This window comes from Phocaeicola plebeius DSM 17135 (assembly GCF_000187895.1).
In the GTDB taxonomy this organism is placed as follows: Bacteria; Bacteroidota; Bacteroidia; order Bacteroidales; family Bacteroidaceae; genus Phocaeicola; species Phocaeicola plebeius.
Genome location: NZ_DS990119.1, coordinates 461,150 through 518,820 on the forward strand (window position 1 = coordinate 461,150; position 57,671 = coordinate 518,820).

Genomic DNA, 57,671 nt, shown 5'->3' on the forward strand with positions numbered 1-57,671 from the left:
AGCACGTTTCACTGATTTGCGAGAGCGAAATCAGCAGGTTGGCATGCTGCACGCCAAACGTGTCGGCATATTCCGGAATGGCGCTGAAGCTGGTGATAAACGGATTGGCAAACCCGTTCGTAATCTGCAGCGACACACCCAGCAGCATCGAGAAGATGAAGAACACCGCCATCTTGCGGTTCTTGAACAGCAGAAACGCCTTCAGTCCCAGTGCCTCCACCAGCGACTTGCGTCCTCCCTGTGCACGGCTCACCGGACATTCCGGCAGTGTCTGGGCATATACAGCCAGCACCACGCCCCAGGCCGCACACGTAAAGAACTGCATATAGTTCGACTGGAATCCCAGCAAATCTACCAGCCACATGGAACAGATGAAACCGATGGTGTCGAACGTACGTATCGGCGGAAAAGCCTTGATGGTGTCCAGTCCCGCCTTATCCAGCGCCGTATAGGCCACCGAATTCGACAAAGCCAGCGTAGGCATGTAGAACGCCACACTCACGGAGTAGAACGAGAACAACGGTGCAAATTCCACCTGCGGTCCCGTAGTCATGGCATAGTAACCCGCTCCTCCCATAAACAAGGCTGCCAGCAAATGGCTCAGCCCCAACAACCGTTGCGCCGGAACCCAGCGGTCGGCAATGATACCCAGCACAGCCGGCATAAACAGGGACACAATCCCCTGCATGGCGTAAAAAATTCCGATATGTCCACCCAGTCCCACGCCTGCCAGGTACGTACCCATCGAAGTAAGATAGGCCCCCCACACAGCAAACTGCAGGAAGTTCATGACAATCAGTCTCAGTTTCATGTTCATATACTCATAGATTTATTAAAGGTTATTTCATCATCGTAGCCAGTGAAGCCAGCATCGTAGCCAGCGAAGCAAACGAAGTCGCATTCGATACCACAGTGGCAAAATTGAACTTCTTCGTCTTGTTCGGCACCACGATTTCGCAGCCCGGCTCAATCTGTTTCTTTCCGCTGCCCTTCACCTCGGCCACCTGTCCGTTCATATAAATAATGAACTTCTGGCTCTTCTTGGCATTGGCAGAGTAGCCTCCCGCCTGGCTCAGGTAGTACTTCACGCTCTTGCCCTTGGCATACGACACCGTGTTCGGCATCATCACCGCTCCGTTCACCTTCACCGTATTGTTGTATTCCGGCACCGTCAGCACATCGCCCTCGCGCAGCACCAGGTCGGCATCACCGCCCGGGTTGGCCAGCGCCGCTTCCAGGTCAATACCCACCGTGAACGTGCTGTCCACCTTCAGTCCCAGCGAAGTAGCCAGGGTCTCACCGATTTCCCGGCGCACCATCTTCACCACATCTTCCATGCGGCGCAGTTCCTCCTCGTTGGCCACACGGCGCAACTTGGCTCCCCGCACATACGCATAGCGGCTCACCCCTCCGGCCCGCTGAATCAGGCTGCTCAGGCGTTCGCTCTTCGTACTCAGCGTATACTCACCCCGGTACAGCACCTCGCCGTCCACCGTCACGTTCACCTGCTCGTTGTAGCTCGGGCTGCGGCGCACGAACACCTGGTCGTAAGGTTGCAGTTCAAATCCCGCCTCACCGTCCACCACGAAGCCGTCCTTCAGGCCGAACGAGAAATTCTGTCCGATCATGTCCGGTTCCGTCGTCCCTTTCGGGTCACGGATGCGCCGCGACACGTCCACACGCACCAGCGAAGCCGATTCCTTCAGTCCGCCCGCCGTAATCACCAGGTCCTCCAGGCTCATGTGGTCGGCATACGTATAGCTTCCCGGTTTGTTCACCTCCCCGCTGATGGTCACCTTGCCCATGTCCTGCAAGTCGTGGATACTCGGAATATACAAAATGTCATTCTTCTGCAAGGCGATGTCGGGCGAAGTTCCCTTCAGAATCCCTTCGATGTCCACCGGCAGCACCTCCTTCGTCAGGTTTTCCCGTTCACGATACAGCACCGCGCGTCCCGTAAACGCATCCCCCAGCAGTCCGTCGGCCTTTTCCACCAGCTGGCGCACCGTGTTAAGCGAACCGCTCAGTTCGAACACACCCGGATGATACACCGCGCCCTTCACCTCCAGACGGTTGTTGAAGCGGTTCAGGATAGAATCCACCGTCACCACATCCCCGTCTATTAATTTAAACGCAGAATAGTCTATATCGTTCACCGTTTTTACGGAAAATTCTTTTCCATCTTTTCGTAACACCCTGATACTCTTCTTGTAAGCATCCGAAGAAAATCCGCCGGCATACTTCAGCAACGTCGCGGCCGACTCCCCGTTCTTCATTTCATAGAACATCGGGCGTTTCACCTTACCCGTAATCTTCACCAGTTCGTCGTAGGTAGGCACAATCACCACATCACCGTCCTGCAGGCGGATGTCGTCCTGAATCTGCCCCTTCATGATGTACTCGTACACATCCAGCCGGGCAATCGTCTTTCCGCCACGGGCCACCTGCACGTTACGCAAGCTACCGATGTCGCTCACCCCGCCCGACGCATACAAGGCATGAAACACCGTCGAGAGCGACGACAGGGCATACGTACCCGGCGCTCTCACCTCTCCCATCACGTTCACCTGGATGGTGCGGATGTTCCCCAGCGTCACCTGTATGTTATTGGCCGAATCCGCATAAATCTTGCCCAGTTCCTGCTTCAGCAGCTGGCGGGCATCCTTAATGGTCATGTTGTTCAGGTATACCGGACCCAGATTGGTGATGTTCACGTAGCCGTCGGGCGAAATCTCCAGCCGCATGGTATTCTGGCTGGCCCCCCACACGTCGACAATCACCTCGTCGCCCGGTCCCAGCCGGTAGTTCTCCGGAGTAGCCATATTCAGGTTCGGCTGGAAAGTAAGCTGTTCAATGTTGAAAATATTGCGACCGAACACGTCATTCTCGCTGGCCGTCGACACCTTCAGCTCCTGACGTTTCTTCATGGTCTCCTTCATCTCGTCCGTATTCGCACCTTCAAGGGCCGCCTCTCCGTCAGTCGCATTGGCCACCGTCGTCTTCCGCGCCCTCGTACCGGTGTCCAGTCCCGAAGCGTCCCCCGTCAGCGAAGAAGAGCCCGAAGTGGAAGTGCCCGAATACTGAGACTTCAAGCGCAACAACTGTTCCTGAGTAGCCCCCTTTGAAAGCAGTTCCATGGCAATGGTCTGCTGGTCTTTCCCCTGCTGAAGTGCTTGCTGTACATATTCTATCACCTGGCTGTCGGTCATTCCGCTTTGGGCATACACAGCCGGCCCTCCCAGCAGAAACAACCACAGCACAACTCTAGCGAACTGTTTTCTCATTTTATTGTCTACGTTTTTGGTTTTAATGACAAAGATACATGAAAAAAAATAACCACCAAGCCCCCAGGGAAAGGAATTACGGCATGGAAACCGAAAAATAGTAAAATCAGACTGTTCCCGCGGTCAATTTACAGGAAACATTCGGGCTTCAAAATATAAATAAAGTTAACAAGGTGCATTTTTCTGTACATTTTATATGTTACATAACATAAAACCCTTACCTTTGCACTGTGTTTTTCATGGTATTAGATTTAAGGTTAATGAAGATTGGGAGTCTGGGAAGATTCCCTTTTTTTATGTCCTTTTCCAGGAAGTTAAAAGCGAACAGTTAAAAAGTAAAAGCGGTACAGTCACCGCATTTCACTTTTCCCTATTCATTCTTCATTTTTCATTATCAATTATTTCATTCTTCTTTTCTTGATCACCTGGTTAAACCACAGGTGAAGCAGCGTCCACGCCACCACGTCAATCACGAACACCAGCGTGTTGTTCATATACTGTATGGCCGTGATGGTAAACGCACAGAAGCAGGCCGACATCAGCTGGATAGTCACCATCGCCTTGCGGGGCGAGAAACCCATCTCCAGGAACTTGTGATGAATATGCGTCTTGTCGGGCATGAACAGCGGCCGTCTGTTGCGCGCACGGCGCAGCACCACACGTACCACGTCCAGACACGGTACCATCAGCACGCTGAACGATACCAGCACCGGACTGCTCTTCACCCTCAGCAGCATATCCGGCTCGTACATGCAGTATTTGATGACAAAAAAGCTCAGAATAAATCCCAGCGTCAAGCTGCCCGTATCCCCCATGAAAATCTTGCGCCCCATGTCGGCATTTCCGAACACGTTGTACGAGAAGAACGGGATGATTACCCCCACCGTCACGAACGCCAGCATGGCATAGCTCCACATCTGGAAATGCACGAACAGCACCCCGAACACCAGCAGTGCCACCATGCTCAGCCCCGACGCCAGTCCGTCGATACCGTCAATCAGGTTGATGGCATTGGTGATGAACACCACCAGCAGCATGGTCAGCGGAATGCCCACCGCCTCCGGAATGAGGTAAATGCCAAAAAGCCCGTAGAAATTGTTGATGTACAAGCCCGCCAGCGGAAACATGGCCGCCGAGATAATCTGCACCAGGAACTTCCGGCGATAGCGCACCCCCACCAGGTCGTCACCGATACCTATAATATATAATAAGGTCATTCCGCCCATCAGGAAAAGAAACTCAGACACCTGCGTCTCCGCCTCCCTCTCCTGCGGTCCGATGCCCAGCACCAGCCGCAAGGCCGTAAACACACAGACTGAAAAAAGAATCACCGGAAAAAACGTCACTCCGCCCAGACGGGGCACCGGACGCTTGTGCACCTTCCGTTCATCGGGCACGTCGAACAGACGCTTCCGCATGGAAATAATCAATACGTTCGGAATGATGATACGGCCCAGAATCACCGCCGAGATAAAGGCCAGGATAACGATATACAGATTTTCCATAACAATCTTGGTTGAATATTGAATATTATTGCAAAGTTACATTTTTATTTCATATCTGCAACAGAATCGCTTCCCGGCGTACATAAAAAAAACGGGAGTCAAAGCTCCCGTTTCACTTCAAAGCAAGGACACGCCTTGGTCCACTCATCCGGTTCCACCACCCCGTCGCCGTCCAGGTCCGGACTCAGGTCGCGGTGGCCCACCACCTGCGTGATGCCCGGGAAATCCGCCTTCAGCACCCTCACCAGAATCCGCAGCGAACGCTTCTGCAGCTCCGTGCGCGTATCTGCCGGGCGGCCCTGCTCATCCAGTCCCCCTTCGTACGCGATGCCGATACTCCGCTCGTTGTAGCCCCGTGCATGCGCCCCGGCCCGTTCCACCGGACGCATGGTGCAGATTTCTCCGTCCGTGCGCACATAGTAATGATAGCCGCAGCACTTGAAGCCCCGTTTCCGGTGCATCCTGGTCAGTTCAGCAGGCGAGAGCGGACTATCCGCCCTCGTTGCTGTACAATGAATCACAATCATGTCAATTTTTCTCATCACAATCCGGTTTTCTCCCGGTCAGGAGGCAGAGAATACACTTCAGTACCCTGACCACAATCCATTTTACCCTAGTCATTCTCACTGCACCTCATTAAGATTAAGCCCCCAGACCTTCGTCGGTTTCTTCTTCCTTCTTATACTTCACCGGCACCTTTTCGAAAGCTAGGTTGCCGATGGCCTCCTGCATCACCGTGCCCGGGCGGAACAACACACGCACCTTGTCAATCAGCGCGTCCGTGTAAGTCTCCTCCGTGTCCGAACCGCTTCCGCTCAAGCTCAGCTGCAACGAGCCCAGTTCGCCCAGTCGCACGATTTCACCACCCTGCAAACCTTCCGACACGATGTCTTCCAGCGCCGTCAGCACCGCCATCACGTCGGCACGGGTCACGGTACACATCTGGTGGATACGTTCCGCTATTTCACGGATGCCCATCTCGCCGCGAGCCTGCGACTGTGCATAATACTTCACTTCACCGCTTTCACGGTCTGCCGGGTTCACACGTCCTACTACTGAATAAGTCACTGTCTTTTTCATAAGTCAATCAATTAATAGTTAATAATTAAAAGTTAAAAACGAAGAACCAATGAATGAAAAATTAAAAACGAAGACTAATGATTTCAGGAAACGCGCGCCAATCTCTCATTATTCATTATTCATTTTTCATTCTTCATTATTCATTGTTTTTCGTTTACAAAGGCAAAGATACGCCGCGCCGTTCCCGCCGTGTAGACTTATGAAGACATGCGAAGAAATAAGAAGAAATAAAAATTTCAAGACCGTCAGAACAGCTCCACTTCCATGCAGGAATTCGGCTTGCTCACCTCGCCGTGCCGGTTTTTCGCCACAATCAGTCCGCAGCGCTTTGCATCCCCGTTGCGGTCGGTACGGTGCAGCATGAGCACCAGGTCAGCATCCTGTTCAATCGAACCACTCTCACGCAAGTGCTTCAGCTCCGGCCGGTGATCGAAAGTCTGCTCCACCTGACGGTTCAGCTGGCAGGCCACGATAACCGGACACTCCAGCGCACGGGCCAGCGCCTTCAGCCGTCGCGAGCACTCCGCCACTTCCTGTTCCCGGTTCCGTCCGGCCCTCACGTTCGTTCCCACCAGTTGCAGGTAGTCCACAATCACCATATCCAGTCCCCAGCGCGACTTCACCGTCCGGGCTCCGGCACACAGCTGGTCGATGCTCACATACGGCGTGTCGTCCACCATCAGGCGGCAATCCTCCATCCCCTTGGCCACATCCACCAGGTTCTCCACCTCCTGACTCGTCACGTAACCGCTCTTCACCTTCTTATACAAGTCGGGCACACGCATCATCAGCACACGCTCGCCCACTTCCTCGGTCATCATCTCCAGTGTGTACAGCAGCACCCGGTAGCCCTTCTCCGCGGCATGCATCGCAAACTTCAGCCCCAGCTGCGTCTTGCCCAGTCTCGGCCGTCCCGCCGTAAAGATCAGGTTGCCCGGCTGCCATCCGCCCGTCATGCGGTCCAGTTCCGGAATCCCCGTCGGGATGCCCGTCACCCCGTTCACGCTACGGCTCACCCGGTCCACGATGCGGGCACACGTCTTCTCCATCATCCCCTTCATGTTCGTCAGGTGATCTTCCAGCGGCGAGCCCTCGCGCAGCGCCATCAGGTCGTGCATCATCCCGTCCAGCACCTCATAGATATCCTGCGTCCGGTCGGCAGCAGCCCCCAGTCGCTTTGCCAGGCTCTCCACCACCGAGCGGCGCAGGTAAAACTCATACACCACGTGCACATGCTCCCAGAGGTGCGCCGAGCTGGCCAGGTTACTCGTCTTCCTGGTCACCCCGTACGGGCCTCCCGCCTCCTCCAGCCGTCCCATCTCGGCCAGCTTATGCGCCACCATCAGCAGGTCAGGCTGCAAGCCCGCCTTCACCAGCGCCTCAATGGCCTCCCAGATATAGCGGTTGTCCTTCTTGTAGAACATCTCCGGCCGTACAAATCCGATAATCTCGTTCAGTGAATTCGTTTCCAGCATGGCAGCTCCCACCACTGCATCCTCCAGTTCTTCCGCATGCAGCAAATTCAACCCAAAACAGTTTCTCTCATCATTCATCAAAGTCTCTTTCATGGTTTTTTATTTTAAGATTGTATTTTGTTCAATATCTTCCGGCATCAGATATGCCTTATAACGCAAATAATTCATGGCTGTTTTCACAAAGCGCATATCACTCAGCGAGCGGAAATAACGCTCTATATGCTTCATGGCCAGCCTTCGCTCCCTTCCCGTCATGCGGTTCCACTCCGACAGCGCCGGATAGAAATCCGTGCCGTCGCGCTCCAACAACGCATAGTAGCGTTTCCAGAAATCGAAGAAAGCCACCTTCTCCTTCGGTTCCACCGGCCTGCCCTGTCCGCCCGTCAACGCCTCATAGAAACACATCGTCAGCTTCGACTTCACGCCCGGCACCACCTCCATCTCGAGCACGCCCAGGTCGCGCAGCGTACGCAGGAAGTCCCTCACCGCATGCTTCGACCACATGAAGCGGTCGGCCAGTTCGCCCGAGGTGCAAGTCATCTGCCCCCGCTTCAGCGCCTCCTTTCCCTTCCGGTTACAAAACTCACAACGGACATACAGGTACATATACGCCTGTGCCGGGGTAAAGGGCGTGCCCGTATCGAGCACGCGCCCCAGTAAATTCCGCGGCACCACCAGGTAACCGCCAGTTCCCATACCCTTGAAATCATCACTCAAATTTTTAATACTTTTCATGTTATTTTATTTAAATATAAGCATACCTCTCCCATCCCGTGAAAAAACCATACTTTCACAGGTCACAGAAATAAACACAATGACGAACGGCAGAAAAGATTTTTAGACTTTCAATTAGAAATTATAAAACTGTTTTTTCAAACATTTTTCTTTCATTCGAAACCATTTTGTTTCATTTTTCGCAACAAAGGTTGGCAAAAATTTTCTAATACAAAAATATTTCGGAAGTTTTTTGCAGAAAAATTTTTTCCGGCCCTCCGCAGGCTTCCGCCCTGTATGCCAGGGTGTTTCCACCCACCCGGCAAAACTCCGCAGGGTATTCTTCACACCCCTTTCCGCGCAAAACACACACTTCCAACAGGTTAAAAACCAATTAACAGATTTTAAGTCAGACTTCTGAACCAGGCCCGCGCGCCCACCTTTATTTTATTAATTAAATCCCCCTCTTAAAGGGCGAAGATTTTTCAAAAAATCCGGCTGAAGCCGGCAGAGTTTCCGCTCACGGTTCCCCTAAAAATTTTACGATCAGCTCCACTTCCGGCTTCAGGTAAAACCGCCGGTTTTTGTCATAGCCCGCCGCTTCGAGCGCTTTCTCCAGTTCGGCGCACCGCTTGATCCAGCGGGCCAGCCCCTGCAAGGCCGTTTTCTTGCCCGCCTGCGGAAAATACAGCTGGGCCAGCTCCGTTTTTCGGTACACCCTGGGGCGGAACGGCGCGTCTTCCACCTCCGCTGCCGTTCCGAATCTCGTTTTCTGTTGCATGTAGTTCATATTCTATTCCTTTAATTTATTGTTATAAATTTACTCATTTTCAGTGAGATATGCAAGTTTTCCACCCGGTTTTCAATCGATTTTCCCATCTTTTTTCACACTTTTCCGCGCCGTCCTTTCCGGAAACGCCAGCACGTTTCCCTTCAGGCGCAAGTGCATTTCACCCGAAACGCAAGTACGTTTTCCCTCAAACGCCGAAGCATTTTTACACAAACACGGGCGCGTTTTTTGTACAAACATACATATCCATGCCCCAGAGGGCAGAAAACCACGCAAAAACGTTGCTTTCCAACAAAATAAATATTACTTTTGCAACGCTATTACAAAAAACAAGAGCTTACCTTCCCGGCCTTGTGCATGGGAGCGGTAACGGCGAAACACGCCCTGAACACATGGATTGTGCCCGCCGACAAACGAAACTAGAAATTCAAAGACGTAAAGAGATATGAGATTACACAAAATTGCCTGCCTGGCGGTCGCACTGACGCTGACAGCCGGATGTACATCCTACAAGAATGTACCCTATCTGCAAGACCCTGAAGTGGTAAACAATTATGGAAAAGAGATTCCACTCTACGATGCCAAAATCATGCCGAAAGACTTGCTGAGCATCACCATCAACACCACCGACCCGCAGGCATCCGCACCGTTCAACCTCACGGTACAGACTCCGCTGAATGCGGCACTCACCAACATCAACACCACCACCCAGCCTACCCTCCAGCAATATCTGGTGAACAACAAGGGCGAAATCGACTTCCCTGTACTGGGTCGTTTGCAGGTGGGCGGACTTACCAAGAACCAGGCAGAAGACCTGATTCGCGAAAAGCTGACTCCTTACCTGAAAGAAGCGCCCATCGTGACCGTGCGCATGGCCAACTATAAGATTTCCGTGCTGGGCGAAGTAACCCGTCCGGGTACCTTCACCGTGAGCAACGAAAAAGTAAACGTGCTGGAAGCCCTGGCCATGGCGGGCGATATGACCGTGTATGGCGTGCGTACCAACGTAAAGCTGATTCGTGAAGACGCCGACGGCAAGCGCGAAATCAAGGAACTCGACCTGACCAAGAGCGACCTGGTGCTGTCGCCCTATTTCTATCTGCGTCAGAACGACATCCTCTATGTCACTCCGAACAAGACCAAGGCCAAGAACTCTGACATCGGTAACACCACTACCACCGTTATTTCGGCCACTTCCATCCTGGTATCCATTGCCAGCTTGATTGTCAATATCCTTCGCTAATCCATTCACTAACTTTTCGCATATAGCTGTTATGACTGAACAAAACATCAACAATATGACGTCGGAAAATCCGGAAGAAAACTCGTTCAACCCCTATGCTCTTATTTTCAAGTATTTAGTTTACTGGCCCTGGTTCGTAGCCAGCGTACTAGTATGTTTGATATTGGCCTTTGTGTACCTACGCTATCAGGCACCGGTATATAACGTGACTGCCAGCGTGTTGATCAAGGAAGACGATTCGCGCAACCGCTCCATGGGTGCTGCCGGTGGTGCCTTGGAAGCCCTGCAAAGCATGGGTGGCTTCTCCATGAGTAACAACTTCGACAATGAAGTAGAAATCCTTCAGTCGCGTACCCTTATTAAAAAAGTCATTACCAATTTAGGGCTATACATTTCAACTGGTGAAAAACGTTTCTTTGGCTACAGCACCCCACTTTACAAGACTTCACCGCTAGAAGTGTACATGTCACCTGAAGAAGCAGAAAAATTAGAAGATGCGATTAAACTTCATCTTATCTACACAACTGATAATCATCTCAAAGTAAAAGTTAAATTTGTATTAAATGAAGAAAAGCAAGAAATAGAAAAGAGCTTTGACAAACTACCTGTTGTACTCCCAACACCTACAGGTGTACTTAGCATAACAATTCAAGATTCATTATTAACAGAATGGCGCAAAAAGAACGATGGAGATTTAAGACTAATAACGACTATAAATCCTCCTACAGCTGTAGCTAAAGCATACGGAGAAGATTTAAGCGTAGAAGCAACGTCTAAAACCACAACTATTGCTCAATTGGCATTACAAAATTCTAGTCGCCAACGAGCAATAGACTTTATCAACTGTTTAGTAACCTTCTATAATCAAGATGCCAATGACGAGAAAAATGAAGTAGCCATGAAATCGGCTGAATTTATCGAAGACCGCATCCAAATTATTAATCAAGAATTAGGTACTACCGAAACGCAATTAGCGGATTTCAAACAGAAATCTGGTCTGACAGACTTAACGAGCGATGCCCAGCTAGCTTTAGAAGAAAACTCCAAATATGAACAGATGCGCATCGAGAATCAAACACAAATTCGTCTAGTAGAATTTTTACGTGATTATATCAACAATCCAGCGAATACACATGAAGTTATTCCTGCCAATGTCGGTTTACAGGATAAAGACCTGAGTCAGTTGATTGACAAATACAATTCCATGCTGATTGAGCGCAAGCGCTTGTTACTGACTTCTTCCGAAACCAATCCCGCAGTAGTCAATATGAATACAGGTATTGAAGCTACTCGACACAACGTACAAACTACGGTTGCGAGCGTATTGAAAGGACTCCAAATTACCAAGGCTGATTTGGAGCGCCAGGCACGCAAATTTGAAGGACGCATCAGCAATGCTCCGCAACAGGAAAAGGAATTCCTGAGCATAGCTCGCCAGCAGGAAATCAAAGCACAGCTTTACATCATGCTGTTACAGAAACGCGAAGAAAATGCCATTACCCTGGCAGCCACCGCTACCAACGGACGTATCATCGAGGAAGCCTTACCTGACAAATACCCGGTATCTCCCAAAAAGAAAATGGTTGCATTAGCGGCCCTTGTACTAGGCCTCGCCATTCCGGTAGGTTTTGTGTACCTGCGCGATTTGCTGAAATACAAGATTGAAAACCGTGAAGATGTAGAACGTATCACAACAGTAGGCATTCTAGCCGAACTGCCCAAATGCGAGAAACCGGAAAAGGGTGCTATCGTCATCCGCGAAAACAAAAACGACATTATGGAAGAAACCTTCCGCGGCCTGCGTACCAACCTCCTCTTTATGTTGGGCAAGGATGACAAGGTGGTTCTCTTCTCCTCCACCCAGCCGGGCGAAGGTAAGTCCTTCGTAGCAGGAAACACTGCGGTCAGCCTGGCATTTCTGGGTAAGAAAGTGATTGTAGTCGGTATGGATATCCGCAAGCCCGGTTTGAACAAGGTATTTAACCTAAGCCGCCGCGCCGAAGGTATTACCAACTACCTGAGCGACCCTGAGAATGTGAACCTGTTTGATATGGTACAGCGTTCCGACATCAGCCCGAACTTGGACATTCTGCCCGGTGGCCCCGTACCTCCCAACCCGACAGAACTGGTAGCCCGCGATGTCTTGGTACAAGCTATCGACCAGCTGAAATCCCGTTACGATTACGTCATTCTGGATACTGCCCCTATCGGAATGGTAACCGATACCGCCATCATTGGCCGCGTAGCCGATATGTGTGTGTACGTTTGCCGCGCCGATGTCACTCCAAAAGCTGGCTATGAATACATCAATGTATTAAAGAACGAGCATAAGTTCCCGAAACTAGCTACCGTTATCAATGGTATTGATATGAGTAAACGTAAAAATAGCTACGGCTACGGCTATGGTAAAAAGTATGGTTATGGTAAAGGTTACGGATACGGATATGGATATGGATACGGTTACGAAGCAGAACAAAATAAGAAAGGAAGAGGAAAATAAAATATCTTTGCAGAACACACAGAATTTTCAACAAATTCTGTGTGTTCTGCACCCTAAAATATATAATCTACTTAACTTATACCTAAAATGAGCAAACTCCTCAAAAATATAATTAGCAAGCATAATTATATATATCTAATGATATTATTATAGATTAAAAAAAATAAGACAAATAATAGGAGGTTTTCTTTATTTAGAAAGAAGTAACAATATTTCTAATAACAATAAACGGACATCCCATAGTATGGATTTCCAACATAATAAACAGGCTAACAAAATGAAAATATCAAAGATATTTAATAAAATCAGACAAAGACTTGGTATGATTTATGATACCAATCAAAATATTAAACAGCTCCTATTTAATCAGAAGAAATATACATTAGAACAATATATCTTGCATGACACAACTTTAGGAATATCTAAAGAAAAATATTGCAATCATGATATAATTGTTTCATTAACAACTTATAGCAAACGTATCCATGATGTACACCTTACAATAGCATCTATCATGGAACAAACAATGAAAGCTAACAGAATCGTATTGTGGCTAGACTATAGTTTCAAAAATCAAACACTCCCCCAAGCATTACACTTTTTACAAAAAAAGGGGCTTGAAATCAAGTTCTGCAAAGATGTACGTTCATATACCAAACTTATTCCTTCACTAAAGAATTTTCCAGATGATGCTATTATCACAATAGATGATGATATTATCTATGACTTTGATTTATTAGAAAAACTAATAACAGCTTACATAAAAGACCCCTCTTTTATATATTGCAATAGGCAACATATGATGAAAAAAGATAAAGAAGGGAAACTCCTACCATACAGGAATTGGACTTGGGCATCTTCTGATGACAAAGCTAATATCTTGAATTTTCCTACTGGTGTAGGAGGCATATTATATCCCCCCCATTCCTTAGATCAGGAAGTATTTAATGAATCCGTTTTCTTAGATATATGTAAATATGCAGATGATGTTTGGTTTAAAGCCATGGCGATGAAAAAAGGTACATTATCACGAAAAGTTTATACACATAGTAACACAAGTACAGATTACATAGAAATTGACAACGTACAAGACATAGGACTCCGTAACGTAAATACACTAGGAGAAGAATTGAATGATAAACAAATTAAAGCTGTTTTTAATAAATATAATCTATATCCCTTATTAAACCAATGTCTATAAAACAAGAAATGATTAACGGAGTATTTTGGACAGCTTTACAGAAATACTCTGGTTTAATTATACAAATTATTGTTACAGCAATACTAGCTCGACTATTAAGCCCTGAAGATTTTGGTGTCGTAGCAGTTTCAACAGTACTAATAGCCTTTTTCACATTATTTACAGATATGGGAATAGGCCCTGCTATTATACAAAAACAAGATCTTACAAAAGAAGATTTTAATTCAATATTTTCGTTCACAATTTGGGGTGGATTAATTTTAGCTATTTTATTTTTTATTACATCATACCCCATAGGGATTTTTTATAAAAAAGACTCTCTAGTTCTAATTTGCCAAATATTATCAATAAATTTACTATTCGCAGCATGGAATATTGTCCCCAATGCCTTAATAAATAAAAACAAGAGATTTAAGTTTATTGCTAAAAGAACATTAACATTACAAGTAATTAGTGGAATCATTTCTGTATTTTCAGCATTCAATGGATTAGGAATTTACTCATTATTAATATCACCTATTCTGACCGCAGTCGGTGTTTTTATTTTAAATTATAAAGAATATCCTTTGGAATTTAAGTTACATATCCACACAAATTCATTAAAAAAAATATTTTCGTACTCAAGTTATCAGTTTCTATTTAACTTTATCAATTATTTTTCTAGAAATCTAGACAAATTAATCATTGGAAGATATTTTAGTATGCATGACCTTGGATACTATGAAAAATCCTATCGATTAATGATGTTACCATTACAATATGTGACTAATATAATTACCCCTGTAATGCATCCTATTTTGACATCATTACAAAATGATTATAAGAATTTGACAGACAAATACAACTCAATCATTAAATTATTGGCGACCATCAGTTTCCCATTAGGGATTTTTCTTTATTTTGCAGCTAATGATATTATATATATCGTATATGGCAATCGATGGGAAAATGCAATACCAGTATTCCAGATTTTAGCCCTATCATTACCTCTACAAATGATTCTTTCCACAACTGGAGCTATCTACCAAGCAGCAGGAAAAACAAATTGGTTATTTTATGGCGGCGTAAGTAATACCTGTTTTACTGTATTGGGATTTATTATCGCTTCAGTATATTTTAAAACTATAGAAGCTATGGCCTGGGCTTGGGATATTACTTTATTTTTTAATACAATAATTTCATACTTTGTTTTATATAAAATTGTATTAAAACAGAGATTAAGAGAAGTAATAAAAATTTGCATATCACCAACAATTTCAGCTATTCTCATAATATTGGTATTAGCTATAATACCATCAAATATTCCCAATAACCACCTAATACAACTGATAATAAAATTCTCCGTCTCGTTTATTGTTTGTATTATCTTTATTCAACTTACAAAACAATATAACCTAATACAGGGTTATAAAAAAATTAAACAGTAAAATCATACATAAGCATGATTAAACTTTTTTGTGTCCTCATACTGCTCATTTCGATTTTTCGTTTCTTTACAGGAAGAGACAAATCTATTACAAGAGCGAATACACTACTATTGTCTGCAATAATACAGTCATTAATGTTTTACCCACTAATGAAAGCATTCATTGTTTTTAAAGAAACAAAAATGCAAATGGATTTTACAGCTCCAATAGAAAATATTGGAGGTCTTTACTTTCCGACAATACTAGTTTGTTTATTTCCTTTGATAAATAAAAGAAAATATAGATGGAAGTGGGGTAATACAAAATATGTCATATGGATAATAATTTTCTTTTTTATCTATTCCTATCTCAGCCCCTATAACATACAACATTCAGCTACAAACGTAGCACTAATCGTATTTATTCAAATAGTTTTTACCATATATATGTGTAAAAGCTATATTGGAACTAACACATTCATAATAGCATGCTATGATGCTTTTAAAATTATCTTATTTATTGAGTTAATCATTTCTTTATCATTTGTTCTCTTACACATAAATACCCTACAACAATTATTTATTCCAGAACTAGAAGGAGCTGTTGTAGAAAGAGAAGGAAGTTCTTTTTTACGTGCATCAGGTACTACAGGCTGGCCTAATCGACTAGGAGCTTTATGCACATTAATTGCTATTTTTTATTGGATTTGTTACCTCAGAAAGTATAAAACAAAACAAAGTTTTTGGCTATTAGTAACAAGCATCTTCATTATTCTACTATCTCAATCACGCTCTGCTTTACTAGCTTGTCTTCTTAGCATGGCAATAAGCACATTAGTTTTCTTACATAAAAAGCATAAACTTAGTTTAAAAAAAATCATTTCATTGGCTATATTAACATCAATTACCATTATAATTCTTTTAAACCTGCCTATTGTTCAAGAAATGTTTTTCAAGTCAGATGCAGAAGAAATGACAGAAGCAAGATTTATACATTATTTGCTCGGTTACAATATTGCATTAGAGACTAATTTTATTGGAACAGGAATTAATTCGCATACACATTTCATGTGTTATAATATGAATAATCGAATATTAGGAGATATTTGGTTATATCAACATAGCATCCACAACATACATCTTGTAATCCTTGCAGAATTAGGTATATTAGGTTTAATAATATGGATATTATATCTTGTCTCTCGAATTATAAAGATTTTAAAACTACCATTATCAAAAATGAATAATCCTATTATATGGTTGTCCTTTTTCTCCATGATATTAACTATCATCATACATGGATTTACTGATATAATGTATATACATTATCAATATCTTTTAATAATATCACTTTTTGGAATGTATTCCTCAACTTATACAAAGCAATAATATGAAAGTTATATATTTAATACATACAACAGAATTACATGGTTCTACCTTATCTTTCCTTAATTTAATTCTACACTTAAAAAATAAAACAGAGATAATAGTTGTCTTTGAAAAGAAGAAACGAAATGAATTCAAAGAGATACTATTAAAAAATAATATAAAATTCCATGAAGTAACCCGAGTTCCCTTATCATACATTCCTAATAAAAATATAATACATGATTTGATCTTTATTATAAAAAACTTAATATATAAATGTATCTTCTACATAGAACTGCTAAATCTTGTTCTGAAAGAAAAGCCCGATATAATCCATACTAACACAGGAGTCATATATGAAGGTTACAACGTAGCTAAATTTCTAGGAATACCCCATGTATGGCACATTAGAGAATATCAGGATAAAGATTTTAAATGGAAATTCTTATATGGAAAAAAACACTTTGAAAAAAGACTTCATAATTCTTATGTTATTACCATAACCAATGATTTAAAAAATCATTTTCATTTATCAACCAATGCTACTACAATTTATAATGGAATATTAAGTACAAAAGATATAAGAATAAGGACCAAAAGTAAATATTTTCTATGTGCAAGCCGAATTGTTAGCTACAAAAAGCAAGAAGATGCAATTAAAGCGTTCTCTCTTTTCTATAAGAAAAATCCTGATTGGAAGTTAATCATTGCTGGAGAAAGAGAAAAAGATGGGTATTATGATTATCTAGTCAAGCTATGTACATCGCTTGGATGTCAAAACGGAGTCGATTTTATAGGAAAGCAATCACAAACTTCCATTTATGATTTTATGTCTGAAGCAAGCGCATTAATAGTACCTTCCCTTAATGAAGGATTTGGACGAATGACAGCGGAGGCCTGCTTTTGTGGCACACTTATTCTCGGACGAGATTCAGGCGGGACCAAAGAAATTTTAGAGCAAATAGATGGATTCAAATTTTCTGACATTTCACAACTTTACGAATCAATGTTACATATAAAAAAGATAATAAACACAAACATCTATAATGAGAAAATTATAAGATCTCAGGAATATGCGATAAAAAACTTTTCAATAGAGCAGAATTGTGAAAAAACTTATGATTTATATAAACATATAACAAATAAATATGGATATAATAATATTGCCGTTCCACGATTATAAGAAATGGACAAATGAAGGATTTAGAACGAGAGATGCACATTTATACGAACATCTGAAAAGAAATTCTGACATAGACAAGATTCTAATTATTAACAGACCTGTTTCTTTATTAGAAATGATTATTAAGAAACAGAATTGGTGTATAAAATCAAATAATATTTTTTACAAAGAACAGTCACTTCAGATAACTCAAATTGATGAAAAAACATTTTGTCTAGATATTTTTATCCCAGATTTTCTTAGAGTTATTAAAGAAAAAAAACAATGGTGGTTCTCATGTTTTAACTACCCAAAAGTTGTCAATGGAATAAATAAGAGCCTTAAATTATTAAAATTTAAAGACTCAATATTACTTTTACAAAACCCAATGGCTATAAGTATTGTAAGAAAAATCGAAAATAGAATCTTTGTTTTTGATGCAATAGATAATTGGGCAGTTCATCCACAAATGAAACAAAATCGAGATTTAATATTAAAAAACTATAGTTATGTAGACCACAATGCTGATCTAATATTAACCGTTTCACAGAACTTATTAAATATTTTCCCTAATAATAAAAACAAACATTGGGTTGCTAATGGCGTAGATATAGACTATTTTGCCCATGCAGTAAAGCCAAATTTTAGTCAAAAGATAACAATTGGATATGTTGGAAAAATCCAGGAACGCGTAGATTTTGATTTGATTGAAAAATGCCTACAGAAGCTGCCAAACTTTCAATTTCTGTTCTTAGGTCCTCTTTATGCACAAAAAAGAAAAGCTAGAGAGTTAACTAAACACTATAAGAATATAAAGTTTCTAGGTGACATACATTATTTAGACTTACCGAATGCTATGCAAGACATAGATATTGCCATTATACCACATAAAATCGATAGTTTCACGTCAAGTATGAATCCTTTAAAATTATATGAATATTTAGCAGCAGGAAAACCCGTAGTTTCAACAAAAGTTGCCGGTGTTAATAGCATATCTCAATATGTATTTGAAGCTAATACACCAGCTGAATTTATAACCTTAATTGAGAAAGTTTCTAAAGAATTATATACAACAATAACAGCAGAAAAAATAATCAGTTCAATCAATCCAGATGTTACATGGAGTAATAGAACTAATGCTATAATAAGCTTATTCCACGATACGTATAGAAACAAACTATCTCAAGAAAATAAATAGAAATCACCTTATCCCTTTTAAATACATGGAAAAAAGAGTACTACATATAACAGAGAAGTTACAAGCAGCTGGAATTGAATCATTTATAATGAATATGTATAGAAACATTAACCGAAAAAATGTACAGTTCGACTTTTATGTAACTAGAAATGAAAATGAATTTTATGATAAAGAAATAAATCAACTCGGAGGGAAAAAATTTACTTCAAGCATAAAGAATAAATCTATTATATTAAAAATAATTATTGAAAGCTTCTATTTATATCATTTCTTAAGAAAACATAAATACTCAATTGTACATCTTCATACATGTACACCATTAAGAATTTTATATCTACTTGCTGCAAAATTTGCAGGCGTAAACACACGTATTATACACTCACACAGTGCAGCTATCTCTGAAAAATCAAAACTAAAATATTTCATCTATTCTTTATTTAGATTACTAATAAAACACTCAGCAAATTACTATTTTGCATGCTCTGAAGCAGCTGCACAATGGATGTATAATCGTTCTATCTTACAGGATAAACACTATCAAGTCATTTACAATGGAATAAATACACAAGATTTTGCTTTTGACAATATAACAAGATCAACATATCGAAAGGCATTAAATATTGAAGATAAATTTGTTATATGCCATACCGGACGCTTTTTAGAACAAAAAAACCAAAGTTTTTTAGTCGAGCTAATGGAAGAATTAATTAAAATAGATAATAATGTGATTCTATTATTGATAGGAACCGGATATATGGAAGAGCAAATAAAAAATATGATAAAAAATAAACATCTAGAGAAATATATTCATTGCTTAGGAGTAAGATCCGATGTCTCACAACTTTTACAAGCTGCAGATTGTTACGTTATGCCATCTCTATATGAAGGATTACCTGTAGCAGCCGTAGAAGCCATTTGTGCCGGATTACCATGTATATTATCTGAGAATATTACAAAAGAAGTTGATATCTGTAATAATATACCCTTTATTTCTTTGAATGCATCAAAAGAAACATGGATAGCTGCAATAATTAAAGCCAAGGAATGGAAAAGGCAAGATATCTCGGTAAAAGTTAAAGAAGCCGGATATGACGTACATGATGTTGCTAATAAGTTAGAACAATTTTATTGCTTACATTGATTTATAAATATGACTAAAGTATCTATTATTGTCCCTTTTTATGAAGGAGAAAGATTTATTAATAATCTCAAACAATTATATCAATCGATTGCAATTGAAGCAAATAAAAAAGGAATTAAATTAGAGGTTATAATTGTTAATGACAGCCCTTGGATTCAATTATCAACTACTAGTTTCAAGAATAACAATTTATATGAATTAAAGATTATTACAAATGACCAAAATTATGGAATACATCTATCACGTATTAATGGTATAAAACACTCCACTGGAGAATATATTATAATGCTTGACCAAGATGATATTATAGAAGCAAATACCTTATATAGTCAAGTTCAGTTAGCACAAAAAAACAATGCCGATTGCATTATATCCAATGGCATTATGAAAGGCAAAAACGAAAATAAGATTATAATAAATACCAACGGAAAAAAATATTGGTGCTGTAGAAACTTACCTTACCTTATATCAAACAATTTATTAAGTTCTCCAGGACAATGCTTAATTAAGAAAAAATCAATTCCAGAGTTTTGGATGGAAAATATCCTAAAAACTAATTGTTCTGATGATGTTTATCTTTGGATTTTGCTTTTCAGAAAACAAAATAAAATTATTTATAATGATAAAATTCTTTATACACATGTATATACAGGTACAAATTGCTCATTAGATAAACTAAATGGAATAGAATCAGATTTAAAAGTTAATTCTCTTTTAAGAGAAAGCAATCAGATTTCTCCTTTTTTATTATATTTACATAAACGGAAATGTTTTTACAATAAAAAAAGGTTACAATCAAAACTTATAGCAGGTTTGATATATATTGATTACTATCTCATAATGATTCTATTTAAAACAATTATGTACCTAACTAATTTGACTTATGATACAAATTATAAAGGATGATTTCATCAGATATTGTACTTATTTTAAAATAAAACCAACTATTATTTCATTCATAAAAATGTATTTATTAAATAGTTGTTTTCACTCAGTTGTATTACATCGAATTAAATCATCCAATAAAACTTTATACTACATTTTAAGATTATGTACTGGAAGAGGTCAATCTTGTTTGTATATCTTAACAAAAAAAGTTGGTAAAGGTTTTATGGTTCACCATGGATTTGCAACAATTATAAATGCTGAGGAAATCGGTAATAATTGTTTAATATACCAACAAGTTACCATTGGGATGAAAGGAATATATAAACCCGTAATTGGAGATAATGTAACTATTACATGCGGAGAAAAATATTAGGGAATGTCAAAATAGGGAATAACGTTATAGTTGGTTCTAATGCTGTTGTAGTTAAAGATATTCCCGATAATAGTATGGTTGCTGGAATACCAGCTAAAATCATCAAACGATATAATCCCTCAACTCAAGAATGGTACTAATATAATCAAAAAAAATGAAAATAGCATTCATAAGCACACGAGGCATACCTAATAACTATGGAGGCTTCGAACAATTTGCCGAATATATTTCGGTAGGGTTGGCGAAACGCGGTCATGAAATTGTAGTTTATTCACCTCATTTCCACCCATATAAAGAAAAGAGCTACAAAGGAGTACGCATAAAACATATATATAGTCCTGAGACCTGGATGGGAAGCTCAGTAGGAAGTTTCTTCTATGATTTTTCCTCACTGAAAGATGCATTAAAGAAAGAAAAATTCGATATCATTTATGAAGCAGGCTATACTAGTATTGTACCAGCATACATCTGGTTTAATGTAAAGAATATCAAATATCCTATCTTTACAACCAATATGGACGGACTAGAATACAAACGTACAAAATTCAACAAATGGGTACAGAAATTTGTATTTTGGGAAGAACGAATGACTGTAAAGCATAGTCATTATTTGATAGCTGACAATATGGGTATTCATGACTATTATAAGGAGAAGTATGGTAAAGAAAGTAAATTTCTAGCATACGGAGCTGATATTCATGATAACTACAATGAAGATTTTTTAAAGGAGTTTGGTTTAGAAGCAAATAATTATTACTTGCTTGTTGCCCGTTTGGAACCAGAAAACAATATCGTAATGGCAATAGAAGGGTATCTTGCATCGAAAGAAAATAGTAAGCGTCCACTTATTATTGTTGGAAAAACAAATACACCACATGGAAAAGAATTAGTGACAAAATATGGAAATGAAAAATCCATACGTTTTGTAGGAGGAATATATGATTTTGACAAATTAAATTCTATCCGCCATTTTTCATTTGCCTATTTCCATGGTCATAGCGTAGGAGGAACAAATCCCTCTTTACTGGAAGCTATGGCTTCAGATTGTTTTATCTTAGCCAATAATAATATTTTCAATAAAGCTGTTTTAGGCGAGAATGCTTTATATTATTCAGATAATACCACTGTAACGGAATTGTTGAATAACATTGACGACTTAGCCCAAACACATAAAAAAAATTTTATTGAAAATAATCTTGAAATTATTCGAAAAGACTATTCTTGGGAAAAGCTAGTAGATGAACATGAAAAATATTTCCTTTGGTTATTAGAAGAATATAAAAAGAAATAAAACTAAATTGTTGGATATTATGAAAGGTATCGTATTAGCCGGCGGCAGCGGCACACGCCTCTACCCCATCACTAAGGGAGTGAGCAAACAGATGCTCCCCGTATTTGACAAACCGATGATTTATTACCCAATTTCGGTACTGATGCTAGCGGGTATTCGTGAGATTCTGATTATCTCTACACCTTACGACTTGCCGGGATTCCAACGTTTGCTGGGTGACGGCAGTAACTTCGGAGTGCATTTCGAATATGCAGAACAGCCTTCACCCGATGGGCTGGCTCAAGCTTTCATTATCGGAGAAAAGTTTATCGGCAATGATTCTGCTTGTCTGGTATTGGGCGACAACATCTTCCACGGTAACGGCTTGAGTGCTATGCTACGCGAAGCAGTACGTACCGCAGAAGAAGACAAAAAGGCCACGGTATTCGGCTACTGGGTAAGCGACCCTGAACGTTACGGAGTGGCAGATTTCGATAAGGACGGGAACTGTCTTTCTATTGAGGAAAAACCTCAGCATCCAAAGTCAAACTATGCAGTGGTCGGTTTATATTTCTACCCGAACAAGGTGGTAGAAGTAGCTAAGAACATCAAACCATCTGCTCGTGGGGAACTGGAAATTACCACAGTAAACCAGCGATTCTTGGAAGATGGAGAACTGAAAGTACAGACTTTGGGCCGTGGATTTGCATGGCTGGATACAGGTACACACGACTCACTGGCAGAAGCTTCTACCTACATCGAGGTGATAGAAAAACGCCAGGGACTGAAAGTGGCTTGTCTGGAAGGAATTGCCTACCGTATGGGATGGATTACTGCGGACAAACTGCGTGAAGAAGCACAGCCTATGCTGAAAAACCAGTACGGACAGTACTTGCTGAAAGTGATTGAGGAAGTAGAACGTACGGGGAAAGCAAACCTCGATTAATGAGTTAAAAGTTAATAGTTAAAAAGTAAAAGACTTATCTATTCAGATAAAATGGAAGTAATTAAAACTGCGATAGAGGGTGTGGTGATTATTGAGCCACGTATCTTTAAAGATGCCAGAGGGTATTTCTTCGAATCATTCTCACAGCGGGAATTCGAAGAGAAAGTGGGAAAAATCAATTTTGTACAGGACAATGAAAGCATGTCGTCCTATGGGGTGATGCGTGGACTGCATTTCCAGCGTCCACCTTACACGCAAAGCAAACTGGTACGTTGTGTGAAGGGTGCCGTGCTGGATGTAGCTGTAGACATTCGCAAAGGAAGTCCTACTTACGGACAGCATGTGGCCGTGGAACTGACGGAAGACAATCACCGCCAGTTCTTCATTCCGCAGGGCTTCGCCCACGGATTTGCCGTACTGAGTGAAACAGCCATCTTCCAGTACAAATGTGACAACTTCTATCATCCGGAAGCAGACGGGGGAATCAGCATTTTGGACGACTCACTGGGCATTGACTGGCGCATTCCGACCGAACACGCCATTCTGAGCGAAAAAGATACCAAGCATCCGCTATTGAAAGACTTTGATTCACCATTCGAATTCGGAGCTTTCTAAAAAAGAGATTCTACACATTTTTCATTCTTTAATTCTTCATTAAAAATGAATATACTTGTGACAGGCGCCAACGGACAACTGGGTAACGAGATGCGCCTTATCAGCAAAGAGATGACCGACCACTTCATTTTTACAGATGTAACGGAAGTGGAAGGACTGGAAACTACCCTACTCGACATTACCAATCTGGAAGCGGTAAAGGAAGTGGTAAAAACGCACAAGGTGGATTGCATCGTAAACTGTGCAGCCTACACCAATGTGGACAAAGCGGAAACAGACGTAGATTTCTGCCGCACACTCAATGCCAAGGCACCGCAAAATCTGGCCATCGCGATGAAAGAAGCTGGTGGTCTGCTGGTACATGTATCTACGGACTATGTGTTTGGCGGTGACCCTTACAACATTCCTTGTCGGGAAGACCAGAAAGGCACTCCTACTGGAGTGTATGGTTTGACCAAGCTGGAAGGGGAAGAAAATATCAAGGCAGCCGGATGCGACTACGTGATTATCCGTACAGCCTGGCTGTATTCTGAATTCGGCAAAAACTTCGTGAAAACCATGCTGAACCTGACGGCTACCAAACCGCAACTGAAAGTGGTGTTCGACCAGGCAGGTACTCCGACCTATGCATACGACCTGGCAAAAGCCATTGAAGTCGTGCTGAAGGATTATACCAAAGAACAGCCGGCATCGGCCTACAGCAAAACGGGAATCTATCATTTCAGCAACGAAGGGGTTTGTTCCTGGTATGACTTTACCAAGACGATTGCCGCTATGGCTGGTCACATGGAATGTGACATTCAGCCTTGCCACAGCAACGAGTTCCCAAGCCCGGTGAAACGCCCGGCTTACTCGGTACTGGACAAGACTAAAATCAAGGAAACCTTCGGTATCCGCATTCCTTACTGGACAGATTCACTAAAAGTGTGCATCGAAAACTTGACAAAGAATAATTAACCCTCAAATTATCTTATTATGGCTACATTCAAACGTAACATATTGATTACCGGTGGTGCCGGATTTATCGGCAGCCACGTGGTGCGTCTTTTTGTAAACAAGTATCCGGAATACCGTATCATCAACCTGGACAAGCTGACGTATGCAGGTAACCTGGCTAACCTGAAAGACATTGAAAACCAGCCAAACTATGTATTTGTAAAAGCGGACATCTGCGATTATGAAAAGATGCAGGAACTGATGCAGCAGTATCAGATAGACGGTATCATCCATTTGGCAGCTGAAAGCCATGTGGACCGCTCCATCAAAGATCCGTTCACTTTTGCCCGTACGAACGTAATGGGTACGTTGTCTCTGCTACAGGCTGCCAAAGTGTACTGGGAAAGTCTGCCGGAAAAATACGAGGGTAAACGTTTCTACCACATCTCTACAGATGAAGTGTACGGAGCATTGGAACTGACTCATCCGGAAGGTGTGAAACCACCGTTCACTACCACGGCATCCTCTTCTGAACACCATCTGGCTTACGGAAAAGATTTCTTCTATGAAGATACGAAATACAATCCGCACAGCCCCTACTCTGCCAGCAAGGCAAGCAGTGACCACTTTGTACGGGCCTTCCACGACACCTACGGCATGCCAACCATCGTAACCAACTGTTCAAACAACTACGGACCATATCAGTTCCCGGAAAAACTGATTCCGCTGTTCATCAACAACATCCGTCACCGCAAACCGCTGCCAGTATATGGCAAGGGCGAGAACGTGCGCGACTGGCTGTATGTGGTAGATCATGCACGTGCCATCGACGTTATTTTCCACAACGGTAAGATTGCAGAAACATATAACATTGGTGGTTTCAATGAATGGAAGAACATTGACATCATTAAAGTAGTGATTAACACAGTAGACCGTCTGCTGGGACGCAAGGAAGGCGAAGATATGGACTTGATTACGTATGTAACCGACCGCCTGGGCCACGACATGCGTTATGCCATCGACTCTACCAAGCTGCAAAAAGAACTGGGCTGGGAACCAAGCTTGCAGTTTGAAGAAGGTATTGAAAAGACGGTACGCTGGTATCTGGACAACCAGGAATGGATGGACAACGTAACAAGCGGTGACTATCAGAAATATTACGAAAGCATGTATAAAAACAGATAACTATGAATACAAAAATAAACATTGCTGTAGCAGGTACAGGCTATGTAGGCCTGTCCATTGCTACCCTACTCGCACAGCATCATCAAGTGGTTGCGGTAGACGTGATTCCTGAAAAGGTAGAGAAAATCAACAACCGTATCAGCCCGATTCAGGATGAATACATCGAAAAGTATCTGGCAGAAAAGGAACTGAACCTTACTGCTACACTGGACGGGGCTTCGGCTTACAAAAACGCAGATTTCGTAGTCATCGCAGCTCCTACAAACTATGATCCGGTAAAGAACTATTTCGATACTAGCCATGTGGAAGAAGTAATAGATTTAGTTCTTGAAGTAAATCCGGATGCGGTAATGGTAATCAAGAGTACCATCCCGGTGGGTTACTGCCGCAGCTTATACGTGAAATATGCAGAAAAGTTCCGTAACACTCCAGCCCTGGCAAGAAAGAAATTCAACCTGCTGTTCTCACCGGAGTTCTTGCGTGAAAGCAAAGCATTGTATGACAACCTCTACCCTAGCCGTATCATCGTAGGCTTCCCGAAATTCATTGACGGACGAGACGAAGAAAACGAAGCTATCAAAGCTATCGCTGGAGAACACCTGGAGGAAAAAGCGAAAGAATTTGCCGCTTTACTACAGGAAGGTGCCATCAAGGAAAACATCGATACATTGTTTATGGGATTGAAGGAGGCAGAAGCAGTGAAATTGTTTGCCAATACTTACCTGGCACTGCGCGTAAGCTATTTCAACGAATTGGATACGTATGCCGAAGTGAAGGGACTGGACACACAGGCCATCATTCAGGGTATTTGTCTGGACCCGCGTATCGGTACGCACTATAATAACCCGAGTTTCGGATACGGTGGTTACTGTCTGCCGAAAGATACTAAACAGTTACTGGCCAACTATCAGGATGTACCGGAAAACTTGATTCAGGCCATCGTAGAAAGTAACCGTACACGTAAGGACTTTATCGCTGACCAGGTGCTGAAGAAAGCCGGATATTATGATTATTACAATCGTGGAGACTTCAATCCGGAAGCTGAAAAGCAATGTGTAATCGGCGTATACCGCCTGACCATGAAATCGAACAGTGACAATTTCCGTCAGAGCTCAATTCAGGGGGTTATGAAGCGTATCAAGGCCAAAGGAGCTACGGTCATCATCTATGAACCGACACTGGAAAACGGAAGTACCTTCTTCGGTTCGAAAGTGGTAAACAACCTGGATGAATTCAAAGCTACCAGCAATGCCATCATTGCCAACCGTTACGATGCGTGTCTGGATGATGTGAAAGATAAAGTGTACACTCGCGATATCTTTAGAAGAGACTAAATTAACAAGAAGTTTAAGAGAATCTCCTATTTCTGTAGTTACAATAAACTGTAGAAATAGGAGTTTTCTATTATTTCAAAAGGTATTGTTATGAAAGGAAAAGATTTAAGAAACAAGAATAAAGAATCGTTCCTCAAAGCGAACAGTACGGATTAATGAAAAACGATCCAAAGTGCTTTCAATATTTTGTTCCAATGATATAAGCTGGTTTCAACAAATGGAGGAACAGACATCATCAAAGAAAGCTATAAACTTACAAAGGACAATAACAAAATGAAACAACTAAACCAAGAGATGGTCATTATTCTTCCGAAAGGTATGGAGAACATACCGGTAAGAGTGATACACGACGACAATACGACTGAGTTGACAGTGAAGCTCGTGAACCAGCCTGCAAAGGGGAGAACGTGTATGGAGTCGGAGAATCTGCATACTGCCATTTATCATCAGAACCGCTATGAGCATGTGCCGATGAATGAAATAGAATGGATTGAGGCTAACGGAAGCTACTGCCATGTACATACGGTGAAGAACAGGAAAATTACGCTGTCATACCCGCTGAGACTGATACAGGACGTGCTTCCGGAACAGGCATTTATCCGCATTCACCGCTCGTATCTTATCAACATAGATCATATTAAATTTATTGACGGAAACTGTGTCATGGTGGGCGGCAGATTCTTAAAGATTGGGAAAGAATACCAGAAAAGGCTGCTCGACAGATTCGTTTTCCTGGGTGTGCGGAATAAGCCCAAATGTGAAACGGAATGAGATGAAACAGGTATTGAAGCTCTGGCAGAAAGCTTCAATACCTGAATGATTATTGTTTGAACTCGGTGAAACGGGTGTAATGCTTGCGCCCGTAAAGGTCGACCACGCAGTATCCGTAGCGGTAGGTGCCGGAAGGTACGGAGGTGAGGTTAACGCGCAGGTCTTTCGTTTTCTTGGCCACAATGGAATCGACAGGCTGATAACGGACTGAAGCGTCGTCATCGGGCTGGAATTCCTGGCACAGGTAGACTATATGGTCGTTCTTCTTGATGGTAGTAATGCCTTTGTCGGGAGTCTGATCATTGAGATGACGACGGACTCCTACCACTACCCCACCGGGATTTTTCTCGTCATAACGGAGAATCAGGTCGGAGCGTTCGCCATTGAACAACACAGGGACGGTGTAGTGCAGCGAACGGCTGTCGGCAAAGGTCATGTAGGCAGCCACGTTTTTTCCTCCGATTCTGATCCATTTCCCGTTCCATTGCCCGAGAGGTGCCGACTGGCTTTCTATCTGTCCGAGGGAGTTGAGGGTTACTCCGTCGCCGTCCATGCCATAGGAGAGCCATCGCCCGTCGGGGGCCTGCGATAACAGAACGGCATATATCTTACGGGTGTGCAGAATCATGTCGGTGGAAAGAAGATCGGGCAGTTCCTTATCGGGGAAGGCGGAAGATGTGGTGCTGGTATAGCCGGCCTGCCACTGACGGACGTATTCCTGCACAAACTTGAGATAGTCGGGCGAGAAGCCGCTTTGATAGTATTCTTCCAGCGAGCGGGTCTGACTGAAATTGTAGCAGGGGAAATAGAGGGAAAGGCCGCACACGGAATTAGGATTGAGCAAATCGGATGTGCCGGAGCAGACAACGGCATTGTTCAGACGGGTACGTATGTCATCAAGAAGGCTGCGGTCGGACGGCTCTGCAAGGCGGTTGCAGAGGTCCAGCAAATCGGTCATATCAGGACCGCTGAAGGTGAATGCGGGCATGCCGAACGACCGGCTCTGCGAACGGGCTTTGGAGAAGCGCGGGAATGCGGACGAAGAAAGGCTGGCAAGCTGATGGGAAAAGAACTGTCCGACACTGGCTGTCAGCGCAGGAACGGCATCGAGCCGGGTGACGGAGAGAGTGATATCTTCGAGGAACTGTTTATTTTTATCATCTTTATCATTTCCCTTATAAGTTGCAACGTAGGAACGGACCATGTTTTCATAAAAGGTGTCGGCAGAGGTGGAATAGGATGCCAAAAGGGGAATGACACGACGGTAATCCCATCCACCGCCGGGTTCCAGCTCTTGCGAGGCTATCATGTAATCGGCATAGGGCGAAAGGACTGATGCGGTTTCAAGAGTAGCCATGAGACAGGCATCGAAGCCGATAAAGGCATACTTCTTGTTATCGGGAAGACGGGAGGATTCGAGCGCTTCACCAATTTCACGCAAAGACAGGAAACGGTCGTCGGGGTAACACTCATCGTAACCGAATCCGCCAACGGAACCGGACCCGTGATTCCAGAATATCAGGCCGTAATTGTCTGCCGGAAAGGCACTTTGCCCGATACGGAGGAACTGGCTCAGGGTGGCGGGATTGCCCATGCTGCTTCTTTCAAAGGTTTGCCACGTCTTAATACTATTATGGGTAATGACAGCACAGGTAAGGCTGTCGGGCGACACTGTCAGGCTGAAAGTGTCACCGGTATGCCACTGACGGGTTCCTCCTAACAGCAGGACTACGTTCAGGCTGTCGTGACAAGTGTTTTTTTCGGCTTCCATCGCGGAAAGGATTTCACTGATGTCGGCAGTGGCTTGTTTATGAGTGGTTTCCAGATTGGAGCCGTTCATATAGACCAGCAGCGTAAAACTGGAGGGAGCGCCATTCATCTCCTGACTAATCAGAAGGGCGAAAAGGCACAACAGGAGGTTATAAATCTTCGTCATCATCGGTGGTATCATTGTTTTCTTGTTTATGGTATGTGGCTGGGTTACGGAATTCATAAAGTCCAATGGCCAGGGTGCGGCGGATTTCTTCTGCGGTCTCGCCTTTCTGGTCGCCCAGACGTTCTTCTATAAGCTTGGTCATCGTGTCTGCATAGTGTGTATTGGCATCGGCTGCGGAAATGTGACTCTCGGCCGCACGGCTGCGACGGGCACGATGGCAGGTTTCGATGTTCTGCTCCAGACGCTCGAACAAAGAAGCGCGGGGGGTACGCAAGGCACGGGCCTCATTTTCCACACGCAAGGAATGGACTACATCGAGCAGGGTATCCATCTGCTGCTCCATATCGTCGGATATATCGGCACGGCTGGCTTGCTTTTCCAAGCGAAGGGTCTGAACCAGATTGGAGAGTGAGGACTCAAAATCGGAATCGAAAGCATCGACGTGTTGCTGACGGAATACTTCTTCTTCCCACCGGAGTGAGGTCAGACGGCAGGCGTTCTCGCGGGCATAGGGGTCTTCTTCATTATAGGCATCGAAATAGGCATTGTTGGCATCGAGGAAGAATTCGTCCATACGGTCGCGAAGCTGCTGGAGGGTGGCGTAATCTTCACGGGTCTGGCGCATATCGGCACAGGCTGCCAGCAAGGAAGGATCGAACACTGCTTCATCGGTTCCGATGGCTCGCTTGCCTTGCTGAAGGTCAGCCAGTCCCTTGTCGGACTCGCTGGTAGCCGACTGGCTGACGAAGGACTTGATGTCTTCAAGAAGGTTATCGAGATTAAGCTTCTTCTCTACCCTGACTTCTTTTCCTAACACGGTAAGCACAAGCTTGCCCCAGAGGGCGCGGGTGGATGCCGTGAGTTCTGCGCCTAACTCAAATGACTTGATCCAGAGCAACTGGGTGACTGCCCCGATGACACGGGCCAGCGAATTGAGTACACCGCCAACGACATCACTTCCTAACTTAAGGGCTTTCTTGGCCAGCTCGAGGGCACTGTATGCCACTCCGATGGCTACCTTCACACCGGCCTTGGCTATCTCGAGTCCGGCAATCTCGGCGGCACGGGCAGCCTTAATCCAGAATTTATACCACTTGGTATGACGGATTATCTGGCGGCATTCTTCTATCCGGCGGTTGAAGCTGTCAATCTGTCCTTGCAGACTGGCTACTTCACGCTGGGCTTCGTCCAGCTTACGGGTGGCTTCTTCGATGCTGGACTTCACGCTCTCGGCCGCGGTTTTCAGGTGTTCCTGGGCTTTTTGAATGATTTCCAGAAAACCGGTAGTATCGAACACGATGCTGAGCTTGAATCCGGCAGAGGCAAAATCTGTCATTCCTCCCTGAAGGTTCAGCACGGTCTTGAACCCGTAATAGGTGTATTCGATGTTCACAAATACCATACGGTCTTTGATGAGAACCAAGGTGTCGAGCTTAAAGATGGAAAGGATGGAGATGTAGGCATTCAAATAGAAGGTCAGCTCGCCTTTCTCACGCTGGATGTTGAGGTACATCACAGGGCCGTCATTGGAAGCCTGGACCAGCTGACCGGCCAGACCTCCGTTTATCGGCTCAATGGGAAGGGTTTTCTGAGACTTTTCAAGGATAAAGAAATCGCCCAAAACAATCTTGTCCATCTGGACAAGGGCTACGAGTGACTTGCCTTTATCGGCCAGGAAGAGGAAACGGATTTTCTTATTAAACAGCTCGAGGGTACCGCTGATGAAGAATCCTGCCGGAAGCTGGCTATTGCCCACCATCAGAGGTTCGGCACAAATGTACAACTGGCAGTTGAGAGAGATTTTTCCGTTGCAGTCGATGCGGTAATGGCGCATGGTACCTTTGTCGGTCAGTATGTACTGGCCGGTATCGTTTCCTAACGGGGTGAGCTGGGCTTCGCCTGTGATGTGCAGGGTGGAATCTGTCTGACGATTGAAATCGGCTACGACGTCGCGTACCTGATTCTGGCGAGCCGTGTCATACTCTGCCAGAGAGACATCCGAGGGTATGGGTTTTACTCCTCCCCCGGCCAGGCGGGTTTCTGTGAGGTCAAAATCGCCTACTGCTATCACATCCAGGCATTCCAACGCATCCCACTGGATATCGACAACCTCGACTACCAGGTCACGCAGGGATATACGCCCCTTATTGGAGGTAAGAGCTGCCGTAAGCAAGGTTATTTTAGGAGGATAAGGCCCGAACGCAAAGCCTCCAAACAACGACATGTGAGGGGTATTGATACGCCCAATCATGCCTAATGTCAATCCGGAAGGGGTGACGCCGATACTGAGACCCAAATCGGAAAAAGAAAGACGGGAGTTAAGAGGTATACGGGCATCGGACGAAGCTGAAAGCGCAAAAGAGGCGTTGGAAGCTGAACCGCTCATTGTAAAAGAAAGCGGCTGCCCGTCGAGCTTGAACTTAAAGGTTCCGGAAACAGCACAAAAGAAACTGGCAGCGGATTTATGAATCTGAAAGGTCAAACCGTCGAAAATAAATCCTTCTGTCTCAATGGGGCCGCTCGACAACTGAGCCCCGAAACTCTGGTCGGACAGACTGCCTCCGACCATGAACCGCACGGTCTGGAGTCCGGTGAGCTGCCGGATGCATCGCCCAAAGTCGTTCAGACTGAGGTCGAACTCTCCCAATGCCAGAAGCTGATAGGCTGCACAGGCCGGAGACAACTCTATTCCCTTGAAGTCGGGGAAAAACTGCTGCAACAGATGAAGGTCCTGACCGGCTCCATTCTGACGGGCTATCAGTGCCAGCCGGCTGATTCCTAGCCATCCGGCTACTTCGGCCACTGCCTGCTCGAACGCTTTACCGTTTTTCAGACGGTCTGTAGCCAGCAAAAGAAGAAGCTGGCGGGATTCACCGGAAAGTGTGATGCCGCACTTCAGACCGGAAAAGGTGAGCGACAACGCAGTGCGACTGGACAAGTGGACAAAGTTTGCTGAGAAATCGGTTGAATTGGACGGAATGACTGACAGATGACTGGACAAGGCTGATGCATCGACTTCCTTGGAGTTCATCAGGTCGGACAGTCGTTTCCCACGGGTCTTGAGAGAGCCCACCACAGTAAGCTCACCCTGCATACGACCGATACCGAAAGTAGCCGGAAAGCCGAATAATTCACCTTCTGCCAAAAGAATAGAGTTTATGTGCTGTTTCATAATTTTCCATTAGTTTAAATACTTGAAAGTATAAGCCCGGATGTGGAAGATAAATTTCAGGCAGAGAATCACGTACTTTCTGCCTGAAATTTCAGTAACCGTTAACCCAACTGCTGCAACATAGTCGAAATTTCACCAATGCCCATCTGTGCCAGTACACCGGTTCTTTCTGTATTCCAAACGCCTACAAACAGATTATTTATCTTTATTATACCTAAATCGGGCAAAGCATCGGCCAGGTTTACAGAAATAGCAAATGCATATTCGGTCACGTCTGTATCGGTTGTGCCTGTCTTAGCAACGTCTGTACCAGCAGCACTTCCGTTTTCACCGGCAGCCTCCGAAGCTTTCTTGGCACCGCTCGTTACTTTCTTGTACAAAAAAGCGGATTTCAACTGAAGCTGAATTTTCCCCCAGTCAAAAGGTTTATCTGCACTCTGTACACTATTCACAGTATTCTCGATACTCTTATCCGCACCCTCTATTTTAAAAACATCTTCAAGTTCTTTAGCTATTTTCTCCAACGATATTGCATTAGAAGAATTGACTATGGTAGGCATAAGCAATAATTCGCTTGAGTTCTCTGTCTTCTGATAAATGCCTGCAAGATTGGTTCCCAGCAAGTCAAAATTGACTCCCAGCGCTAAATTCATTTTCTGTGTCATAATGCTACTTTTTTAAAATTAATAATAGAATGAAGATTCAAATTGCAAAATCCATATTTACCAATGTAAAATAAATGTAGATTATAAAGCAAAACGAATTTTTGTCCATTTTTCTAATTTGCATTTATTTTTTCCGAAAAGTATTCCGTGTGTATAGATAAACTCTTGCTTTTTCTACAAGAAAACAGTAAATTGCAGCCATTATGATACACAAGATTCTAACTGCATACGTATATTATACCGCACTCGGATTCAATATGACTATTAAATAAATAAAGATATGAGCAAATACAAAAACCCGGCGTTTACATCAAAGAGGAAGACGCCTTCGTAAAGTCTCTAGTAGAGGCTGAAACTGGCATCCCGGTATTCATCGGGCTGACCGAGAAAAATGCATGATAGAGAACTTCCTGCACAACGTATGGAAACCTGCGCGTCAGCGTACTGGTGGGCATCAACCGGCCGGCAGAGTTCATCGAAATCACGTTCCAGCAGCAGATGCAGAAAAGCAGATAAAACAGATAATCAAATGATAACTATTAAAAAACTAAAATAGTATGACAGAGAATGAATCTACACAGAGTACAAGCACACAGGCATGGCCTTTGCCGAGTTTTTATTTCATAGTATCTATCTCAAACGTAGGCGAGGTAACACGACTTCCATCGAGACGCTGGTCATTGCCCACGAAGGTATGAATGTAAAATAAAAGAAAGAACTATGATGACAGCACATATTGACTGGTTCAACAGAATATTGACCGTCGCCACACAACTCTACTTCCATCAAGGATGTGAATTTACTTCTATCGAGGAAGTCATACCGCCTTACGACGGATGGCTGGAAGAAATGACCGACCAACAAGAAATCACGTTCGGTGAACGGGTAGCTATCATGCTGGCCCTGATGCCACATATCTGTCCACAAGCATTGGACATCTTTTTTGTACAGAACAAGGATTTCAACCGCCAATATACTGAATTCGGTGGCTGGAAAGGTCTGTCGCACGGAGGTTTCTTGCCTACCGGTGAGACTGCCTCGTTCATCATCGCCGGAAAAGATATAGAGAAAAAAAAGACCGTTATCCGCATGTTCCAGCAGGACCACTGGCTTTACACTCAGAATATCCTGTGCCTGAAAGAAGGCGGTGAAGGCGAACCTTTCCTAAGTGGCCAGCTACGTCCTTCCGAAGAGTTCCTGAGCCATGTCCTGTTGGACAAAGAATACAAACCCGACTATACAATCGGATTTCCAGCCAAACGCATCACCACACCGCTGGAATGGGAAGACATGATAGTAGATTGCACCACACAAGAGGCGCTGGAAAATATCAATACTTGGATTGAGCACCAGCATACAATCATGGAAGACTGGGGCTTGAAACGTATCCTAAAACCAGGATACCGTGCCCTATTCTACGGTCTGCCGGGAACCGGAAAGACCCTTGCCGCCACCTTGCTCGGCAAAAAGAACCACATGGATGTATACCGTGTAGACCTTTCCTTGATAGTATCGAAATACATCGGTGAGACAGAAAAGAATCTCTCCAAAGTTTTCGATCTGGCAGAGAAGCACAACTGGATTCTGTTCTTTGATGAGGCTGACGCTCTTTTCGGGAAGCGTTCTTCTACCAATGCCTCAAACGACTGTGATGCCAACCAGGAAGTAGCATATCTGATTCAGCGTATCGAAGATTTTCCGGGTATCGTGATTCTTTCCGCTAACCTGAGATCCAACATTGACGAAGCTTTCTCCTGTCGTTTCCAGTCCATTATCTACTTTCCGATGCCCAATAAGGAACTCCGGGCTGCCCTTTGGCGCAACATGTTACCCTCGCAATGGCTTGGGAAGGATGCTGAAGAACTTATCGCAATGGCTGCTGAGACAGAATTATCCGGAGGGGCTATCACCAATGTGGTGAGGAGATGTGCCATCATGATGATTCACCAAACCGAGATAAACAAACAAACGTTACAAAATTGCATCAGCATAGAAAAAAATGTAAGCAACCGATAAAGTACATATTGCAAAACAATAAGTGGAATTCTCCTGCTTCTATGGTATAAGACACCGCAGAAACAGGAGATTCTCGTTTATAGAAGACGGATTTATCACAGGTATCACGGGACAGGTCGACTCTTTTTTGCGAAACCGAACGGTATGCTGTGCAAGCTGACCAACGTGAGCAAGGTGCACTGCCTGGGCCGGCACTACAAAGTGGAGATAGACGAAGGTATTCACCATATACAGTTTTGTAACTTTTGCACTGGAAAATCTGAATTCCAATAATATATAATTATATTTGTCAGATCAAACCGGATGATGATGATGTAATGGAGGTTACTGCAAACTTCAAGGTTCAGGATACGCCTGAAAGTATTTCAAGAATCATAGACAACTTTGTAAAAAGCATTTAATAACCGACTAAAAACCAAAAGTTATGGCTGACGAAAAATTGAATCAGGGACTACAATCCGATGCAGGTGTTCCGGCTGATAATGTAGCAGGAGAGGCCCAGAACATTATTGATACCGCAAAGGCGGAGGTCGAGAGTCCCATTCAGAAAAACGAATCTATCGTGACGGAAGAGCAGAAAATTCAGGCTCCATTCATAGGCTTGGTTCCTATACCTTCTCTGCTTGTTGATCGTGTTGACATCGATTTTCAGATGGAAGTAACATCTACTGAGACCAACAAAGATAACATGTCATCTGATGTTTCAACAAATATCTCAAGCGGATGGTTCGTGAAAGCCGAAATCAGCGATAAGGTGAGCACTTCTCGCGAGAACACCCGCTCGACCAATCAGACGGACAAATATCAGGTTCATGTGTCCGCAAGCCAGCAACCCCAGACCGAGGGACTGTCTAAACTGATGGACATCATGGCAAGCTGCATTGAGCCGATGCCAACCAAGGACACAATAGACGGTACAGGCGGCGGATCTTCCAGTGGTGGAAATCCCGACGAATAAGAAGTATATTATACCGCATCCGAATTCAACACGACTACTTCAACGGACGTTTCTGACAACAATCGTACACGTTAAATATTTAAATAGAGAACAATATGGGAGAATATAAGACACCCGGCATTTACATCAAGGAGAAAAACGCTTTCGGAAACTCCGTAGTGGTAGCCGAAACCGCTATCCCGGTATTCATCGGGCTGACCGAAAAAGCACAGAATGGAACGGAATCCTTAAAGAACAAACCTGTCCGGATTTCGTCGATGACGGAATATGAACAATATTTCGGAGGAGCGCAGATACACAGTTTTGACATATCTGTAGCGGATGTAAACGAGAATTCTACCATACTTTCAGTAAGCTATGGCGAAAAAAAACTTCAAGCGACACTGACCAACAAACATTGTACGCTGTATTATCACCTGCAACTGTTTTTCGCAAATGGCGGCGGCACCTGCTACATTGTGTCCGTAGGCGATTACGCAACGGGAACCCTCGACAAAGATACCGTGAACCACACGGTATTGCCTGCGCTGAATAAGGAAGCGGAAATTACCCTGCTCGTCATTCCCGAAGCGGTGGAGACTGAAGAATATGCCGACTTCTACACGGCCATGCTTTCACACTGCGCCGCAAACAACCGTTTCACCATTTTAGACCTGCCCTATGAAGGAAAGGCAGAAGACTTCCGTGCCAATGTGGGAAACAATTTCCTGGCCTATGGGGCAGCCTATTATCCGTGGCTAAACACAACGGTTTTGTCGGAAAACGACATTGACGGGGAAATGATGAAGCTGAACATTTCCCAAGATTTTAAAACCGGCATAGACCAGCTTGATGCCTATATAAGAAGAGAAATCGAAGAAATAAAGAAGAATGGAAGCGACGGACCATTGCACCGCAACAACCTGCACAAAGCACTGATGCTGTATCTTCCTGAATATAGGCTGCTTGCAAAGAAAGTCAAAGACTACCTGAACCAGCTTCCGCCTTCGGCAGCCATGGCGGGACTATACACGATGGTAGACCACACACGGGGCGTATGGAAAGCGCCTGCCAATGTATCTGTCAATTATGTCAGCATGCCGTCGGTAAATATAACCGACAGGGAACAGGAAGACTATAACATGCCGATGGACGGAAAAGCTATCAACATTATCCGTGCATTCCCCGGTGAAGGGAGCAAGGTATGGGGAGCCCGCACACTGGACGGAAACTCGCAGGACTGGCGGTACATCAATGTACGACGCACGATGAATTTCCTGGAGATTTCGGTGAAGAACGCCGTACGTTCCTACGTGTTTGAGCCGAACGATGCGAATACCTGGATGAACATGAAATGCATGATAGAGGACTTCCTGCGCAGCATATGGAAACGCGGCGGACTGGCAGGTTACACTCCTGAAGAAGCCTTCGAGGTACATGTGGGGTTTGGGGATACGATGACGGGCAATGATATACTGGAAGGTATCCTGCGCGTCAGCGTACTGGTAGCCATCAGCCGGCCAGCAGAGTTCATCGAAATCACGTTCCAGCAACAGATGCAGAAAAGCTGATAAAACCAGATTATCTTTTCTCTTTCCTTGCGGCATGTGGGGTCGCACACCAAGCAGGCTTCTTCTTATCTGATCATGTCGATTGTAGGGGGAGCCATTGCTCCCATGCTGATGGGATTCATTGCCGACCACGTATCGATGGCGACTGGTTTCATCATCCCGCTAATCTACTTTGCTGAAATTCTGGGATTTGCCGTGAGGTACAGCAAGCTATAATTTTACAAAAAACTCCCGTTTCTACGGCCCTAGGAATCCGCAGAAACGGGAGATTTTTTTATTAACAGAACTATTCTTTACAGATATTACAGCATCTGTCTACCGCAGGAATCTGCTTCGGATGCGGCATCTTCATGCTCTTTATAGCTCTTCTCTGCTGCTTCGCTATGACGCCTAGCTCTTTCTGCGGCCTCGCTGGCTTCGTCCGGATCGTCTGCGTCTTCGGCCTTTCCTTTATAGAACTTAGCCTTTTCAGCTTCTTCAAGGTGTTTATCGTGCTCTTCTTGGGCTTTTCTCTTGTTTTCCTGCAATTGATGGTTTAAGAAATTTCGGTCTTCCTCTTCTCTTCTTTCTCGTTCTTTTTGTTCGTGCTCCGACTCTTCGTTGCTGCTTTTCGGTTCGTCTTTTATAGGAGCAAACGGATTTTCTGTGGGGGCACTTGCCGGTCTTGTTTTTACTATGACTGCCGTAAAGTCACATTTCGGGCACTTCTCAAAATGCACACCGTCTTCTTCGGTGATCTTCAAAGTGGTATGACAGAGCGGACATTCGGTAGTTCCAGTCACGGTTTTCTCTCGCTTATACGTGTTAGTATCGACGTATCCGCATTCGTTACATCTTCCCTCCATGATGTAGGTCACATCGAGTGTGCATATTTTCTCTGGTATTCTGATGCCTCTTTCTGTTTTTCCTCTACTCCAGTCGTATACTGTTTTGGTATGAACGCGCCGGATAACCTTTTCGGTTGGGGCATAGACGCCGTTTTTCTGACACGACGGACATTTGTAGATGCTCTTGGCTGCATTTTCAGTACCCATTTCGAACGTCATGGATATAATGGTGAAGATATAGACCAGTACGATAATCCACCAGCTGTGGTAAAAATCGAGTAGTGCGACCGAATAAATATATATAAACGGTGCGCAGACTACCCATATCAGGACTTTCACTGATGTTCTTACGCTGAAGCTCTTTTCTCCCATCCAGTGGGATATTACACTGGCTGTTCTTGCTATCATCAGTATTACGAATCCCAGCAGAAAGAAGTTGATTCCTACAACAGTCAGTCTTTCCCAGATGCTATTGTCTCCCGTGATTGAGATAGACACATACATGTTCTTGCAGGCTATGGTTTCATAAAAAGGAAGCTTGCTGAATATGTTCGACGATCTTTCTTTCTCATTATACTGGATGTCTTGAATCACTCCCATCTGGTTAGTCACAACCTTTACTCCCTGCACTCTTTCACCGTTTTCGATGGCAACCAGATAAGGGAAGTCGTATACCAGTCCCAGCCCGGTAACATAGTCGCCCACTTCTTCTGCCATCTGCCATATTTCCTTACCCATGTATCCATCGAGTTTCTTCTTGCTCACGTTATAGGTAAAATCTTCGTTCAGATGATCCAGTCTTTTCACTTTAGTGGCCAGACCGTTTACAGGCACCACAAACTGATTGGTGCAATCATCTCTTACCAGGAAGTCATAATCGTCATAATGACACAGCACCTCTACTTCCCTCTCTGTCGACGGCCTGAATCCATCGATATTCATCTCAACTGTAATTCTGTTTTTGGCCTCTGGAGTCAGTCTTGGCGGATCTGACGGTTCGGTCAGCGTTTTTATCATCACTCCGATTATGGCTATCGTAACTACGACATATATGCCTGTTTTCAACCGGGCCAGCTGCTTGACATGGTGTTTACGCATGTACTTGTATCCCATATTCAGGGCTATGCATAAAATAATGAAATAGAAGAGGTATTGCAGCACTCCCCATATATCATAGGTTCTTTTCACTACTTCCAGGTCGCTTTTCTTCACATACACTGTTTGCCCGTCGACAAGCATTTCTGCCGCACTAAGTCCCTCAAATCCTTCAATTTTCACTACTGTATCAAATGGCAGCACATCTATGCTGTCTGCCGAAACGAACACTGAGCGATACACATTTGCTCCTTTTTCTACTGCTACCCTGTAGTATCCGCTGTGGTCAAAGTAAATTAGCGTATAGGCCATAAACCCTAATGTCAGCATCAGAAAAATAATCCACACTTTGTCTTTCATAATAAATGCTTTTAAATTTTAACTATTAACTATTTTGTTTATCCCCGTATAGCCTGAACCTTGGAATTCCTGTATATATCCCCTGAATTCCTTGTCCTGATAATCAAGGCTCGGCTATAAATACAAAATTACGAATAAAAACAATAAACGGGGAAAGCAAACCGGAAGTTATAGGTGCCTTCCCCTGAACAATTGGAAAATTTTATTCTTCTCTCAGCACGTTTTTCTGCAAATTATTCATTTTCTTTGTAGAAAGAATGACTGAAAACTGATTGCCGTATGGAAAATTATATTCGTTTTGACTGGGCCATGAAGCGTCTGCTGCGTAACAAAGCTAACTACGCGGTGCTAGAAGGACTGCTCACTACCCTGCTCGAAGAAAAGGTGACCATTCACAAACTGCTGGAAAGTGAAAGCAACCAGGAGGATGAGTTTGACAAGTACAACCGCGTGGACATGCTGGCTGAAAATTCGAAGGGTGAACTGGTGCTCATCGAGGTGCAGAACAACAATGAGTATGCGTATTTCCAGCGCATGCTGTTCGGTGCATCCAAGCTGGTGACGGAATACATCAACCGGGGTGAGGGATATGAGAAGGTGCGCAAGGTGTACAGCGTGAACATCGTGTATTTCTCGCTAGGCCACGGGAAGGATTTTGTGTATCACGGAAAGACGGAGTTCGTGGGAATCCATAATGGGGATGTACTGGAACTGAGCCCGTTTCAAAAACAGACTTTCAAGGTGGACAAGGTGAGCCAACTCTATCCGGAGTATTATATCCTGAAGGTGAACGACTTTAACCGGGTGGCCAAAACGCCGCTGGAGGAGTGGATTTACTACCTGAACACGGGAAATGTGCCCGAGAATGCAACTGCTCCGGGACTGGACACGGTGAAGGAGCAACTGAAACTGGACCGAATGAGCCGGGAGGAGCTGAGGGCGTATTACAAGCATCTGGACAATATCGTAATTCTGCGTGACAACATCATGACGGAACGTGCGGAAGGTCGTGCGGAAGGTCGTGCGGAAGGTCGTGCGGAAGGTCGTGCGGAAGGTCGTGCGGAAGGTCGTGCGGAAGGTCGTGCGGAAGGTCGTGCGGAAGGTCGTGCGGAAGAAAAAACCGCTATTGCCCGTAACCTGAAAGCACTAGGACTGACTACCGCGCAAATTGCACAGGCTACCGGCCTGACGGAGGATGAAATCAGAAGAATAGAACAAACTATATGAAAAAACTGTTGTCGCTGCCACCGAATCTGGTGGAGTGTTTTCACGATATCATGCACGCGGACCGCAAGGAGTGGTTCTGCACATCGGACCCGGTAGGACGGAAACTGGGCTCAGGGGGCGGTACGGCCTGGCTGCTGAATGCCTGCCGGGAGGAAGAGGATAAGAATGCCGCACTGGGCGACTGGCTGGCACGGGAGAAGCGTATCCTGCTGCATGCCGGAGGGCAGAGCCGCCGTTTGCCGGGCTATGCGCCATCGGGCAAGGTACTGACGCCGATTCCGGTGTTCCGCTGGGCACGGGGACAGAAGCTTACACAGGACTTGCTGTCGCTGCAGCTGCCGCTGTATGAGGAAATCATGGAGCGGGCGCCGGAGGGACTGCACACCCTGATTGCGAGCGGCGACGTGTACATCCGGGCTACCCAGCCGCTGCAGGAGATTCCGGATGTGGACGTGGTGTGCTACGGCTTGTGGGTGGACCCGGAACTGGCGAAGAACCACGGGGTGTTCGTGTCGTCGCGGAAGGAACCGGAGAAGCTGGACTTCATGCTGCAGAAGCCGAGCGTGGAGGAAATGGCGGGGCTGATGCAGGATTACCTGTTCCTGATGGACATCGGTATCTGGCTGCTGAGCGACCGCGCCATCGAGTTGATGGTGAAACACTCGACCGACAAGGACGGGGGCGTGAAGTTCTACGACATGTATTCGGAGTTCGGACTGGCACTGGGGGCGCATCCGCGCATCGTGGATGAGGAGCTGAACAGCCTGAAGGTGGCTATCCTGCCCCTGCCGGGCGGTGAGTTCCACCATTACGGTACGAGCCGGGAGATGATTTCGTCGACGCTGGCGGTACAGAACTGTGTGACGGACCAGCGGGCGATTATGCACCACAAGGTGAAGCCGCATCCGGCGGTATTCGTGCAGAATGCGGAGATGGAGTTCCCGCTGACGGCCGACAACGCGGAGGTGTGGGTGGAAAACAGCCACGTGGGCAGGAACTGGAAGCTGCACAGCCGGAACATCATCACGGGGGTGCCGCGCAACGACTGGGCGCTGAACGTGCCCGAAGGGGTGTGCATCGACGTGGTGCCGATGGGCGAACAGGAGTTTGCCGCACGTCCGTACGGTTTTAACGATAAATTCAAGGGAAGCCTGAAGGAGGCTTCTACAGCATATTTAGGCCGTCCGGTAACGGAATGGCTGGCGGAAAGAGGTCTGACGGCGGACGAAATCCGGGGCTGTGAGGACTTGCAGGGGGCAGCGATTTTTCCGGTGACGGACTCGATAGAAGATTTGGGAACGGTGCTGCAATGGATGACGGACGGCGGACAGGGTGAAGCCGGACGGGCTATCTGGATGAAGGCACGCAAGGTGTCGGCCGACGAGATTTCGGCGTATGCCAACCTGCGACGGCTGTTCGCCCAGCGGGAGGTGTTCCGCAAGGAGAACTGGAGCCTGCTGGCCAGGAACCAGGAACGGAGCGTGTTCTATCAGATAGACTTGCAGGAGGCGGCCGGGGCGTATGCCAAAGGAGGCATCGCCTTGCCGGAGGAACTGCCGGAGGGGTCTCCCCTGCTGAAGCGGATTAACGACGCGATGTTCCGCGCGAAGGTGTGCGAACTGGAGGGCAAACCGGAGGCGAAGGAACTGGAGGCACGGGCGTTCGGCCTGATGCGAGAGGGACTGACCGGCACGATGGATTACCGTCAGCAGCCGAAGCTGTCGGTGTATGCCGACCAGATTGTGTGGGGGCGCAGCCCGGTGCGCATTGATATTGCAGGGGGATGGACGGATACCCCACCCTACAGCCTGATGGAGGGCGGAAATGTGGTGAATCTGGCCATTGAACTGAACGGGCAACCGCCGCTGCAGGTGTATGTGAAACCGTCGAAGGAGTACCGCATTACGCTGCGCTCGATTGACCTGGGAGCCATGGAGGTGGTTTCCACGTACGAGGAGTTGCAGGATTACCGCAAGGTAGGCTCGCCGTTCTCCATTCCGAAAGCGGCACTGGTGCTGGCGGGATTCCATCCGGATTTCTCCACAGAACGGTTTGCTTCGCTGGAGGCACAGCTGAAGGCTTTCGGCACGGGTATCGAGGTGACCTTGCTGTCGGCCATTCCGGCGGGTTCGGGACTGGGTACCAGCTCCATCTTAGCGGCTACGGTGTTAGGGGCGCTGAATGATTTCTGCGGCCTGAACTGGGACAAGCAGGGAATCGGAAGCCGTACGCTGGTGCTGGAACAGTTGCTCACCACAGGGGGAGGCTGGCAGGATCAGTACGGAGGTGTGCTGCACGGGGTGAAGCTGTTGCAGACGCAGCCGGGATGGCACCAGGAGCCGAAGGTGCGCTGGCTGCCGGACTACCTGTTCACGAGCGACGAGTACCGCAAGTGTCACCTGCTGTATTACACGGGCATCACGCGCACGGCCAAGGGCATTCTGGCGGAGATTGTGAAGGGGATGTTCCTGAACTCGAACCGTCACCTGCACTTGCTGGAGCAGATGAAGGGCCATGCCATGGACATGTACGACGCCATCCTGCGGAATGACTTTGAGGAGACGGGACGACTCATACGGAAGACATGGATGCAGAACCAGCGGCTGGATGAGGGTACGAACCCGCCGGCCGTGCAGGCGCTGACGGAACGGATTGACGACTTGTGTCTGGGATACAAGTTACCGGGTGCCGGTGGGGGCGGCTACCTATACATGGTGGCCAAAGATCCGGATGCGGCCGTGCGTATCCGCCGGATTCTGACGGAATACCGGGCGAACGACCGGGCACGCTTCGTGGAGATGCACTTGTCGAACAAGGGACTGGAAATCAGCAGGAGCTAAGGAGCTAATATGCCTGAACAACAAGAGAGAATTAAAAATAAATATATAAAGCCATTTAATAACTGACATTATGAAACAATTAAATATCGCCGTAGCCGGAACGGGTTACGTGGGTTTATCAATAGCAACTTTGCTGGCACAGCATCATCGGGTAACGGCTGTGGATGTAATTCCTGAAAAGGTGGAGAAAATCAACAAACGTATCAGCCCAATCCAGGATGAATACATCGAGAAGTATCTGACAGAGAAGGAACTCAACCTGATAGCTACGCTGGACGGGGCCTCGGCTTATAAAAACGCGGATTTTGTGGTCATCGCGGCTCCTACGAACTATGATCCGGTGAAGAATTACTTTGATACTTCGCACGTGGAGGAAGTTATCGACCTGGTGCTGGAAGTGAATCCGGATGCAGTGATGGTAATCAAGAGTACCATCCCGGTGGGATATTGCCGCAGCCTGTACGTGAAGTATGCCGAAAAGTTCCGCAGCGTTCCTGCTCTGGCAGGTAAAAAGTTCAACCTGCTGTTCTCGCCGGAGTTTCTGCGCGAGAGCAAGGCACTGTATGACAACCTCTACCCTAGCCGCATCATCGTGGGCTATCCGAAACTGATTAAAGGATTAGATGAAGAGAACAAGGCTATCAAAACCATTGCAGGTGTAAACTTGAAGGAGAAGGCGCAGGAGTTTGCAGCGCTACTGCAGGAAGGGGCACTGAAGCCGGATGTGGACACGCTGTTTATGGGACTGAAGGAAGCGGAAGCGGTGAAGCTATTTGCCAATACTTATCTGGCACTGCGCGTAAGCTACTTCAATGAGCTGGATACGTATGCGGAAGTGAAGGGACTGGATACGCAGGCGATTATTCAGGGTATCTGTCTGGACCCGCGCATCGGTACGCACTATAACAATCCGTCATTCGGATACGGAGGGTACTGTCTGCCGAAGGATACGAAGCAGTTGCTGGCCAACTATGAGGATGTGCCGGAAAATCTGATTCAGGCGATTGTGGAAAGTAACCGTACACGTAAAGATTTTATTGCAGAACAGGTGCTGAACAAGGCGGGGTATTACTCTGCGAACTCACAATGGAATGTCACAAAAGAACATGAAGTAATTGTGGGAGTATATCGCCTGACCATGAAATCGAACAGCGACAATTTCCGCCAAAGTTCGATTCAGGGGGTAATGAAGCGTATCAAAGCAAAAGGGGCTACAGTTATCATCTACGAACCGACACTGGAAGACGGCACGACGTTCTTCGGTTCAAGAGTGGTAAATAATCTGGAAGTATTCAAACAGCAAGCTAATGCCATTATTGCCAACCGTTACGACACGTGTTTGGACGACGTGAAGGATAAGGTGTACACACGGGATATTTTCAGAAGGGATTAGTTACAGTTAATAATTAAAAAGTAAAAACGAGAGGGTGTCTACCGTTATTAATTTTTCATTTTTCATTATTCATTATGAAAAGATATTGCCAGACACTGGAGCTCTATGACGATAAGGAGCTGATTGAGGCATACGTGGCAGAACATGCGCACGTGTGGGAGGAAGTGAAAGCGGGTATCCGCGAAGTAGGTATCACGGACATGCAGATTTATATCGACGGAAACCGCCTGTTCATGATTATGGATACGACGGATGAATTCGACATGGAACGGGACTACGCACGCCTGGCTACCCTGCCCCGACAGGCGGAATGGGAGGCACACATGGCGAAGTTCCAGAAGGCTGCACCGGGAGCAACCTCGCAAGAGAAATGGAAACTGATGAAACGGATTTTTAAGTTATAAGAATGTTTCACAGGTATTTTCCAAAACAAAAAGATGCCAATTTTACAAACCTATCCCTAAATTTTATGTCAGATAATATAAAGTAATGGTATAAAAGTAATATTTACAAAAAGGAAGTATGAGTTTACAATTTTTCTTTTCTATATTTGATGTAGTCTGAAGGTATTTAATTGACTACAAATAGATTAAAAGAAACTCGCATGAGAATGGGCAACGGATAAGAAATTGGTAAAGTGCTTTGATACACTATATTTCTCATGCTGTCAAACAACTCTTATTTGTTTGCAAATATAATATTATTGCAGGTAATAATCAAAAATAACGAGGTTTATTTTCATTTTTACCTGCTGATATTTGTTCCGGATTATCAGATGCGATATATTTGTAATTAGGATTCGTACCGTGTTCCAAGCGGTTCATAAGTAACGACTTGCGGAGTTTTGGCAACAAGGGGATGCGGCTCCGTTTTATAGAAATGACTTATGCAAACCGACTTATCCATTTACAACAGTCTTCGCCCTTCCTTTATAGAAGGCGTTCACGCCGTGAAGTTCAATGCTTTGTCGGCGGTCATATCGCGTTACCGGGATTATGCCCGCAGTTCCGAACAAATAAAAGCGTACTCGGGAGATTCTCTGCTGATGCGGGACATCGCCTCCTTGCTTGACGAAGCACCCCGTCCCATAACGAGGGAATACCAGGATTTCACCCCGTTCCTGCTTCTTCTGATGCTTTCGGAGGAATTTCATGCCGTCCATTACGTCGAGCGTCTTGTAACGTGGTATTTCGGCTACTGTTGTGTCGATGAACTGCGGACGGTTTGCACCATTCTGTCCGAGTGTTCCTACCCGCATCACGACACGCTGCGGCTGCGGTTCAAGAATTACCTGCGTGAAGCCCGTAAGACATTGGGTATGCCCGTTGAATGTAACGCTGCTGTCATGCTGAAAATGCTCGACGCCTCTTATGAACATCTCACTCCCGCCGATGTCGGGGAGTTCGAGGAGCTGTTGCACCTGGGGGACGATTACGAGTTCATCTCCCGTGTCAAATCGAATTATCTTGCCTCGGATAACGTCACGGAACTCGCCGGGGTTTGCGGGTATTCCAGCACGATTACCTTCCGCCGGCGTTTCCAGCGGGTTTTCGGCTGCTCGGCCTCCTCGTGGTTACGTCAGCGCCGTATCGAACGTATCGGGGAGTTGTTGCGGACGACACACTACACGTTGCAGGAAATAGCCTACATGTGCGGTTTCTCCGCCCAATCCCACTTTACGGACTTTTGCAAGCGGAATATGGGGAGCAATCCCACTTCCATCCGCCAGGAAGGTCGGATCTGACATTAAAATCGGCTCCGTGATAAAAAAACGAAGAGAAAGATAAAAATCGTAATCCGCCGGTTTTTCGATTCGCTAACTTTATACGCGAAAGTAACAAGACGGATTATGATTGCATTTATAGAAAAATTAAACAGCGAAGTCCTGCGGAGTATCGAACGTATCGAATCGCGGGATACCGACGTGTTGAAAAAGTCGCTTGAAGCGTCACGTGTCCTGGGAGAAGCGTTCGACCGTTTGAAACAATATATCATCGGCTACCGTTTTCAAAACGATGACGAGGAAATAAAGTTCTTCAAAGAAATCAAACCTCGTCTTTTTTGCCGTCTGATCTATTACCGCAAGCTCTACAATATCGAGATGAACCGTCCGGTAGGAAGTATCGAGGCACAACGGGAGTACCTGGACGCCCATGTTCGGGCCATCAACGCGTACACGCAGAAACGCCTCGACTTTATCCGCTATTTCCGCAGCGGCGCTACACACCTGGACAGCCTCTATTTCCTGCGCGGGCAGACCGACACGGAGCAATACCTGGAAACCTTCTACTATGAACTCGACCCGCAGTTTTCGACAAACGCGGATTTCAAGGTGGCGAAAATCCTGGCCAACGATATGTTGTCGGTTTATCTTATGGGCGAATTGGAATCACTGGAGAGCACGAACCTCCGGAACATGGTTCTGCCATTGCCTGACGTGCGTCCGACATGGCAGGACTCGAAGACGGATCTGACGGAACTTATTTACCTGCTCGACAGTAAAGGCTGTTTCGGCAATGTGCCACTCACGCAACTTGCCAGCTACATTTCCAACGCTTTCAACGTACACCTCGACATGAACCTTTCGAGGACATTCTGCGATATGAAAATCCGAAACAACCCGACACCGTGGCTTGACAAGGCGAAAGAGGCCCTGCTTAAACGTATGCAGACGTGGAAGCGAAACAAGAAAAACGGCAATTCCGAGTAGAACATGAACCGGTAAAGCACTCTATTTCTTATAGAAGCACTGATAATCAGCGTTGTATATAACAAAAGAACCGAGGTCGGTTTTCCCCCGTAACTCTCGAAAGGAACTTTCCCGAACGCCCGTATTTGCACCCGTATAAGGAGCCGATACGGGTGTTCCGTTGTAGCCCCGTCCGGATTAGAACACCGTTAAGCGTTGAATCACAGTATGCTATCGCATTTCTGCCAATAAAAATACCGAGTACGGGCAGCGGATTTCGGCAAAAAACACTGCCTTCTTCACCGCATGAACCGTTGAGAATCAGTTCACTGCAAATTATCAAAAAAAGTCGTACCGACCTCGTTTTAAGCTGTCCATATAAGCCCGACCTTTGTAACAGACTAAAAAACAAAGGAGTATGAAAATCATAGTGATCGGTTCGCGAGCCTATAACGAGCTTGTCGGGCGTATAGAGAAAATAGAGGCTGCAATCGCCTCTCTCCCTGAAAAGGGGCGTGCATGGAATAAGGAGTATATAAACGACGAATGGATGGACGGCGAGCAGGTCTGCCGTTACCTGGGCATCAGCGGGCGTACCCTTCAACGCCTCCGCTCGGATCACGTGATCACCTATTCGGCCATCAACCGGAAGCTGTATTATTCCCTCACGGAAATCCGCCGTGTGCTGAAGGAGCGTTCCGTGCGGCGCAAAAACCGACCAAAGGAGTAGGCCATGTTTCTGGATAAGGAATATTTCGACGGATGGATGCAGCGGCTCTCGGAACGGCTGGAACGTATTGAGAAGCTGTGCGCGGGGGACGTGGAGCAACCGCTTTCCATCCTGCCTGACGGGGAGCGTCTTCTGGACAATTACGACCTGTGCCGTATGCTCAATATCAGCAAGCGCACACTCCAGCGTTACCGCACCTCGGGAGAGCTGCCTTACGAGATGATCTATCACAAGACCTTCTACCGGGAATCGGACGTCCTGCGGTTCATCGAGCGTAACTTCAGTAATTTCCGCAAGCTGAAAAAGGATCGTCCTGCCGGTTCCGGTTAGGCCCTGTCCCGAGAGTCCGGCGTCATGGAAAAACGCGGAGATACATGGAATAAGGCACGACAAGGCGGTACAACCGTTCGATATTTGCCGTAAAATCAGTATGTTTGCACTTGGAAGCCTATATAATAATGAACAATGAAAGAAACAGATAAAATATATCCTGCCGACAAAGGGGAGGAAGAGCTGCTGCATAACGTGCGCCATATCTTGCAGGAAGCGCGCGCGAAGGTGATACATCATGTCAATTCGACCCTCGTGAGGGCTTACTGGCAGGTAGGGAAATATATAGTGGAGTACGAGCAGCAGGGAACCGGCCGTGCCGGATATGGCAAGGCTGTCATCAACACCCTTTCCAGGCGGCTCGTGGCGGAGTTCGGAAACGGGTTCACGGCCACCAACCTGCGGTACATGAGGCAGTTTTACCAGTGCTACCCGAAATATCACACGCTGTGTGATAAATTGAGTTGGTCGCATTGCCGCACGCTTCTCAAGGTGTCGGGCGATGCCGCCCGTGATTTTTACCTGCACGAGTGCGTCAAGGAAAACTGGAGTGTCCGGCAGCTCGACCGCCAAATCAACACGCTTTTCTATGACCGCTTGCTGGCCAGCCGAGACAAGAAAGCCGTGAAAGAGGAGATTTCCCGTACCGAACCCGGGCGTGTCGAACCCAAAGAGATCATCCGCGACCCGTATATCCTGGAGTTTCTCGGTATCCCCCAGGGAGAGCATTTTCTGGAAACCGATCTGGAGCAACTGCTCATCAGCCGCTTGCAGCGCTTGATGCTCGAACTCGGGAAAGGCTTCGCCTTCGTCGCGCGACAGAAGCGTATCTCCTTCGACGACAAGCATTTCTACATCGACCTGGTCTTTTACAATTACCTGGCCCGCTGTTTCGTTTTAATAGACCTTAAATCCGGGGAGCTGACCCATCAGGATTTGGGGCAGATGCAGATGTATGTCAATTACTACACCCGTGAGTTGATGAATCCCGGGGATAACCCTCCGGTGGGTATCGTCCTCTGCGCGGAGAAAAACGACGCGGTCGTCCGTTATACGCTGCCCGAAGATGAAAAGCAGGTCTTCGCCGCCCAGTACATGACCTATCTTCCCACGCAGGAGGAGCTGCAAACACTCTTGCAGGAAGTGTGACGACAACGCTCACGGGCATATGAAAAAAGCCGATGGAAATATGTACTTCCGTCGGCTTTTCGCTTACATCTTGATCCCTTTCTTCGCGGGGCCGTTCTCCGGCGGGCTGCCCACGCCCGCGATCACGATGCGCCCCCCGGAGGCGTCGGCAATCTGCCGCAGCCGGGAAGGAATACGGGCCGCCGTGTTGTTTTCCTTCGGGAGCTCTTCCGCCGTGTCATGCCGTTCCCGGCACACGTCGTTATCCTCCTCCGCCTCCTTTCCCTCGCTCTCTTCTATCGATTTGAGGCTTTGCTGTATCCTGCGGTCTATTTCCGTCAGGTCAGCTTTCAGGGCCGTCAGTTCGGGCTCCTTGCGCCAGGAACTTTCCACCACTTCCCGCAGGACGGGAATATCTTTCTCCAGTTCCTCGTTCTTTTTCCGGAATTTTTCCAGTGTCGGCTCGATGGTCGCGAGCGCGTGGATGAAGTTCATCGCCGCCAGTCGCGGGTCGGAGGCGATATTCCCGTAGTTATACTGGTATAGATAATCCCCTTCACCCCGGACATAAAAACGGTTCTGCACCAGGTCGAGCCCGTCTTTCCCGGTCGTTTCGCTCTGGACGAGCAGTTCGAACCCGTAGAGGCTCCCGATGGGTTCGAGCCTGTCGAGCGTGCGTGCCGTTTCGGCGATACGGTTGAGCTGTTTCCCGATGAGCTTGGGGTCGGAGGTTTCCAGCCCGTTCAGTTTCACGGGATTGCGGTACGAGCCGTCCTCGTTGAACTCGACGCGGGCCTTGAAGTGTTCCAGATCCTTGCCGATACGCCGTATCAGGTCGTTGTTCTTCTCTATCTTCTCCGTGATCTGCTCCAGCTTGTAGCGGCTCGATGATTTGCCGCGCACGAATGCCTGGCGTTCGCTTTCGAGCGTGGCGATCTTCTTCTCCAGGCGGGCCTTGTCCAGCAGGTCTGTATTTCCCGAGAGGACGGCGACATACTCGGAAAAATTCATGCCGCTCTTCTCGTCGATGGCCCCCTCGTCGATGGTACGGCTTCCCATGTTGTTGGTCTTGAGCTGGCGGATGAACAGTTGCTTGTTGTGCAACAGCCCGAACTTGTAGGCGTCGAGCGACTTCTCGACGGCGTATAATATCACGTCCACCTTGTTGTCGGCATGGAGTTTGGCGATCTCGTTCCCGGTGCGTATTCCCCGCCCGTCGCGCTGCTCCAGGTCGCTGGGACGCCAGGGGCAGTCCAGGTGGTGTATCGCCACGCAGCGTTTCTGCGCGTTCACTCCCGTCCCGAGCATCTCGGTCGATCCGAAGAGTACGCGGATTTTCCCGGCGTTCATACCGGCGATCATCTCCTTGCGCGCTTTTTCCGAGGTCGCCTCCTGGATGAACCGCACCTCGCTTTGGGGTATGCCGTAATCCTCCGCGAGTTTACGCCGTATCTCGGAATAGACGTTCCACCCCGCTCCGGGTTTGTAGGTTCCCAGGTCGGAGAATACGAACTGCGTACCTTTGTACGCCTCGAAACGGCGGTAGTAACCGGCAATCATACGGGCGCAGTGGCTCGCCTTGTTGTCCACGTGGTCGCTGTATAGTTCGGGGTCTATCATACGCATATCGAGCGACATCTTGCGGGCGTAGTCTGTGGCAATGAGCATTTTCGCCTTTTCCTCCCGCTCCGAGAGCGGCAGGCGGCCCAGGAGCGTGGCATCGCCCGATTTGGCGAACTGCACCAGCCGTTCTATGAACTCCGTCTGCTGGGGTGTCGGCGGGATATTGTGCAATATCTCGTTCTTTTGCGGTCGGTCGATCCCTATATCCTCCGCCGAGCGGTAATCTGTAATCTCGGAGTAGAACATGGCCAGTTCGGGAACCTTGATGAAATATCGGAACCGTTCTTTCTGCACGACCTCGTTGGTCACGGAAAACTCGTAGTCGATGGTTTTCTTGGCAAATATGGCCGCCCAGGCATCGAAGGTGCGGATATTCTGACGCTCCAGTTCCTTCGGGCGCAGGTACTTGAAAAGCAGGTACAGTTCCGTGAGCGAGTTGGAGATGGTCGTTCCCGAGAGGAACGTCGCCCCCAGGTCGCGGCCCGTGCGCTGCTGTATGGTACGCAGCGCGAAAAGCATGTTGAGCGCCCGCTGCGACCCCTCGGGATTTCCGAGGCCCGCCACCCGGTCATGCCGGGTCGTGAAAGTCAGGTTCTTGAATTTGTGGCTCTCGTCCACGTAGAGGTGGTCGATACCCATGAGGCGGAAGTCCACGGCGTCGTCCTTGCGTGTTTCCAGCGCGTGCGCCACCTTCTGCAACTTGGCTTCCAGGTTGGCCTTGCGTTTCTGACACCCTTTCATCATGGCGCGGGAAACGTCCCTGCCTTGTGCTTTGAGCACTTCGAGGTTCTCCTCCACACAGTCCAGCTCGGCCTGCAATATCTCCTGCTGTATCTCCGGGGACTGGGGTATCATGCCGAACTGTTCGTGCGAGAGGATCACGGCGTCCCAGTCGTTGTTGCGTATCTCCCGGAAGATGCGCTCACGCTTCCGGGGCGTGAAATCCTCCTTGCCCGGGTAGAGGACTTTGGCCATCGGGTAAGCGGTGCAGAACGTCCGGGCTATTTCATGGATGTTGGCTTTCAGCCCGATAATCATGGGTTTGTTGGCCAGCCCGAGGCGTTTCTTCTCGTAGGCCCCGCAGCACATGATAAGGGTCTTTCCGCCGCCCACCTCGTGGTCGATTATCCCGCCGCCGAGCAGTTTGTCCATCCATATCGCGTCCTTCTGGCTGTCATACAGTTTGTCGATTCCCAGCCCCTTGAGGTCGAGGTCGGGGAATTCCTGGTGCGTCCCGTCGTACTTCGGGCGCACGTAACAGTTGAAAGTACGGTTATAGAGGTCTGTCAGGCGGTCTTTGAAGTCGGACGACTGCTCGCGCAGCCATTCGGGGAAAGCACCCCGGATCTCGTCTATCTTGCTGTTGGCGAGCTGTATGGCCTCCCCGTCACGCACCTTGACCTCCCGCCGTTCGCCGTCCACCCATTTGAGGACGGTCTTGGTGATGTCGGGCGAAGTGTTTTGCAGGGCGTGTTTCAAAAGGTGCAGGCCGTTGTACTTACGGGTCTGCGCGCTGACGGCATACTGCTCCGTGATCTTCACGTTCGTCGCTTCCGCCTTCACGCCGTACTCGTCCAGGTTGGAGGCGAAGGTGATCTTCACCTCCGTATCGAAGAGCGAGGAGGCGAAACGCTCGTAAACACCTTTTGGAATCCACCGTTCGCCCAGGTTGAAGTCCAGGTCGTCGAAAGCGATGGGTTTGGGCGTCGCCTCGCGCAGAGCCTCCAGCGATTCCCGGGCCGGGGCGTGGTCGGGATTCTCCCGCAGGAACGCCTCGATCCGGTCGGCTTTCCCGATGACATTGCCGGCGATGAACTTGTCGGCAACCTCGTAGCCGTCCGTTTCCGGGTTGTAATAGATGCGTCCTTTCAGTTCCCCGAGTATTCCCTCCACGGTAGTTCCCGTGAGCGAGGCCATGTAGTGCGGTTCCACCCGGCCGTACTTGTTCAGGCTGGCCACAAGGGCCTCCGAAGCGTCGTCGGCGTGCGTGATCTCATCGGGATTGAAGGCCACGGGACGCTCGAAGATGTCGGCTTTGCGTGCCTTGCCGTCGATGTAACGCTCCAGCGACAGAATCTCCGTCCCCCGCGCGTCCATCTTGATCAGGTCGAGGTTGCGTTTGTCATTGAGCCGTCCGAAGCGTTCGGTGAAATTGTCGTAAAGCCGGTTGAGCATCTCCCGCAGGGCGGGGTTCGCCGTCAGCGTTTCCGCCTCGTTGTTATAAAGGTGGTAATAGGCATCGCGTATCTCGATATACATGGAGGCTTTCGTCCGTTGTGCAGGCGTGAGTTCCAGCGGGTGGAACATGGGTTGCAGGGATTCAGTCTCCCGCAGGTAGCCGACCCGGTTTTGTCCGTCCGTGACGAGTGTCCCCTCGCGGAAATAGGGGGCGACCTCCCCCTCGAACGGGCGGGGTTTCATATCCGCCTCCCGTATCTGCGGCGTTTCTTTACCGGGTTCTTCCTCCTCCGGATTTTCCGGCGTGTCGAACAAGCTGCCCGTTCTCGGCGTACCGGCGGCTTGTTTTCGTCTGTCTTTCGGGGCTTCCGTCGGGGGGCGTACCGCCTGCCGTTCCCGCTGTTCCGGGGTTTCCTGCTGCCGGGCGCTTTGTCGGCGTAGTTCCGCCCTCCGTTCCGGGGTAAGCGACATCATCATCTCGTAAAAGCCGTTGATCGGCGGGTTGTCCTCCCAGTTCAGGGAGGCATACAAGTCTTCGGGATCACGCTCCGGTGGCGTCGTTTTCGGCATTTCGCTCTTCTGTTCCTCCGGAGAGGAGGCCGGGGCGAATAATGAGGGTTGTCGGGGCGTCTTCCGCTTTGCTCCCCGGCGGCTGTTCCTTTTCTTGGATATACCGAGTTCTGCCTGCCGCCGCTCCTCGGCGCTGAAGCCGAACAGATCGTAGAGCGTCAGCAACGGTTCCTGCTGCACGTTTACCGGTTCGGCAGCTTGGGTGGCAGGTGCGGGAGCCGCCGTTTCCACCGTGTCGAAAAGCGACCCGGCGAAGCCCTCCCGCGGTTTCGGTTCCGTTATTCCGCCCACGTGCTGCACGGGAGTATCCGTCATGCCGAAATCTTCGGGTTTCGGCGGGTGTTGCTCCCACAAGCGATTCTCCCGCTCCTTCGACCAGGCCCCGAAGTCGGCCAGATCCTCCCCGGTCGGTTCTCCGGCGGATGTGGCGGCAGAATCCGGTAACGCTTGTCCGGGTTTGTTTTCGATTCGGGTAATCTCCCCGGTTTCGGTATCGACATGGTAGCCCTGTGCCGCCATTTCGGCGACGACGCGGCGTTTTTCCTCCTCTTCCCGCTGCTGCTGAAGGTTACGGGCATCGGCGATAATCTCCTTGACGATTTCTCCGGCAAGGCGGGGCTCGTGTCTTTCGGCACGCTGGCGTTCCGCCTGACGGGGACGGGACAATTCCCGCTCCGGTGTACCGGGTGTCTGTTCCGGAGCATGTTCCAGGCAATAACTCTCGTTGAAATGCCGGTTGAAATCCTCCGAGAGCATACGCCGCATCTCCCGGTCGATGCCGTCCACGCCCTCCGCGTGGGTGAACTCCATCGCCGGTTTGCCGTAGGGGTCTTTGCCTACTTTGGCCTCGGTATGGATCACCCTGTCGAACGACTGGAAAAGGTTGTTTATCCGGATGCCGTTCGACAGCTTGCGGGATTCGATGAAATCCCGCTGCCGTTCGGACAGTTCCCCCGTGGCGGCTTTCTTTTGCAGGATAACCAGGTCGCTGCCGACCTCCGTCCCCGCGTGTTCTGTAAAGAGGTTGTTCGGCAGCCGGATGGCCGATACGGGCTCGCAGCGGTTCATCAGCCACTCGCGCACGGGGCGTCCCTGCTCGGCGTTCAATACTCCCTGCGAGGTGATGAATGCCACCAGGCCGCCCTCGCGTACCATATCGACGGACTTCATGAAAAAATAGTTGTGCAGCGCCCGTGTGCCTTGCCGCCGCACGGGGTCGGTATGGGTGGAGAAGAACGGGTCGAAGAGCGCCACGTCCCCGAAAGGGATGTTGCTCACGGCCACGTCGTAGTAACCGGCGTATTTGGGTTCGATGCGCTCGAATCCCTGTACCCGCACCCGTTTTTCGGGGTGCAGGTGCTTCAGGATCAACCCCGTGGCGGGGTCTTTCTCGAAGCAGGTGATCTCCGCATAGGGGGCGTGGAAATCCACGGCACTGACGAAAACCCCCGTTCCCGCACTGGGGTCAAGAATACGTTTGGGGACGATCCGCGTGTCCCATATCGCCTCCACGATGGCGTCTGCCACTTTCGGGGGCGTGTAAAAAGCCGTCAGGACGGAGTTCTTGATCCCGTCCATGTAGCGCTTGTATTCCCGTTCGTCGGGGGTGTTCGCCCTGATGACCTCGTGCAACTCGGCCACGAGCGTTGCCATGCCGTCCTTGTCCGGTTTCCCGGTGGGGTTTTCCAGCACTTCCTTGATGGCGCCGAAGCCGCTGTATGCGCCGAGTGTCCTTTCTTCTTCGGGAGTCGGCGCCCGCCGTTCCCTGTCGAGCGTGAAGGCCGTCTTCAGCGCGTCGATATTCTGGCGGAGGTGGGTTTTCTTATTGAATGCCATCTTCGAGAAGTATTTGGACGGTTCCCGTCAGTTCGGTATAGAACAGTTCGTAGTCGGGCGTGTCGGCGAAGTCGTCCGTGAGGTCGTACTTCTCCAGCACCCCGCGGCAGAGGGGCAGCAGGCGTAGAGCCGCCTGCCGGGCGGTATCCTCGGGAATCTCCGCC

General features: G+C 46.9%; 43 protein-coding genes (2 of these 43 running past the window's edge). 29 read left to right on the plus strand and 14 right to left on the minus strand.

Translation table 11 applies throughout. The features are described 5' to 3' along the window. The 8 genes from BACPLE_RS03145 to BACPLE_RS03185 form a co-directional block, all read right to left on the minus strand. A protein-coding gene (locus BACPLE_RS03145; RefSeq protein ID WP_007558874.1) for an MFS transporter crosses the window boundary here: on the minus strand, positions 1–817 show its 5' portion. Its footprint begins 449 nt before the window's first position; only the first 817 of its 1,266 coding nucleotides appear in the window; it begins with the start codon at positions 815–817; the stop codon falls past the left edge of the window. Between the two features lie 22 nt (positions 818–839). Then, positions 840–3,284, minus strand: a complete 2,445-nt coding sequence (locus tag BACPLE_RS03150; protein ID WP_007558876.1) for an SLBB domain-containing protein — start codon at positions 3,282–3,284, stop codon at positions 840–842. Between the two features lie 398 nt (positions 3,285–3,682). Continuing rightward, positions 3,683–4,789, minus strand: a complete 1,107-nt coding sequence (locus BACPLE_RS03155; RefSeq protein ID WP_007558878.1) for an MraY family glycosyltransferase — start codon at positions 4,787–4,789, stop codon at positions 3,683–3,685. Between the two features lie 98 nt (positions 4,790–4,887). Next, positions 4,888–5,331: an N-acetylmuramoyl-L-alanine amidase gene (locus tag BACPLE_RS03160; protein ID WP_007558880.1), complete on the minus strand. Its 444-nt coding sequence runs from the start codon at positions 5,329–5,331 to the stop codon at positions 4,888–4,890. 100 nt (positions 5,332–5,431) lie between these two features. After that, entirely contained in the window at positions 5,432–5,869 is a 438-nt protein-coding gene (locus BACPLE_RS03165; RefSeq protein ID WP_007558882.1) for an HU family DNA-binding protein, read from the minus strand. 245 nt (positions 5,870–6,114) lie between these two features. Then, entirely contained in the window at positions 6,115–7,437 is a 1,323-nt protein-coding gene (locus BACPLE_RS03170; RefSeq protein ID WP_007558885.1) for a replicative DNA helicase, read from the minus strand. Between the two features lie 6 nt (positions 7,438–7,443). Continuing rightward, positions 7,444–8,079, minus strand: a complete 636-nt coding sequence (locus BACPLE_RS03175) for a hypothetical protein (protein ID WP_007558887.1) — start codon at positions 8,077–8,079, stop codon at positions 7,444–7,446. Positions 8,080–8,578: 499 nt separating this feature from the next. Next, positions 8,579–8,848, minus strand: coding sequence for a DUF4248 domain-containing protein (locus BACPLE_RS03185; protein WP_007558890.1), 270 nt, complete (start codon positions 8,846–8,848; stop codon positions 8,579–8,581). 445 nt (positions 8,849–9,293) lie between these two features. Here BACPLE_RS03185 and BACPLE_RS03195 point away from each other — a divergent pair, with 445 nt between their 5' ends. From BACPLE_RS03195 to BACPLE_RS03275, 16 genes are all read left to right on the plus strand, one after another. Beyond that, entirely contained in the window at positions 9,294–10,091 is a 798-nt protein-coding gene (locus tag BACPLE_RS03195; RefSeq protein ID WP_007558893.1) for a polysaccharide biosynthesis/export family protein, read from the plus strand. A gap of 31 nt (positions 10,092–10,122) precedes the next feature. Further along, positions 10,123–12,591, plus strand: a complete 2,469-nt coding sequence (locus BACPLE_RS03200; protein WP_007558894.1) for a GumC family protein — start codon at positions 10,123–10,125, stop codon at positions 12,589–12,591. A 244-nt stretch (positions 12,592–12,835) separates the two neighbouring features. Further along, entirely contained in the window at positions 12,836–13,792 is a 957-nt protein-coding gene (locus tag BACPLE_RS03205) for a glycosyltransferase (protein ID WP_007558895.1), read from the plus strand. Then, the gene (locus BACPLE_RS03210) at positions 13,783–15,219 is read left to right on the plus strand and encodes a lipopolysaccharide biosynthesis protein (RefSeq protein ID WP_007558896.1); all 1,437 of its coding nucleotides are present in this window, start codon (positions 13,783–13,785) and stop codon (positions 15,217–15,219) included. The genes BACPLE_RS03205 and BACPLE_RS03210 overlap by 10 nt, the downstream gene beginning before the upstream one ends. 149 nt (positions 15,220–15,368) lie before the next feature. Further along, positions 15,369–16,586 (plus strand): O-antigen ligase family protein, encoded by a 1,218-nt coding sequence (locus BACPLE_RS03215; protein WP_157131881.1) that lies wholly within the window; start codon positions 15,369–15,371, stop codon positions 16,584–16,586. A 1-nt stretch (position 16,587) separates the two neighbouring features. Further along, a complete protein-coding gene (locus BACPLE_RS03220) occupies positions 16,588–17,748 on the plus strand; it encodes a glycosyltransferase family 4 protein (RefSeq protein WP_007558898.1) in 1,161 nt (386 codons plus the stop codon). Next, on the plus strand, positions 17,714–18,925 hold the full coding sequence (locus BACPLE_RS03225; RefSeq protein WP_007558899.1) for a glycosyltransferase: 1,212 nt from the start codon (positions 17,714–17,716) through the stop codon (positions 18,923–18,925). The genes BACPLE_RS03220 and BACPLE_RS03225 overlap by 35 nt, the downstream gene beginning before the upstream one ends. Before the next feature lie 25 nt (positions 18,926–18,950). Further along, positions 18,951–20,066, plus strand: a complete 1,116-nt coding sequence (locus BACPLE_RS03230) for a glycosyltransferase family 1 protein (RefSeq protein ID WP_007558900.1) — start codon at positions 18,951–18,953, stop codon at positions 20,064–20,066. A 9-nt stretch (positions 20,067–20,075) separates the two neighbouring features. Further along, entirely contained in the window at positions 20,076–20,972 is an 897-nt protein-coding gene (locus BACPLE_RS03235; RefSeq protein ID WP_007558901.1) for a glycosyltransferase family 2 protein, read from the plus strand. 509 nt (positions 20,973–21,481) lie between these two features. Beyond that, on the plus strand, positions 21,482–22,618 hold the full coding sequence (locus BACPLE_RS03245) for a DUF1972 domain-containing protein (protein WP_007558907.1): 1,137 nt from the start codon (positions 21,482–21,484) through the stop codon (positions 22,616–22,618). Between the two features lie 19 nt (positions 22,619–22,637). Then, positions 22,638–23,543 (plus strand): glucose-1-phosphate thymidylyltransferase RfbA, encoded by a 906-nt coding sequence (rfbA, locus tag BACPLE_RS03250; RefSeq protein ID WP_007558909.1) that lies wholly within the window; start codon positions 22,638–22,640, stop codon positions 23,541–23,543. A gap of 51 nt (positions 23,544–23,594) precedes the next feature. Continuing rightward, positions 23,595–24,158 (plus strand): dTDP-4-dehydrorhamnose 3,5-epimerase, encoded by a 564-nt coding sequence (gene rfbC / locus BACPLE_RS03255; protein WP_007558911.1) that lies wholly within the window; start codon positions 23,595–23,597, stop codon positions 24,156–24,158. Positions 24,159–24,203: 45 nt separating this feature from the next. After that, entirely contained in the window at positions 24,204–25,115 is a 912-nt protein-coding gene (gene rfbD / locus BACPLE_RS03260) for a dTDP-4-dehydrorhamnose reductase (protein WP_007558913.1), read from the plus strand. A gap of 18 nt (positions 25,116–25,133) precedes the next feature. Then, positions 25,134–26,279: a dTDP-glucose 4,6-dehydratase gene (locus BACPLE_RS03265; protein WP_007558914.1), complete on the plus strand. Its 1,146-nt coding sequence runs from the start codon at positions 25,134–25,136 to the stop codon at positions 26,277–26,279. Between the two features lie 2 nt (positions 26,280–26,281). Next, entirely contained in the window at positions 26,282–27,613 is a 1,332-nt protein-coding gene (locus tag BACPLE_RS03270; RefSeq protein WP_007558916.1) for a nucleotide sugar dehydrogenase, read from the plus strand. Positions 27,614–27,886: 273 nt separating this feature from the next. Continuing rightward, positions 27,887–28,384, plus strand: a complete 498-nt coding sequence (locus BACPLE_RS03275) for a LytR/AlgR family response regulator transcription factor (protein WP_007558919.1) — start codon at positions 27,887–27,889, stop codon at positions 28,382–28,384. Between the two features lie 49 nt (positions 28,385–28,433). Here BACPLE_RS03275 and BACPLE_RS03280 read toward each other — a convergent pair whose 3' ends face one another. From BACPLE_RS03280 to BACPLE_RS03290, 3 genes are all read right to left on the minus strand, one after another. Then, the gene (locus BACPLE_RS03280) at positions 28,434–30,323 is read right to left on the minus strand and encodes a clostripain-related cysteine peptidase (protein WP_167535714.1); all 1,890 of its coding nucleotides are present in this window, start codon (positions 30,321–30,323) and stop codon (positions 28,434–28,436) included. Further along, on the minus strand, positions 30,304–33,492 hold the full coding sequence (locus BACPLE_RS03285; protein WP_007558926.1) for an AAA family ATPase: 3,189 nt from the start codon (positions 33,490–33,492) through the stop codon (positions 30,304–30,306). Before BACPLE_RS03285 ends, BACPLE_RS03280 begins: the two co-directional genes overlap by 20 nt. 101 nt (positions 33,493–33,593) lie before the next feature. Further along, positions 33,594–34,157, minus strand: coding sequence for a hypothetical protein (locus BACPLE_RS03290; protein WP_007558928.1), 564 nt, complete (start codon positions 34,155–34,157; stop codon positions 33,594–33,596). 723 nt (positions 34,158–34,880) lie between these two features. Between BACPLE_RS03290 and BACPLE_RS03295 the strand changes: the two genes are divergently transcribed. The 4 genes from BACPLE_RS03295 to BACPLE_RS03310 all read left to right on the plus strand — a co-directional run bounded on the left by BACPLE_RS03295 (position 34,881) and on the right by BACPLE_RS03310 (position 38,897). Further along, entirely contained in the window at positions 34,881–36,173 is a 1,293-nt protein-coding gene (locus BACPLE_RS03295) for an ATP-binding protein (protein ID WP_040312411.1), read from the plus strand. A 424-nt stretch (positions 36,174–36,597) separates the two neighbouring features. After that, a complete protein-coding gene (locus BACPLE_RS03300) occupies positions 36,598–37,131 on the plus strand; it encodes a DUF2589 domain-containing protein (RefSeq protein ID WP_007558937.1) in 534 nt (177 codons plus the stop codon). 95 nt (positions 37,132–37,226) lie between these two features. Next, complete coding sequence (locus BACPLE_RS03305) at positions 37,227–38,681, plus strand: phage tail sheath family protein (protein WP_007558939.1); 1,455 nt, start codon at positions 37,227–37,229, stop codon at positions 38,679–38,681. Positions 38,682–38,756: 75 nt separating this feature from the next. Beyond that, the gene (locus BACPLE_RS03310; RefSeq protein WP_007558940.1) at positions 38,757–38,897 is read left to right on the plus strand and encodes a hypothetical protein; all 141 of its coding nucleotides are present in this window, start codon (positions 38,757–38,759) and stop codon (positions 38,895–38,897) included. Between the two features lie 86 nt (positions 38,898–38,983). Here the strand turns inward: BACPLE_RS03310 and BACPLE_RS03315 are convergent, their stop codons facing one another. Further along, the gene (locus BACPLE_RS03315) at positions 38,984–40,963 is read right to left on the minus strand and encodes a TFIIB-type zinc ribbon-containing protein (protein WP_007558941.1); all 1,980 of its coding nucleotides are present in this window, start codon (positions 40,961–40,963) and stop codon (positions 38,984–38,986) included. 279 nt (positions 40,964–41,242) lie between these two features. Here BACPLE_RS03315 and BACPLE_RS03320 point away from each other — a divergent pair, with 279 nt between their 5' ends. From BACPLE_RS03320 to BACPLE_RS03360, 9 genes are all read left to right on the plus strand, one after another. Continuing rightward, positions 41,243–42,190 carry a PD-(D/E)XK nuclease family transposase gene (locus BACPLE_RS03320; RefSeq protein ID WP_007558942.1) on the plus strand — a complete coding sequence of 316 codons (948 nt, stop codon included), beginning with the start codon at positions 41,243–41,245 and terminating at the stop codon, positions 42,188–42,190. After that, entirely contained in the window at positions 42,187–45,030 is a 2,844-nt protein-coding gene (locus BACPLE_RS03325; RefSeq protein WP_007558943.1) for a bifunctional fucokinase/fucose-1-phosphate guanylyltransferase, read from the plus strand. The genes BACPLE_RS03320 and BACPLE_RS03325 overlap by 4 nt, the downstream gene beginning before the upstream one ends. A 70-nt stretch (positions 45,031–45,100) precedes the next feature. Next, positions 45,101–46,423, plus strand: coding sequence for a UDP binding domain-containing protein (locus tag BACPLE_RS03330; RefSeq protein ID WP_007558944.1), 1,323 nt, complete (start codon positions 45,101–45,103; stop codon positions 46,421–46,423). Between the two features lie 74 nt (positions 46,424–46,497). Beyond that, positions 46,498–46,827 (plus strand): L-rhamnose mutarotase, encoded by a 330-nt coding sequence (locus BACPLE_RS03335; RefSeq protein ID WP_007558945.1) that lies wholly within the window; start codon positions 46,498–46,500, stop codon positions 46,825–46,827. Positions 46,828–47,309: 482 nt separating this feature from the next. Beyond that, positions 47,310–48,167 (plus strand): helix-turn-helix transcriptional regulator, encoded by an 858-nt coding sequence (locus BACPLE_RS19840; RefSeq protein WP_007558946.1) that lies wholly within the window; start codon positions 47,310–47,312, stop codon positions 48,165–48,167. A gap of 105 nt (positions 48,168–48,272) precedes the next feature. Next, positions 48,273–49,133, plus strand: coding sequence for an RteC domain-containing protein (locus BACPLE_RS03345; RefSeq protein ID WP_004295489.1), 861 nt, complete (start codon positions 48,273–48,275; stop codon positions 49,131–49,133). Between the two features lie 409 nt (positions 49,134–49,542). Continuing rightward, entirely contained in the window at positions 49,543–49,842 is a 300-nt protein-coding gene (locus BACPLE_RS03350) for a helix-turn-helix domain-containing protein (protein WP_008620094.1), read from the plus strand. Between the two features lie 3 nt (positions 49,843–49,845). Further along, a complete protein-coding gene (locus BACPLE_RS03355; RefSeq protein ID WP_004295487.1) occupies positions 49,846–50,172 on the plus strand; it encodes a helix-turn-helix domain-containing protein in 327 nt (108 codons plus the stop codon). Between the two features lie 135 nt (positions 50,173–50,307). Beyond that, entirely contained in the window at positions 50,308–51,321 is a 1,014-nt protein-coding gene (locus BACPLE_RS03360; RefSeq protein WP_004319206.1) for a PDDEXK nuclease domain-containing protein, read from the plus strand. 63 nt (positions 51,322–51,384) lie between these two features. On the opposite strand, the gene BACPLE_RS03365 is transcribed toward BACPLE_RS03360, so the two are convergent. Both BACPLE_RS03365 and BACPLE_RS03370 read right to left on the minus strand, forming a co-directional pair. Then, a complete protein-coding gene (locus BACPLE_RS03365; protein ID WP_007558953.1) occupies positions 51,385–57,507 on the minus strand; it encodes a helicase-related protein in 6,123 nt (2,040 codons plus the stop codon). Then, positions 57,494–57,671 carry the 3' end of a DUF1896 family protein gene (locus BACPLE_RS03370; protein WP_004295482.1) on the minus strand. It continues 272 nt past the right edge of the window, so only the last 178 of its 450 coding nucleotides appear in the window; the start codon falls outside the window, past its right edge — the gene reads right to left on this strand; the stop codon is at positions 57,494–57,496. The genes BACPLE_RS03365 and BACPLE_RS03370 overlap by 14 nt, the downstream gene beginning before the upstream one ends.

Bases quoted from the DNA above. Each gene is read 5' to 3' on its own strand.
- BACPLE_RS03215 (WP_157131881.1), top strand. From the start codon at position 15,369: ATGAAAGCATTCATTGTTTTTAAAGAAACAAAAATGCAAATGGATTTT.
- BACPLE_RS03195 (WP_007558893.1), top strand. From the start codon at position 9,294: ATGAGATTACACAAAATTGCCTGCCTGGCGGTCGCACTGACGCTGACA.
- BACPLE_RS03220 (WP_007558898.1), top strand. From the start codon at position 16,588: ATGAAAGTTATATATTTAATACATACAACAGAATTACATGGTTCTACC.
- rfbD (WP_007558913.1), top strand. From the start codon at position 24,204: ATGAATATACTTGTGACAGGCGCCAACGGACAACTGGGTAACGAGATG.
- BACPLE_RS03205 (WP_007558895.1), top strand. From the start codon at position 12,836: ATGGATTTCCAACATAATAAACAGGCTAACAAAATGAAAATATCAAAG.
- BACPLE_RS03165 (WP_007558882.1), bottom strand. From the start codon at position 5,869: ATGAAAAAGACAGTGACTTATTCAGTAGTAGGACGTGTGAACCCGGCA.
- rfbC (WP_007558911.1), top strand. From the start codon at position 23,595: ATGGAAGTAATTAAAACTGCGATAGAGGGTGTGGTGATTATTGAGCCA.
- BACPLE_RS03170 (WP_007558885.1), bottom strand. From the start codon at position 7,437: ATGAAAGAGACTTTGATGAATGATGAGAGAAACTGTTTTGGGTTGAAT.
- BACPLE_RS03360 (WP_004319206.1), top strand. From the start codon at position 50,308: ATGAAAGAAACAGATAAAATATATCCTGCCGACAAAGGGGAGGAAGAG.
- BACPLE_RS03300 (WP_007558937.1), top strand. From the start codon at position 36,598: ATGGCTGACGAAAAATTGAATCAGGGACTACAATCCGATGCAGGTGTT.
- BACPLE_RS03310 (WP_007558940.1), top strand. From the start codon at position 38,757: ATGTCGATTGTAGGGGGAGCCATTGCTCCCATGCTGATGGGATTCATT.
- BACPLE_RS03325 (WP_007558943.1), top strand. From the start codon at position 42,187: ATGAAAAAACTGTTGTCGCTGCCACCGAATCTGGTGGAGTGTTTTCAC.
- BACPLE_RS03155 (WP_007558878.1), bottom strand. From the start codon at position 4,789: ATGGAAAATCTGTATATCGTTATCCTGGCCTTTATCTCGGCGGTGATT.
- BACPLE_RS03345 (WP_004295489.1), top strand. From the start codon at position 48,273: ATGATTGCATTTATAGAAAAATTAAACAGCGAAGTCCTGCGGAGTATC.
- BACPLE_RS03330 (WP_007558944.1), top strand. From the start codon at position 45,101: ATGAAACAATTAAATATCGCCGTAGCCGGAACGGGTTACGTGGGTTTA.
- BACPLE_RS03245 (WP_007558907.1), top strand. From the start codon at position 21,482: ATGAAAATAGCATTCATAAGCACACGAGGCATACCTAATAACTATGGA.
- BACPLE_RS03210 (WP_007558896.1), top strand. From the start codon at position 13,783: ATGTCTATAAAACAAGAAATGATTAACGGAGTATTTTGGACAGCTTTA.
- BACPLE_RS03335 (WP_007558945.1), top strand. From the start codon at position 46,498: ATGAAAAGATATTGCCAGACACTGGAGCTCTATGACGATAAGGAGCTG.
- BACPLE_RS03225 (WP_007558899.1), top strand. From the start codon at position 17,714: ATGGATATAATAATATTGCCGTTCCACGATTATAAGAAATGGACAAAT.
- BACPLE_RS03150 (WP_007558876.1), bottom strand. From the start codon at position 3,284: ATGAGAAAACAGTTCGCTAGAGTTGTGCTGTGGTTGTTTCTGCTGGGA.
- BACPLE_RS03305 (WP_007558939.1), top strand. From the start codon at position 37,227: ATGGGAGAATATAAGACACCCGGCATTTACATCAAGGAGAAAAACGCT.
- BACPLE_RS03280 (WP_167535714.1), bottom strand. From the start codon at position 30,323: ATGATGACGAAGATTTATAACCTCCTGTTGTGCCTTTTCGCCCTTCTG.
- BACPLE_RS03275 (WP_007558919.1), top strand. From the start codon at position 27,887: ATGAAACAACTAAACCAAGAGATGGTCATTATTCTTCCGAAAGGTATG.
- BACPLE_RS03355 (WP_004295487.1), top strand. From the start codon at position 49,846: ATGTTTCTGGATAAGGAATATTTCGACGGATGGATGCAGCGGCTCTCG.
- BACPLE_RS03200 (WP_007558894.1), top strand. From the start codon at position 10,123: ATGACTGAACAAAACATCAACAATATGACGTCGGAAAATCCGGAAGAA.
- BACPLE_RS03235 (WP_007558901.1), top strand. From the start codon at position 20,076: ATGACTAAAGTATCTATTATTGTCCCTTTTTATGAAGGAGAAAGATTT.
- BACPLE_RS03230 (WP_007558900.1), top strand. From the start codon at position 18,951: ATGGAAAAAAGAGTACTACATATAACAGAGAAGTTACAAGCAGCTGGA.
- BACPLE_RS03285 (WP_007558926.1), bottom strand. From the start codon at position 33,492: ATGAAACAGCACATAAACTCTATTCTTTTGGCAGAAGGTGAATTATTC.
- BACPLE_RS03270 (WP_007558916.1), top strand. From the start codon at position 26,282: ATGAATACAAAAATAAACATTGCTGTAGCAGGTACAGGCTATGTAGGC.
- rfbA (WP_007558909.1), top strand. From the start codon at position 22,638: ATGAAAGGTATCGTATTAGCCGGCGGCAGCGGCACACGCCTCTACCCC.
- BACPLE_RS03315 (WP_007558941.1), bottom strand. From the start codon at position 40,963: ATGAAAGACAAAGTGTGGATTATTTTTCTGATGCTGACATTAGGGTTT.
- BACPLE_RS03175 (WP_007558887.1), bottom strand. From the start codon at position 8,079: ATGAAAAGTATTAAAAATTTGAGTGATGATTTCAAGGGTATGGGAACT.
- BACPLE_RS03320 (WP_007558942.1), top strand. From the start codon at position 41,243: ATGGAAAATTATATTCGTTTTGACTGGGCCATGAAGCGTCTGCTGCGT.
- BACPLE_RS03185 (WP_007558890.1), bottom strand. From the start codon at position 8,848: ATGAACTACATGCAACAGAAAACGAGATTCGGAACGGCAGCGGAGGTG.
- BACPLE_RS19840 (WP_007558946.1), top strand. From the start codon at position 47,310: ATGCAAACCGACTTATCCATTTACAACAGTCTTCGCCCTTCCTTTATA.
- BACPLE_RS03365 (WP_007558953.1), bottom strand. From the start codon at position 57,507: ATGGCATTCAATAAGAAAACCCACCTCCGCCAGAATATCGACGCGCTG.
- BACPLE_RS03265 (WP_007558914.1), top strand. From the start codon at position 25,134: ATGGCTACATTCAAACGTAACATATTGATTACCGGTGGTGCCGGATTT.
- BACPLE_RS03290 (WP_007558928.1), bottom strand. From the start codon at position 34,157: ATGACACAGAAAATGAATTTAGCGCTGGGAGTCAATTTTGACTTGCTG.
- BACPLE_RS03160 (WP_007558880.1), bottom strand. From the start codon at position 5,331: ATGAGAAAAATTGACATGATTGTGATTCATTGTACAGCAACGAGGGCG.
- BACPLE_RS03295 (WP_040312411.1), top strand. From the start codon at position 34,881: ATGACAGCACATATTGACTGGTTCAACAGAATATTGACCGTCGCCACA.